Consider the following 48647-nt stretch of genomic DNA (forward strand, 5'->3'; position numbering starts at 1 on the left):
GCTATTCGTCGGCAGCGTCAGATGTGTATAAGAGACAGCATTTATATATCTAAAACAACACCAATGAGAACAGTAAATTATAATACTACAAGGCAAGATATAGATAAGTTTCTAGCCCACAACAAAACCTGGAATAAAGCGATTAATGACATTCTTTTTACACTTGATGAAAAAGACTTTATTGAGTTCGAAGTATATAACCCTCTAAATGTACTCGGCTTTATAAATGATTTATGTGTTGAGGGGAAATCTGAACGATTACCCTATGCTGTTGTTAGAGTTACTCGCGAAAGTGGGCGAGTAGACAATTACTATGGACTCTTGCTTTGTGAAGAGGAAACTTCTCCCCCTTCTCCACTCGAAGCAATTCTAAAATCCTACCCAGATAAGGACACGTTCAGAAGCAGGAGTGTTGTAAATACGATTACTGAATATGACGAGAAGTTATCCTCGTACTTAGGACTGTCTTATGGATTTATTCATGAAAATGAAAGCAAAGTATTTTCTCCAGATAAAGGGTTATGGTTAGATTCTGATCTAGAGAACGTAAACACAATGAATCATTTCGTCCATTCAAATATAGAGTTTGTTCGAGAGGTAGGGAACCTTTACAAAAAATGGGAAATAGGGATCGGTAATGGCACAAATATGGTTGTAATCAACAAGGCATAACAAAGCATTTAAGAGTGATTCGCAACGCTTGGCGTTTTCGCTTTGCTCAAGTATAACCAAGCGCTGCTCACACCTTAATGCGGCGTTAGTTGCCAACGAGAAAATCGCAGCTAAAACAGAGTGTTTAGGTCTAATCGTTCGTGTGCTTTGCTCGATTCTGCACTTTGAACTTCGGGCTCATGGCTCGCGGAATTGAGCTTCGATCTTTTCTTAGTTTGGTTTGCCGTTTCAGAAGCCGATTTACTTGTTGAAAGTCAGCTTTGTGGCATTGTTTCTCCAAAAGGTCTTTTGATGTTGTCAGTTCGTTTTCTACGGCGTTGCGTGTTCCAAGTGGTTTCAGTGACAAACGTTTTGAAACTACGCCTGATTTGAGTTTCCCAACATACGTAAAGCAAGTGTTGGCAAAGCGGTAACTAACTTCAAATCAAAGCTTTAGGTTTGGCAACTAACAAAGCATTCAAGAGGGATTCACAACGCTTGGCAGTTTTGGTTTGAATTAGCTTAAGTGTTTACGGCACAGTGGTTTAGGTTAGGTGGTGGCGTTGTTCACCCCTTAACGCGGCGTTATGCTCTAGGAGGTAATTTTGCTCGATTTATTCAAAAAAGTGCTTCTAATTAACCTCTCAGCGGCTCTTATTGTTATCGCTCTAGCTCAGTTTGTTCCATTCTTTGCTACGACTCAGTTGGTCGACTTTCTTTTCTTTGTTGTCATCGTCATATGGGTTTTGGCTAAGCTAATGTGGGAAGGTGGTATTCATAGTAAGACGACTCGGTTAGATGACCCTAGAACAGACAAAGTCTACAGAATGGTAGAAGGGCATGATTTTCAAAAAGACGAACGCGAGCACTATCGAATGAACTACCAGACAGGTTTAGTTTTCTTTATAGCTGGTCTGCCAGCGTTTATAGCTTGTTTAGTCCTTCAATTTCTTTGAGCACGAGCATAACAAACTGTTCAAGAGGGATTCGCAACGCGTGGCATTTTTACTATGCGTTGATTTTAGTGATTAAGGTGGTATGCGGTGGCTTCGGTATAGCGTTGCTCACCCCTTAACAGAGCGTTAGTTTGCAAGAGGAAAAACGCAGCTATATCGCAAGATCTAGTGGTAAAAGCTCAAAGTTTAAGTTGTCGTATTGGCTTTCAATTTCAGTGTTAGCTGGCGTGGTGAAAATCCCAAATTGTTATCATTGCAACGGTTGATTTGTTCTTTGGTGTGGCGACTTTTGGGTTAACTGCGTTGAGCTTTTTTGCTGAAACTCTGCTCGTTGAGTTTGTTGGTACAAAAGCCGATTTACTCGCTGAAATGACGTTTTCTCTGGTGTGGTAAGTTCATGTGGTTTCAGTGGCTTTGTTGAAAGTCCGTATTGTGAGATTGGTTTTCCAAAAGCGCTTTTTGGTGTTGTGAATTCGTTTTCTGCGGCGTTGTTTGTTCCACGTGGTTTCATTGACTAGCCGCTTTTAGACTACGCCTGACTAAAGTGCATCAAAGCACATAAAGTTTGTTGTTTGCAAAGTTTAAAATAACTTAAAATCAACGCTTTGGGTTTGCAAACTAACAAACTGCTCAAGAGGGATTCACAACGCGTGGCATTTTTACTATGCGTTGAATTTAGTGATTAAGGTGGTTTGCGGCGGCTTTTGTATTGCGTTGCTCACCCCTTAGCAGGGCGTTAACTGGCGCAGAAAATATGAAAGCACAATGATACAGTTTCTAGGTTCAGAGATTTAGCGTGTTCGGTCGGTTTCCTTAGCTGAGCTAATGTGACTAATTTCAGTTTGATACTTAAGTTTACTGATGTGAAAGGCGGCACAAAGCCTTCTAATAATATGAGGCATTCGCAATTAGTCCGGCATACTTACATCGCCGAAGTATGGTGTTGTGAGACGCATTTCAAACTAAAGATAAACGGTAATTTTTTGGTTAAATACATATTTGGGTTAGCTTTGCTAATCATTAATTAGCAAAATGAGCTTTGGCGAAAGTGGCGAAAGTGGCTGAAAGAACGGCGAAAACTGAAAGGCGCTCAGTTAACAAACTGTTCAAGAGGGATTCGCAACGCGTGGCATTTTCACTATGCGTTGGCTTAAGTGATTAAGGTGGTATGCGGCAGCATCGGTATTGCGTTGCTCACCCCTTAACAGGGCGTTAGGAGATTCAATGGTTTCGTATCAACAAACAGAAGATTTATCAGCTTCGGCTAATATTACTTACGTAAATATGCGCTCATACTACGATCATTATTCTGTTGATTGGGATTGCTTAAAAATTGAAGAACAAATCCATGATTTAACCAATTTCGATATCCTGTTCAATGGTGAGGTTGTTGGAGCAATTCGTTTGGTATTTGATAGCTACGGTTGTTATATCCGTGAGTTGCAAATCAGCGAGAAACACCAAAATAAAGGTATTGGTGCGTTAGCACTTTCTGAATGTGAAAGGCTAGCAATTGAATCAGGCGCTAATCGACTAAGGTTACGTGTATTTAAAATCAGCCCAGCTTTCCATCTCTATAAAAGAGTTGGGTTTGTGGTTGATAACGCTGATGATCGATTTTACAGTATGTCGAGAACAATCTCCTAACAAACAGTTCAAGAGGGATTCAGCACGCGGGGCATTTTTGGTATGCAGTAGTTTCTGTGTTGAAGTGCCATGCGGAAACTTGGTCATTGCGTGCTTCACCCCTTAACTAGGCGTTAGGCTAATAGGAGTAAATTTGAAATATACAGAAGATAAGGCAACTGGCGACGCTGGAGAATATTTGTTCGCATATACAGTATCAAGCGTCTTGGAATGGCCTTGCCGGTTGCTTGATATAGATATAGGTATCGATGCTCAAGTTGAAGTTTTAGATGATAATAGACAAAGTATGGGGCAGTTTTTTGCTGTTCAAGTTAAAGCAACTAAAAATGTTGATAAATCAAAAATATCTGTAGAAGACAAACATATTGAGTATTGGGATAGTCTTGAGACACCAGTGATAATCGCATTTGTAAATCTAGCTAAAAAGAAAGTGTATGTACGGTCTTTTGATGACTTCAAAGAAAGTAAAACACTTCACTTTAGGGATGAACATGAATTAACTCATGCGTGTATAAAAGAAAAATTAAGGATGTTGGTATACTCAAAAGTGACGAATAAAATACAGGTGAAACTCGAATGTATTGATGATGATATAGATAATTTACTTTCGGACCTAACCAGTGAGCGTGTTCACGAAATTGAAGATTGTGATTATTACATTGGGCTTATAAATGATTTTAAAAAAATAGAGCTTGAGTTACATAAAGTAAAAGTGTCATTGAGTCCTATACATTCTATTGTAGGCGACTGTAATTACAATATTGTGTTGAACAATTATATGCACGCAAGAGAGAGTTATATCCGCTTCTTATATGCATGGGACTTTCATATACATGACCATTCAGCAGTAAATACATTTGAGAATGAATATGTAGGACAATACGCTTATCTTGAGCTTTAGCCTAACAATCTGTTTAAGAGCGATTCGCAACGCTTGGCATTTTTGCTATGCGTTGCGTTTTGTGTTTAAGGTGGTATGCAGCGGCTTCGGTATAGCGTTGCTCACACCTTAACAGGGCGTTATGCTCAAAGAGAAAGCGATGAAATTGTTTGAAAAGGTCATTATTAAAAGTGCGCTCGATACTCTTTCGATTGACTGGGAAACTATTGTTAATAGTGTCGATCTTAATCAGCAGATTTATTTTACCGGTGCTGGATATTTTTTGACGCTAAAGTCCCGTTCAATACCCATAAACAGACATGTTGTTTCAGAACCTGTATTTGTAGGAAAGTTAGGCAATGTTGATGTTGGGTTTATCGTAATAATTGAAAACAACGAACTGACGCTTGAATGCTATACCTATGGTGACACGATTACCGCTCAAGATAGGGATAACAAGTTTCGGTGAACTCGTGAAGAATAAGCATAACAAACTGTTCAAGAGGGATTCGCAACGCGTGGCGTTTTCACTATGCGTTGGTTTTAGTGTTTAAGGTGGCATGCGGCAGCTTCGGTATTGCATTGCTCACCCCTTAACAGGGCGTTATACGCCAGAGTTCTCCTCGTGCTAGATAAAATATAAATTGAGTAATAAATGACGATACAAAAATACTCGCCAATCAACTACGATGGCTCTCGGAAAGTATTCAAAGATGAGTCAGCAAACATTGCGGCTTTGACAGATATCATCACACGCAGGTTGGCGCAAAGTGAAGAGTGGAATTATGTCAACCCAGGAGATTTAGGGTTTGAAATCTACACCAAAACGTTATATCTGAATCTAGCTGACATTGACAGTGCATTGCACTCTCTTGTCGCTTGGCAATATTTTGACTCAAAAAGTATTGAATATGCCTTACTGGAGGGTGGCGAAAAGATTACGATTTCGTTACCAAACAAAAAGGTGTCATTTAGCTTTCACACTGGCAAGGATTACCGTGGGATTGAAGGTAACGATCTAACGGTATCAACATGGCGCTCCTTGTTGTGCGAAGATTTTGATAGCGCAAGACGCTTCGTTGAAATCGTGGATCACCCGCAAATTGAGTGGCAAAGTGAGTCTGATAAGATTTTACTCAAGATGCTCGGATGCGTTTTTGGCTTGACTGATGGCGAGCCTACGGATTTGATTCAGGAGTACGTCAGCCTTAGTGCTTCCGAGCCGGTGAATCACGGTGAACCTGATGCTGTCACCTACCTTCATTTACCAATGATCGATGTGATAATGAAAGTATTTGGTGGCGCTGATGAAAAAACCTACCAAAAGGCAATGTACTCGGCAGTTCAAAATCACCATGAATATTGGAGCCAGCCACGTTTGAATGATTCAAGACACGGCTATTTCTCCATGCAACTGACCACCCAGGCCAAAGTCGCCTTTGCAAGGCATGGTTACTGCGTTGGTTTTGAGACTGACTACGTACCAGAGGCGTTCTGTAACCAACCGCTACCCACGTTGAGCTATGATTTTTTAAATAAATACACAGCACAAGAACATGACTAAACGGTATTACCTCTTCTAGTTTGCGTATAACAAACTGTTTAAGAGTGATTCGCAACGCTTGGCATTTTCGCTATGCGTTGCGTTTAGTGTTTAAGGTGGTTTGCTGCGGCTTCGGTATTGCGTTGCTCACACCTTAACAGGGCGTTATGTGCATTAAGGTCAAATTATTACTAGACTTAAACGTCCTGAGTAATTAATGGAGTGCCACATGAACATACGAATATTCAGCATAATTACATTTTCAATGGTAAGTATTGGCTGCTCATCCAGTAAGTTGGATGACACATACGTAGGCACCTCTGATATTCACTATAGGCAGTTGGGAGAAACGAACTTTGTATCGTCGCTACACTATAAAAAACCTGATAAAAATACATGTCTTCAAAAAGGTGATCATCTAGATATCAGATTTGATACGCAGGTATTTTATAGTGCATTTGAGGGGTGGGCTGAGAATCTATCGGAAGGCTCTTTTTTAGGTATTGGTGATGATAGGAACGATACAAATGAAATTGGAGTTTTCTTAACTATTGAGGAGTTACCTCGGAAGTCTGCGTCTACAGAGGCATTTATTAGTGAAAAAACGGAAACAAACTCAACAAAAATCCAAGATCGTATGATCTATTCTTCTTTTAGTCGTAAGTCTAGTCATCCACTAAATATGACTAATAAATTGGTGTACTCAAGCAAATATAGTGGCGCTGATTTGTTATTAAAAATTGAAGTGCGTGAGTTTGATAAAGACAACGGAGAGGGGGTGACTGAGGTTATTAAATTACTCTCGGAAGAGGCTTCTAAGTATACTCAAATAGCTAACCCTCTCATTGGAGATTTCCTTGATGATATGGGGCATGCTGCAAAAAATGGGTTATATAAAGATGATGTAATTGCGGCTTATGAAGTAGAGCTTGTGTCTTGTGGTAGTTATTCGGTCGATAAGCAGCTTTATTTGGCTGAAGGACAGTTATTGTTCTTAAGACATTCTCAAAAATCAGATTTCCAACGAAAGAAAAATTTAGTTTGGGATGAAGAAGAACACCGTATTAAAGGAAATAAGTCGAATGCTTTTACATCATTTTGGGTGTATAAACGTCAATAGTATTAGCTGAATAATGTTGACACCGTGGTTTTAGGGCTTTGTTGTTAAGTTTTAATCGAATTAACACACATAACAAGGCGTTTAAGGCAGATTCCCAACGCTTGGCGTTTTGCATTCAAAGTTGGTTTTAGTGTTTACGGTGTAAGGGTTTAGGTTAGGTGGCTGGCGTTGCTCACTACTTAACGCGGCGTTAGGTGAGCCCGCATAGGTTTTAGTTTTTAGCATAAGGTTGATTACATTTATGACAGAGCGAGAAAATAACCAATATCTTAATATTGGAGTTGAGTCTGCGCCTATTCAGACTCATTTGGGCATAATACAAAATGTCATCCAAAGGATGGCTGCTAATAGCTCAGCTTGCAAAGCTTGGTGTGTTACCCTAGTTTCTGCGATATTAGTGATAGTTGCAGATAAAGGGAAACCCGATTTCACTTATATTGCGTTTCTTCCAACGGCAGTCTTTCTTGCGCTAGATGCTTATTACTTAGCTTTAGAGAAAGCTTTTAGGCAATCATACAATGATTTTGTGAAAAAATTGCATGAAGAGAAGTTGACGCAAGAAGATTTGTATTCAGTGTTGCCTAAAGGCAATCTTTCCAGTTTGCAAATCCAGTCATTGAAATCCTTTTCTGTGTGGGGATTTTACATATCTATTGTTGTACTAATTTATATAACAAAAATAATAGCTATAGGTTAAGGTATTTTTCATGGTTCAGTTTACAACGTTTAATGACCTTAAAAGGTTTAACACAAACCTACAGTCTAACTCTCAGGCTATATTGAAAGCCTCTAGGACTAAAAGTCATAAAGATACATTCTTATCTCATTCATCAAAAGATGCAGAATATTTACCAGGGGTTATTGAGCTGCTAGAAAATCATGGTGCTTCAGTTTATTGTGATTTAGGTGATGACAGAATGCCTGAAACACCCAACCCCGAAACAGCTCTAATAATAAAAAATCAGATCAAAGAAAGTCGAAAACTCGTAGTATTTGTTACAACTAATAGTAAAGACTCCAAGTGGGTTCCTTGGGAGTTAGGTATCGGTGACGCAAGTTTATCAATGTCTAATGTTGCTTTATTACCTGCTGCAACCACAAGTTATGAGCAATCTTGGGCAAAACAAGAGTATTTGGGTATTTATCGTCATATTGTTTGGGGAAAAATGCAAGGTGATACCAGAGAATCATGGTTAGTTTATAACTACCACGACAACACGGCTACAAAGTTAAGTGATTGGCTTCGATAAAGAGCTCACCTAACAAACTGTTTAAGAGTGATTCGCAACGCGTGGCATTTTTACTATGCGTTGCGTTTAGGCGACATGAGATAAACGATAGAGTAGTGATAGTATCTTGGCGTGCATCTAGCTTCAGTTAACGGAAAAGGAGGGGGTTAATGAATGGTAAAGCATTTGATAATTGGCAAAAATCGCGAAAGAAAGGATGTTTAAATTGGCTTTTCAGAACAACTTTCGTCACAGCCATTTTGTACATGATTTTTAATGTTATTTTCCTGTATCCATCTTCTGATGCGGCAAGCATTACGATTTTCTTATCGGATAATGCTCTTAATTACTCAATTTACACGATCGGGATGTTTTTCGCATTTTGGGCTATTTGGCTATACAACGAGTCTTCGTATGAGAAAGAAGTTAAACGTAGAAATGTCGCCTAACAAACTGTTCAAGAGGGATTCGCAACGCGTGGCATTTTTACTATGCGTTGATTTTAGTGATTAAGGTGGTTTGCGGCAGCTTCGGTATTGCGTTGCTCACCCCTTAACAGGGCGTTATGTTGTCAAAGATTAAGTATGAAGATTTTAATAGTATTTACAGCGACATTATTGTCTGGTTGCGCTGGTTTAATTGAAAGTGCTAGTTCCCCAAATTATCAAGAACACAAAGCTCGGGACAGTGTATCGCCTAGGAATCATAAAGGTTCAAGGAAAAACAAATTAGTCGGTACTGTTGTACTCACGTTTAATATTAGTAGTCAGGGTGATGTGATTGACATAATGGTTACTGATTCTGTGCCTAAAGGAGTGTTCGATGCTGAAGCAGTGCGAATATTATCAAAACGGAAGTATGCGCCTTCCGAAAAAGGGGAAACTGGCCCTAAAAAAGCTAAGTTCGAGTTTAAAATTTGACACATAACAAACTGCTCAAGAGGGATTCGCAACGCGTGGCATTTTTGCTATGCGTTGATTTTAGTGATTAAGGTGGTTTGCGGCGGCTTTTGTATTGCGTTGCTCACCCCTTTGCAGGGCGTTATAACTCAGAGGTGGCTATGTCAGAAAAATGGCATGAAATAGAGCAAATTTTAACTGATTTACTTGGGGACTTAACCATATCCGTTTCTGTTCTCAAGGACTATGAATCGAAAGATTTTCTAAAAGCACCGAAGAATCTAGTAAAGAGGCAGTGTATTTGGAGGTTATGTACTTTTTCATTAGTGATAAATTGCTGCAAATATGTAGAACTGAATACGAAGTACGGCAAAGAATTTAAAGAATTAATTCCTGAACATAATGCGGTTAGGGGGAAATTCAATGAAGCAATCAAAAAGAATCGAGCAATCAATAAACTAAGAAATCACTGTGTTGCCCACGTTAGCGACAAAACCGTACATCTTTCACCTGATGAAGTTCAGCGAGAAATTATAGAAATGTTTGGTGGGCAACATGCCGATGAATTTCTTGATTGGGTTTGCCCAGATAATATAGAAAGTACAATCAAAACTGATAGCTTGGTAGGCGTTATTGAATTACTTAGGGATGCAGTGTCATCCAAGTTATAACAAACAATTTAAGAGTGATTCAGCACGCTTGGCATTTTTGGTTTGGTTTTAGTTTAGTGTTTACGGCTGTCAAATTGAGTGTTGTGGTAGCGTGCTTCACACCTTAATTGGGCGTTATACGATTAAGGAGAGAAATGAAGCCTGATTTACACGGAAGTAGAATTGTTTTGAGGTCAATTCAAACGAATGATTCTGATGATTTGTTTGAAATTTATGGTGATATTCAAACAATGGAATTTGCCTCAGACCCAGTTTTTACATCGAAAGATCTGATAGTTCAGATGCTAGAAAGCGTCGCCCGACTAGAGAAATCAGGTGAATCGTTGGAATGGGCGATTATGGATCAAGCGACAAACAAGGTTATTGGAACCTGCGGCTTACATAGCTTTAGTGATAACGGTGATTCCTGTGAAGTCGGATGCTTACTAAATTCATCGTACTGGCGACAAGGGTATATGTCGGAAGCTCTTAGTTTATTATTTTCTCACGCTCAATCTTTGGGTATTGAAAGATTGTATGCAGATATTGATGAGGGTAACTTTCGGTCTCAAGCTTTGTTTAATAAGCTAGGTTTCAAAGCTAAAAACGGTCAGTTTCAGCGCTTGGTGTGAGGCATCGTATAACAAACTGTTTAAGAGTGATTCACAACGCGTGGCATTTTTACCATGCGTTGATTTTAGTGATTTAGGTGGTGTGCGGAAGCTTCGGTATTGCGTTGCTCACCCCTTAACAGGGCGTTATGTGCTTATGAGGAAAATTGACATGGAAGTGATAGAGGCCAATCCTGATTTGGCCCCAATATTAGCGAGTTATGCGAAAGAATGCCTAGAATCGGGTATTCCAAAATATTTGGGTGTGGAGCAAGATCCGACAGCTTATTTGTCAGGTTTGGTCGAGCGTTCAAAGGTAATCTCCGAGTTACCAAAGGGATATTTACCAAGCACAACTTACTACTGTGTATCGAACTCCGAAATTTTAGGTGCAATCCGAGTTCGCAAAGGTACTAATGCCAACGTAGAAAATGTCATTGGTCATATTGGCTACGAAACTAGGCCGTCAGCTCGTGGTAAGGGTGTAGCCTCATTTCTGCTTGCTTGGGTGCGAGACCATGTTGTCACTGATTCAGTTATTGTTACTTGCTCAATTGACAATCCCGCATCTCAAAAGGTCATCGAAAACTGTGGTGGTGAATACCTCGGTAACTACACAGATGACAGTGAGGGTACGGTAAGGCGCTACCGTTTAGCACGCACATAACAAAGCATTCAAGAGTGATTCGCAACGCTTGGCAGTTTCGCTTCGCTCAAGTATAGCCAAGCGTCGCTCACACCTTAATGCGGCGTTATGTGAATGGAGGTCAAAATGTCTTCTGTGCCAAGAAATAAGGATGAATTGGAGTTGGCTATAAACTCAATATTTCCGAAACTCATGGCTGACTATCGTTCAATTCCGGAAAGCAAAGCTCGCAAACCTGGAATAGAGGGAAACGTCAAAGGTACAGTCATTAGCGTTAGTGATACAGTGGCTTACTTGATTGGTTGGGGAAAACTCGTTCTTAAATGGCATCACTTAAGATCTCAAAACCAACATGTTGATTTCCCGGAAACTGGTTATAAATGGAACCAATTAGGCTCACTCGCTGAAAGCTTCCACGAAGAGTACTGTGAGTGGAAATATGATGATTTACTCTTTGAGCTTGAGTCTACAGTTAACGAGATACTTTTACTCATTTCAAGCTTAAGTGACCATGATTTGTATGGTGTTGCGTGGTATGAACAATGGACTTTTGGGCGCATGATTCAGTTTAATACGTCATCACCTATGAAAAATATGCGTACAAAAGTTCGGCGTTTCAATCGAGAATTCACATAACAAACTGTTTAAGAGTGATTTGCAACGCGTGGCATTTTTACTATGCGTTGCGTCTAGTGTTTAAGATGGTATGCGGTGGCTTTGGTATTGCGTTGCTCACCCCTTAACAGGGCGTTAGTTGGCTAACGAAGCAAAACGTACCTAAAGAAGAATGTTTAGGGCTAAAGTCCGTGTGTATTTGCTAGGTTTTCTTATTTCCATCTCTAGTTATTTGAGGTTGTGAAAATCGTGCTTTGGTTTCTTGTGTGGTTTGGATCTTCTGTTTCAGAAGCCGCTTTGTTTGTTGAAAGTCAGCTCTGTAACACCGTCTGTCTAAAAGAGCTTTTTTGTGTTGTTATTCCGTTTTCTAAGGCGTTTTGAGTTCCAAGTGGTTTCAGTGACAAGTGCTTTGAAAATGCACCTGATTTGAGTCTTTCAAAGCGCATAAAGCCAGTGTTGGCAAAGCGGCAATCAACATCACATCAAAGCTTTAGGTTTGGCAACTAACAAAGTATTCACGAGGGATTAACAATGCTTGGCCGTTTTGGTTTGAATCAGCTTTAGTGTTTACGGCACAGTAGCTTAGTTTAGGGGGCGTTGTTCACCCCTTAACGCGGCGTTATGCAGCCACTTGAAATTCATTTACAATTATAGATTTATTAAAAGAGATGTAAAATGTACAAGAAACTAATCATTCTTAGCTTGCCTATTCTACTGGCGGCATGCGCAGCGCCAAAATATACAGTTGAAGCTATTTCGGAAGAGAACCAGAGCAAGGAAATTACTATTGTAAAAGATGACGCCACACGAGATGTTTTCTTGGACTCGGTACAAGAATGGTGTTTGGATACAGCACATAAATGTACGGTTGTAAGTGATGGAACTCTTCCTAAGAGCTCTGAACTTACGTTGACTTATGTATCGCGCTGGAGTTGGGACTTTAGAACGTTTATTGCAGATGCCCAAGTTAAGGCATATAAAAACAGCGAAAAAGTTGGCGAAGTAGAGTTCAAGGCGCCAAATAGTGCCAATTCAGATAAGTGGGGAAATGACAATAAAAGAATCATCGCGATGATGGATTTACTGTTTGGGAAACAGTCGGTTAATGAAGCTCAGTTCAAAATTAAATCGGGCGAAATGTAGCGACGTAACAAACTGTTCAAGAATGATTCAGCAGGCGTGGCATTTTTGTTTTGTGGTGTTTTGCAGCATTTGGTTTATGGATTTACTCATTTATTAAGCCGTTGAACTTAGTGTTTAAAGAGCGCTTCGAACCTAATTAGCTATTTGTATAACAAAGCATTTAAGAGTGATTCCCAACGCTTGGTATTTTCAGTTCGAGGTTGGGTTTCGTGTTTAAGGCAAAATCGTTTAGTTTGGGTGGTAGCGTAGTTCGAGCTTTAACTGCGCGTTATGCGCTTTTACGAATTGAAACATGGAGAGTTTAATGGTTGTATATGGAGATTTGCAGTCAGGTAACTGCTTAAAAGTAAAATTACTATTGTCATTCCTTGGCATTGAGCACCAATGGAAATACGTTAATATCTTAGATAACGAGACTAAAACAACAGAATTTTTAGCCCTCAATCCAAATGGTAAAATCCCGACAGTCGTTTTAGATGACGGTCGAGTACTCTGTGAGTCCAATGCAATATTGGGGTACTTTGCAGAAGATACACCTTATCTACCTAAGGACAGTTATCAAAAAGCAAAAATGTACGAATGGCTTTTCTTTGAGCAATACTCACATGAGCCTTATATTGCAGTGGCGCGTTTTATTCAGAAGTATCACGGTATGCCGGAGCACCGTCTAGAAGAATATAAATCACTACAATCAGGCGGCCATAAAGCATTACAAATCATGGAGCTACAGCTGTCAAAAACTAAGTTCTTAGTTGGTGATAATATTTCTATTGCTGATATCGCACTATATGCTTATACCCATGTCGCAGATGAGGGTGGTTTTAACCTAGAAACTTACCCAAATATCGAGCGTTGGATTGGGGTAATTCGCAAGTTGGACGGTTATGTAGGTATGTATTAACCACGCGTATAACATAGCGTTTAAGATAGATTCGCAATGCGTGGCATTTTAACTGTACGTTGAGCTCAGTGATTAAGGCGGTATGCGGGAGTTTCGGTATTGTGTTGATCACCCTTTAACAGGTCATTAGCCCTCAAAGGTCAAATATGGATATTTACCCAGAAATAGAGTTATCTAAAGCGCAGCATAATGCAATTGAGGCTCTGAGAAACAAGTCGTTTCCTGAACATCAGGTTGCTCGTTCTTACTATAAGCAACTCCCGCATATGAGAGTTCTGAAGTACGAAGGTGATCAGTTAGTTGGTTATATGGGATTAGACTACAGAGCTGTTCGCGTTGGTGATGAAATTTATAAAGTATTAGGTGTGAGTGACTTTTGTGTCGAGAGCACAGTTCAAAGACAAGGTATTGGTACAACAATGTTGTCTCAACTCAGCGAGTATGCGTCAACTAAAGATGTCGACTTCATCATTTTAGTCTCCGATTTGGATCGTTTTTATGTGGCTAATGGTTATGTGCGCCTTAACTCTCTAAGTTCTTGGTTGCGAGTTCATGAACATAAAAATTACGGTGTTGCTATAGAGCAAGTCGATGATTTATATGTTAAACCTATCAGCGGCAAAACTTGGGCTGTTGGTCATATAGATTGGTTAGGGTATATGTACTAGTCTGTAGTGGGTTAATAAACTGTTTGAAAAGAAACGCTACACGTGGCACTTTCAATTCGCGTAGCTTATACCTTACGAGAGCGTTTTTCCACAAGGAGTAATATGTGATTGTTGTAACAAGGTTTTCTTTTCCTCATGAAGCTCATATTGCGAGAGCAAGCCTAGATAGTATCGGAATAGAAAGTTACATCGCTGACGAGCACACGGTGAATACTCAGTGGCTTTATTCAAATGCAATGGGCGGCGTTCGTCTGATGGTGGCCAAAAGTGATGCAGAAGACGCGAAACAAATACTTAGCAGTGATTTCTCAGAATCATTAGAAAATGAACTTGCCGTTGATGAAGGAAAAGATGTTTGCCCTAACTGTGGTAGTAAAGAGCTATATACATTTACAAAAGGTAAGCGTCCAGCTTTCTTAGTCTTTATTTTACTGGGTTTTCCATTGTTCTTTTACAAGCATGGTTATAAGTGTAAGCAGTGTGGGGAGTTCAGTGAAAAACTTTAAGCCGTTAGATAACAAAGCGTTGAAGAGGTAATTTGCACGCGTAGCATTTTTACTTTGCGTTAGGTTGAGTGACTATGCAGAAGTCAGAGTTCTTCTTACTTCCAAGCAAAGCATTATACGATAGTGAAGGGACAGCATTGAATGAGTGAAATTAAAACAATAGAGCAGTTAAAAGAAATTTACGCAGAGCCAAGTGCGAGAGCTAAAAATAAAGCGTTGCCTGCCCTGGATGTTCATGCGATTACATTAATTAATAATTGCCATTTTGCAGTTCTAAGTACCGCCGATACTCAAGGCTATATCGATCTCTCTCCGAAAGGAGGGGAGCCTGGCTTCGTAAAAGTTTTAGATGAATCAACATTGTTGCTCCCAGATAGCTCGGGGAATAATCGTATAGATAGTCTAAAAAATATCATTAGTAACCCCAAAGTTGGGTTGTTATTGATGGTAAATGGTATTGATGAAGTACTCCGTATTAAAGGAATTGCAAGTATTCACACAGACTCCAAATTGATATCTGCTTGCCCCGATGGAAGTAAAGATCCTAAGGTTGTTATCAAAATAGTCATCGAGAGTATGTACTTCCATTGTGCGAAAGCTGTGATGAGAGGGAAACTTTGGTCTGATGACTATAAAGTCAATCGCTCAATTCTACCTTCATTAGCTCAAATCTTTAAAGATCAACAAAAGTTAGAAAATAAAGCGCTTAATCAAGAAGAGATGTTGAAATATTACCAATCCAGCCTTTAGAGCGAGTGTAGTAAAGTATTTAAAAGGGAGAAAAATGCTTGGCTCTTTAGGTTTGACCTGCTTTACGGCACTATGGATTAGGTTTGGTGGGGATGTTATTCAACCCATAACGTTACTCCACAAATAAACAATTGTTAGTCCAAATTTTAAAATGAAAAATGTAGAAAACTTTACTCTAGAAAATTACGTTTTGGCTAGTCCGGGAATTAGGTGTGTTGGACAAATGATTGACTTTTTGTCAGTTTTAGCATTTTTACACTCGTTTTGTGGGGCGGCTTAGAAATCGGTATTGAAAAGGAACTTGTTCGCGCTACAGCAGTAACAGCGGCTGTATCGTATTACCTTTTTTCTGATAGTTTCCCAAATGGTCAAAGTGTGGGCAAAAAACTTTTGGGCATTGCAGTTATAAGTGCAAGAACGGGTAAAAGGTGCAATATTTTTCAGTCACTTTTTAGAAATATTATTACTCCATTCTTCGGTTTTATTGACTCAATTTTCATTCTTGGTAAAAAGAGGCAACGGCTCGGTGATATGTTAGTGAGAACAGTGGTGGTAGTTCACCAGCTTGTTTAAAAATTGACAGCGCTGGGGGTTTGGGTTCAAGTCGGGCTTTGTTTTCAGGGTGGAACAGCTTCGCTTAGGTGGTGGCGTTGCTCACACCTCAATTCGGTGTTAGGCAATCAGAATCAGTACGTAATTATGAATAAAGAGCATTCCGAAGCTTTCATTTTGGAGATTGATAAGATTTTAGCCCTGAGCGGTTTCAAGTTTATCAAATCTAGACGAGTATGGCAGCGGTGGGAAGTGAATGGAGTCGTATCAGATTCCGTAATTTATGGGTTGTTAGCTAACCCTCTGGATAGCGCTTAATATCCAGCCTTAAAAGCATCTAATAGGTACGCATGAATATGGCCTGCTCGTGCTCTATACCCAGCTTTACACTTGACGTTGAGGTTTCTCGGATTGACTTGGTAGACACTAAATGTACTATCAAGGACAGGACTTACTGCAAGGATAGCAGCATGAGCGAAAAATTATTCTGGGTTAATCCCTACCAAACAGAACTTAACTCAAGAGTGACCAATGTAGACGGAAATAAAGTTGAATTGGACCAGACTATCTTCTTTGCGGAGTCTGGAGGACAAGAGAGTGATAAAGGAACGATTAATGGTATTCCGGTTTTGATTGCTCAAAAGTTAGGTGTTCGACTTATTTACACATTGGAATCCTCTCCAAATTTTACTCTTGGTGACACTGTAACTACGTGTATTGATTGGAAGCGTAGATACGCCTTAATGAAGCTACACTTTGCTGCCGAAGTGGTGCTCGAGATGTTTTATCAGCGTCGAGAAGACATTGTTAAGATAGGCGCGCATATTTCTGAAAATAAGAGTCGCATAGATTTCGAGTGGTCAGAAAATATTGGCCCGCTATTGAAAGAAATTGAAACTGATGTGCAAGATTTGATTAACTCTGATTCAGTTATTGTTAGTGACTTTTCCGATCAAGAGAGTGAAAGAAGGTATTGGAGAGTGGATGGGTTTGCGCAAGTACCTTGCGGTGGCACTCATTTAAAGCGCACATCAGAAGTCGGCCAAATTCAATTAAAACGCAAGAACATCGGTAAAGGCAAAGAAAGGGTTGAGATAACCTTATGCTCGCAAGTCGATAGGGCATTAAAAATAGATTCCTAACACGTGGCATTTCAATTCATGGTGAGATTCACATTTGAGATATGATTGTTGAGATTGAGGGCGTGTTGGCTACTTCTTAATGCAACGCTACACGATAGGGGCGAGAGGATGATATGTCGAAGGTAGCATTGAAAGGCTTTATTTTAGTTCCGGAAAAGGATTTAGAATTAGTAAAACATGAGTTAATAACTCACAAAAGGCTCACGTTAGAAGAGCCGGGCTGCCTTACTTTTCTTGTAACTCAAAGCCCGACTAATCCTTTTCGTTTTGATGTCTATGAGGAGTTCGTCGACAAAGCCTCTTTTAAACAACATCAGGAAAGAGTTCAAGCCTCACATTGGGGAAAAGTAACAGCCAATGTTAAACGTCAATACGAAATCTTTGGATGTGTGCATGACTAATCGAATCGGAGTGATTTAGAGCGTTTACGCTTTGTTTTTTTAGGTTGCTCTACGCTCTACTATGTTGCTTTATTCATCTATTCACCTGGCTTAGTGTTCTTGATACTTTGCCGTATTAAATTTAGAAATTTTAATGGAAGTGTTATGTTTAGAGTTGTTTACGAATGGCGTGTGCCAAGTGAAAAAATGGATGAGTTTCAAAATATATGGCGTTCGACGACAGATTCAATTCATCAGTCAGTAGATGGGGCGTTTGGTAGTTTTATGCTTCGTTCTTACGATGTACCGGAAAAGGTTTTAACTATTGCCAAGTGGCGAACACGTGAAGACTGGGAGCGGTTTTGGGGAACTAGTAACCCAGAAAAAATGAAGAAGATGAGTGAAATTGCAGAGCGTATTTCAGTTGAACCATTTGATGAAATTGAAGATAGAACTAAGTAGAGCAATAGAAACGTTAAAGTGATGCCTAATGAACAGTTTGGCGGACAATATGAAAGACAACCTTAACCAAGGAATAGGGTTATGCAGATTTTAATTGTTGGAGGTAGCAAGGGTCTAGGAAGGTTCTTGGCTACGAACTTACAGGGTACAGAAACTTATACTATTTCTAGATCAAAGCTAGTTGAGGATGGAGTCGCTTCTGTTCGTCTTGATGTTAGTCCGGAGAAAAAACCAGATTACACGTGCTTCAAAGGTGTAAAGTTTGACATCATAGTTTATTTGGCGTCGATGTGGGGAGAGTCTTCAAAATTGACAACAAACGAACTGATTGAGTTTATGAATGTTGGCCCGATTGGGTATCTTAATTTAGTCAATGAACTTAACGCATTAGGCTCACTTAACGATAAATGCAATATTGTATCTATTGGTTCTACAGCAGAGCTTTCAGAAAATAGTGAATACCCTGCATTCAGCCTCAGTAAAAGATTACTCAAAGATATTTCTAGCCAGCTTCAAAACGTTTATCGTGATTACCGCTTTACTCACTTTACAATAGGTGGGATCGGGCATGCTGAAGATGAACGTATTGAGTATTCGAGTGTTTTGGAAATTATAAATACGCTAACCAAGCTTGATCCAAACACATACCTTTCAAATATGTATATCAAGTCCAAGCTAGGAATGTAGCCCTAAAACCGTATTACGTGTCTTCCTCTATGATATGGTGCCATGTGCACTCTTTTTATTGAGCTATGGTTATAACTCTAATGAAAGGAGTTTACTTATGTCATACATTGATGGGTTTGTCGCTGCAGTACCGACAGCGAATAAAGAAAAGTATATCGCACACGCAAAAATAGCAGCAGAAATGTTCAGGGAGTTTGGGGCCTTAAAGGTTGTTGAGACGTGGGGGAGCGAAGTACCAGATGGTGAGATCACATCATTTCCCATGGCAGTTAAAGCTGAAAGCAACGAAAGCGTTGTGTTTTCGTGGGTAGTCTGGCCTTCAAAAGAAGTTCGGGACTCAGGGTGGCAGCGGATCATGGGTGATCCTCGAATGAGTCCTGAGAACAACCCAATGCCCTTTGATGGAAAGCGTCTCATTTATGGTGGATTTGATGTTATTTTGGAGCAGTAAAATACCAGAGAGTCCCAGCTTGATTCGTGACACTTGGCGCGTTAATCAGGATTACGCTTCTGATGTACATTATTCCGCGATAAGCGTTGATAAAACTCCATGTGGAGGCTTAGAGTAAAAATGGAAGGGATAAATTATTCACTGATTGTCGTATCAGCTATAGCTAGCCCCGAGCCTGCGATGGCAGGCACGTTAATGAACTACGGTCAACGCCTTGATAACCAAAGGAAACCTAGACGTTGCATTACTTATAGTTCGATGAGATGTTATCCCGCAAGACGTTAATTTGGAGAAAAGAATGGATTCAAACTCACTATTATTATTTGTTGTCGCTTGTCTCGCTATCAACATGATTCCTGGACCAGATGTAATTTATATTGTTTCCAATACAATGAAAGGTAGATTATCTGCTGGGCTGAAAGCGGCTCTGGGGCTTGGTGTTGGTTACTTTTTTCATACACTAGCGGCATGTTTAGGTTTGTCAGCAATAATTCTGAGTTCATCTTTGGCTTTTAGCGTTGTTAAATGGTTAGGGGCCGCTTACCTAGTTTATTTAGGTGTTCAGTCATTACTGTCCATGTGGCGTGGAGAAAGTAAAATCGTTGAAAACAAAAATGTTGATAATAATAAAAATGTGTTTGTTCAGGGGGTTATTGTCAGCGTCTTGAATCCAAAAGTAGCGTTATTCTTCCTGTCATTTCTGCCTCAATTTATTGATACGTCTGCAAGCTCAACATCAATGCAATTATTAGTACTTGGCTTGCTGTTCAGCGCACTTGCGACGACATGTAACGTTTTGTACGCATCTGTGGGTAATTGGGTATTTAGTCGTTCACACTCTCAGCGTTACTCTAGAACTCTTGAAGGTGTTTCGGGTATTCTGCTTATCAGTCTAGCGAGTAAAGTGGCATTTAGTGATCGTTAGATACAGGGCATTTTATTCTCGTGATTTTTATATGGCTAATGTTTGCTCAACCTATACGTAAAATGAGTGCTATTGCATAGGTTGAATCACAAATTTCATAAATACCAATAAGTGAACGTATTTATTTATAGTATGGTTGGCGCGATTTTATCGTAGCTAGGTTAATAACATGAAAAATAAAGTAATTCTGTGTTCCGCATTCCTTTTGGGTTTGTCAGGTTGTGCTTCTGTTCCTACTGTTGATTCGACAGTATCAAATCAAATGAAATCATTTGAAGCACCTCAAAAGGGGAACGCAGGGATTTACATTTATCGAGAAGATGCTTTTGTCGGAGCAGCGCTTAAAAAGTATGTTTACGTCGATGGGGAATGTATTGGTGAAACAGCTCCTGGTGTATTCTTCTACCATGAGGTCGAAGGCAATAAAGAACATCAAGTAAGTACAGAGTCTGAGTTTTCTGAAAATCACTTAACTATCTTAACGGAAGAGGGCCGTAATTATTTCGTTAATCAATACATTAAAATGGGTGTATTTGTTGGTGGTGCGGGCGTAGAACTCGTGGACGAAAGCAAAGGTAAAGCAGAAGTACTAAAAGTAGACATGGCAGAAAAAGGAAACTGTTCTTCGATCTAGTTTAACTGACTGATTTTACATTTAAAAGTACTTAAAAAAACACAACTCAGCGCTTGACATGAAAAGTTCAACGTTGGGTTGCGTTTTTATGGCCAACAGTTTTTACTTGGTGTTGTTATTGGTAATACATAAGCGTAAATCAGCAACAAGGATGTGTAATGAAAAATAAAATGTGGATCTTCGCAATTATCTTGCTCATTGGTGGGCCTTCACTATTGCCATTTAGTCTGGAAGTTATTTCTATCATCGAGTTATTTGGGCTGTTGGGGTTGTGGACGGTTTATTCATCCTATGCTGAGTATTTGATCAAGCATCCTCGGCTCAAAAGAGGCGCATATTTAGCTACATGTTGGGATCTTCAACCTCAAATATTATTCTCATTTCGTGATATTAAAGTATTCCCACCGCTGATATTTCATATGTTTCCTGTTCAAAGTGTGTTGGTTTGGTCTTTAATTTTTACCTTTTCGGGCGGTGTTATTTGCCATTACGTAATTTGATCTAACCCATTGTTCAAAGCATTTCCTTATTAAGTTTAATTGTTTGTTTAAGTGGTTACGCGGGGATGAAACAGGTCATTAAATAACTTGGCGATCATCAAAATGAGCATGATGTTAACCAGCATGAGTAAAGGCGTTTCGATACGATACTCCGGGGTCAAGTTAAGTGCGCCTGAGGTTAATACCACTAATAAATTAACGCCTAAGACTCTATGAATCATCAGCTGTGGTGTAGAAAATACCTCCCAAATCAAAATAATATTGATGAAATAAAATAACCCTAGTTGCCAGAGCTCAGTCATCGTGGGCATCAAGAAGATGTATTGCAGCAGTATCACAGAACCTGTTCCCAAAACGCCAAAGAAGGCATCTTTAACAACGCTTGGAGGCATTGTAGGTACTATCGATGAAAATACACCGGCCAACATAGGGAAGATAAACCCACCTGGTACAGGGAGATAAATCCAAACCAATAACGAGGTGATAAACATCGATAGGCCTTGTAAAACCTTTCTGCGGTCTTCTTTCAAGTGCTGTATGAAAGTCCGATGTTCACGATGCCAAGATGTTTTCTGGTTCACTTGTTCAGTCAATAAGGTACGGCCAATTAGATGCGTGGTTGGCTGAGCGATGTCAAATAGCGTCAGGTTTTGAGCCACAGGTTTCCAGTCAATATCATCACAGTGAGGCTTTTCCACTTGTTCAAGTAATCGTTCTTGAATACGTTTCATCTCTTCGAGGCGCTGATGCCACAGTTTTCGATGTTCTTTGAGGTGGTAACTGCCCGTGAGCGGTAATCCCAGTAGTTGGCACATCTTCTCAATGTTTGCTGTGTTGGTTTCAAGCGCATCAATATCAATGTCATTTGGTTTGTCCATAGCTTTAAGCAACACCTCACGGCTGCTCTCAAAGCGTTGAATGAAATTCTCTTCAGTATTCACTGGCCAAACCAAACGATAAACAACGGAGAAGGTAATGATGCCAAGAATAGTTTCCTGCATTCGAAGTACTGCGAAATGGAACGTCACTTGACTATCAAACCCTCCCATACAAGCGATGATAGAGCACACAGCAAAGCCTATGGAGAACATATCACCGTACTTTTCGTCGCTCGACATGAAAATGCATACACCTAAAAATAGGGTAAAAAAAGTCAGGAACAAAAAGCGATCTTGAGAAAATGCTGTGATTAGGAAAAAGGCATAGCCAATGCCCAGTAGGGTTCCCACTAGGCGATTATGACCTTTGTTTATCGAGTGAGCGAAGCTTTCATTTAATGCCATTACCGCGACGGCGATCGCTGCCCAATAGGGTTTCTCCCATTGAAACCATAAGGCGAGGCAGATTGCGATAACGATAGACAGTGCAGCTTTTATTGCTTCTTTGGTTGAGGCATTAAACATACATTTCACCGCATTTATTGTTTGATGATTTTGATGGATGCCGTCATACCGACGCGTAGTTGAAAATCTTTTGGTAAGTTGTCTAATTTCACTTTAATTGGAATGCGTTGAGCTAAGCGTATCCACTGAAAGTTAGGGTTCACATTAGGCAGAAGGTCGTTACCTGTACTACCGTCTTGCTTCGCGATGCCGTAACCAATGCTCTTGATTTTGCCTTCTAGCACCATTTCGTCGTGCATCATTAAGGTTACGTATGCTTTATCTTGTGGATCAACACCAACTAAATCCGTTTCTTTGAAATAGCCTTCGATCCAAAAGCTGTCTTCATCAATTAATGCTACAACTGGTGAGTTTGCGACAACTTGGGAGCCGGTGCGCAGATTAAAATTAGTGATGTAACCATTTGTTGGAGCGTACACCTTGGTGTAATCAAGGTTCAGTTTTGCTTCTTCGACGTTTGCTTTCGCCAGCTCCACGTTTGCGATTGCTGTCTCTACGGCGTTGTTCAAATTGTTCAACGTCAGCACAGATACCGCGCCAGGTGTACGCTTTTCTAGTTCCAGTGCGCGTTGTTCTTCATTTTTGGCTTTCGCTAACAACGCAATGGCTTGCTTTTGAGCCGCCTGGGCTTTGTGGTAAGACGCTTTATAAATGCTTGGGTCAATCTCAAACAGTAAGTCGCCCGCATTAACTTGGGAGTTGTCTTCAACATATACCTTGATGACTTGCCCGGTTACACGGGGCGTTATAGACACAATGTACGCGCTGACATGACCATCTCTAGTCCAAGGATTGTTTGAGTATGATTGGTAGTAACTGAAAATCACAGTGCCAGCGGAACACAGTAATAAAAATGTGATTAGATAACGTTTTATCACGGAATTTGCCTCAAAAGATGGTTATGAATCGACCAATAACGCCAGTAAAAATCACAATTAGGCTCAGCTCAGCAAGTGCTGGAAACGCAACGTATTTGTGTACCCCTAATTTTGTTGCAACGGTTCCAACCAAAATGGTGAGCATGTAAGCCAATGTAATAACCAGCAACAAGGGTGGGAAGTAAACTTCACCCCACACAAGCTCATGTGGCATTGAGTTCATAGTGCTTTTCTCTATTTATTTGATGAATGCAAAGATAAGAGAAATCCTACAAATGTAATAATCGCTTTTGTAGGATCAAATCCATCAATGTATTTTTTAGAGAGTTCGTAATGAGTTACATCTAATGTCGAACGTGCTTTAAGGGGAGTGTGAGTGCGATAAGTTTTCGCATTTACGTGCGGAATAACTACGTATCTAATGATGAAGATAAAAGCCTCGGGTCAACCGTCGCTCTTCCGAGCTAGCATTCTCAATAACTTGTGATAGTTTAGTCATGTAGCCCTAAGATATAAGAAAACCTATGAATTTTAGTCTTGAACAACTATTGGCATTCGTTGCTGTTTACGAGGAGCTTTCGTTTAGCAAGGCTGCTGTAAAATTGAATAAGCACAGAACAACCATCGGACAGGTTATTACGAATTTAGAAGACCTACTTGCTGTGAGCTTGTTTAATCGGGTTGGCCGTTCCGTAGAACCCACTGAAGATGCTCGCCTTCTTTACCACTATGCAAAGCAAACAATTGAACAAGCCCGTACGTTCGACAAAGTCGCATTGAGCCTTGCTCATGGTGGCTTAGAGAGTGTCAGCATTGCCTATTCTAGTGCCATCCCACATCGTTTACTGGTGTTACTTCGTGTTCAATTAGCGGCAGATTTTCCGATGATGCGAGTTAACTTTTTTGTTCGTAACCGTAACGAGATCAAAGAAGGTTTAGCGACTGGTAAGTACCAGTTCGGTATTGTCAATGTGCATGATAGCCGTGCAATACACAGTCTAGACTCGACGTTTTTAGGTCACTTTGAATTTGTTCCCTTTGTCCAGAAAGGTGGTGAACTGGCTTCTATGGCACCCGACCGAGTGTTAACTGCGTTGAGGAATAGCAAGCAATTTGTGTTGCGATCTTTCATTGAAGAAGGAATGGGTGAAAAAGTTATCGTCAGTTCGAATCATGAAGAAGTCGATCAGTTGGCTCTTGTTGTAAAAATGGTTGAAGCAGGGCTAGGGTGGGCGGTTCTTCCTAGAACGCTGGCTCATTCGGAATTTTCTAATAATGATATAGAGCCCGTTGAAGTCTGTGAATTACTAGAAGGCGTTAAGTTTGGTTTTGGCCTTTGGTGTCAACCCTCTAAGCAAATTGGGGATGTAAAAGACTCTATCATGAGGGTTGTTACGGCGTATCGGGAGAAGCTAATCCGCGATTTTAAAGCGACGCCATAACCGTATTCATCCAGACCACATTTATAAACAAGACTCAATGCGAGTCTTGTTTTTTACTTGAAAAATTCTTCTCTTCTGATTGGACGTTAATGTTTATTGGGAGGGAGTAATCTTCTGTATGTGATTATAAAATCGATGCTTTTTTACTTATTCAAGCTTCGTTCAATGAGAAAGCTCATATCGCTCAGCCGCTTTAGTTTAAGAAAGAGAGGCTGCAGTTATTTCACCTCTTGCTCTGATCTAAATAAATTGAGAACCAGTACCCCTAGAACTATAGCGATAGAAATAGAGACGAATCGAGTCATTTGAGCAGAAAATGATTCGATGCCCGTATTGTTAATAATCTGGTAAGTCAGCACAGTGAAGTTAGTAAAAAGCAATTGATAGATGGTTAAGTGTGTCTGTCGACGTATTGCAAAACACGCTAGTTGCAGGCCACAAAAGATGGTAACGCCAAGTACAACGTAAGTAGGTGCACCTGTGGCTACTGCAAGCATGCATGGAATAGTAAACAAGATCCCTAGGCTTGTAGTGATAATTCGATACCGCCCAAAGGAATGACTGTCTTGATTAATTGGGTGCTTAATCATGCTGCCAAATGTTATTGCGATCAATAGCGTTTGAGAGCTTCCAGATGATATTAGCGCGTACAAAACAACACACAATGCGGTTGCTTTAAAGACGATAAGCCCGATATGTTCGTCTGCACCATCAAGAGTGGTTTGGTCTGGTTGTATATCTTTTTCGTCCCCAGGGAATAACCAAAAGCTAATATATGTGGCAACCAACGCAACAATGAAGTTAGTAAATAAGACCCATGGCAACCCCTCAAGCGACAACCCCATTTGTTGGCTTGTGACCACGATAATCAATACAACAATCAAAGTGAGTGTCGAAACGATGTCTTTGGGATCGCGATGACTTCGGTAATAACTCCAACAGAGAAGTGACCAAGTAAACAGTAAGAAGCCACTAGGGGAGCTCATGAGCGCTCCTGCTAAAGTTACGATGCCAAAGCTGAGTAGTGAGAGTATTACCAGCAATTTCAACATCATGTTGAACGGGGGTTTAGATGGCATCAGTGTTAGAAAAATCACAACGAATATTGGCGCGATAAAGGGAGTAGGCGCACCTGAATACTGTAAGTAAAACAGTAAAAGAATCGGAGTGAAAACCAATCTAATGATTGGGTTTGCTGAACTATGAAACATAAGTCCAGATACTCAACACTCTCATCCAGAGAGACGCCAGCCACTCTCCAAAGGTACTTTGCTCAGTTAAAAAGGCGACCGTTGCTTTCGAACCATAACGTACGTTTTCGGGAATATCTCCGCCTTCAAAAACAATATTTACAGGATAGCGCTGTGCGTTTAAGGAATTATTGTCTGCAACCAAAAAGCCAGTTGTCGGATCGACGTCGTTACTGCCACCAGTACCCCAACCAATGCTTTCTACTCGCCCTTGAAACACTCTGCCAGGTAAAGCATCCAACACAATCTTTGTTTTTTGTCCCGCACGAACATGCTCGAGTGAGTTTTCGCGAACAAGCGCTGATACCCACACGCCTCTCGGATCAATGAAAGTGACAAGAGGTGATCCAGTTGTCGCTTTTTGCCCAACAGTGAGTTGTAAGTTAGAAACGATCCCCTTTGATGGAGCAATCACTTTCGTTCGTTGTAAGTCGAGTTGCGCTTTTTCTAGATTTGCTATAGCTGCGAGAATCTGGGGATTATCTTGCCCTTCGGGACCAAGATTATGCTTGGCTTGAGCTAAGGACGCTTCTGCTGCCTCTAATGTGGCTTGAGCTCGTGCTTTGGCTTCGATGGCGTTGTCTAGCTCAGATTTACTCAATACCCCTTTTGCGGCGAGCTCGGTTACGCGAGCTGCTTGTTCTCTTGCGTTGTCACGAGCTGCGAGTGATTCAATGACCTTAGCTTGTGCCACTTCAACTGCCGCGGTGTTGGCTCCAATGTTTTGACCAGCAATGGCTAAGTTTGCTTCGGCTGAACGCAGATTAATTTGATAGTCTCTTGGATCAATTTCGAAGAGCACATCACCAGCATTGACGACTTGGTTATTGCGAACATGGATTTCAGTTAGGTTCCCTGAAACCTCTGGAGTAATACGGACAAGATAAGAATGAATCCGAGCGGTGCCAGTGATTGGTGTTACTCGATCTGCCCACAAGCTATATAGCCAAACCACAAAAACGAGGCCAATAATAATAAAGCTTAACTTTCTGGAAGATGATTCCGCTTTAGACATCCAATTCTCTCTTGTTACAATACGTTAGATAAACAATGTTACAACATGTGACATAAACAATGCTTCTAAAAAATCAACTATTTGTCGATAAGGTTATAGGATTGTTCCAAAGGTGCCATTTAGAGAGACTGAAGCATGCTAAACGAACTTTCCCAATCACATTGGCTAATATCGCCAATAAAAAAGGGGCGACATTTCGCCCCCCAGCTCGTCCATCAGGTTTTTGATTTGTGATTATCTCTTTGAGCTGTAGAGAGAAATCAACTTAGACTTTCTGTTACAACTGGCTTGTTATTTCGTTTAGCAATCCAGTACGCAACGCTACCCCAAAGCACGGTTAATGCCCAAAGTGCTGTCCAATGTTGTGCGACTTGTTGCAAGGTTGCCCCCATTTGGTTTAGCGCTAAGAAAGCTTTGATCGCCCAAGTACTTGGGCTTAAATCAGCAATCCATAGTAGGGGAGCAGGAATAGCTTCAACTGGCCAAATAAAACCAGCCAAGAAAATGAGCGGCATAGAGCTCACGAGGACGACTAAGGTGACCAGTTCACGCCTAGGTAGTAAGTAACCCAGCCAGAAGCCTAGTCCGCAACAACCTAAAAAGAACGGGAACAACATGGTCAGTAGTTCGCCCGCGTTGGCGATATGGTTTACGCTTAAACGTTCGAAGCTAAAACCAAAATAATAGGCGCCGAGTAAATAATAAATTGCCACAAATACTAACGTTCTCACAAGTAGCAGCGATCCCGTTGATACTTGAGACCAGTAGCCACGACCATGACGCTGTGTTCCCGTTTGTAATCCAACCGCCATGATCAACGTTTGTTGTAAAATCAGAACAAATACTGCTGGCACTACGTATTCGATGTAACCCATGGTTGGGTTGAACGTCGGTTTCATATTAAGCTTAATAGCAGAGTAATTATGGCTAGCCATACTCATGGGCACACCATCTATCACCATTTTACTGACTTTCACTTGGGCCCCTAATGTGCCTCCCGCTTGGGCTAATCCCTCTACCACGGTTCCGTACACGAGAAAATACGAGGCGTCCGCAGCGTAGGCCAGAGTCGGGCTTTTACCTAGCATTAGGTCTTTGTAAAAGTGTTCCGGTATGACTAAAAAACCGGTGATCTCTCGTTGTAAAAATGCTTGCTTTGCATCGGCAATCGTGTGAAGTCGAGTAACTACTTTGACTTGTGGGGTGGCATCAACCATACGTTCCAGCTTTAAACTCGTCTGACTACCATCTAAATTAACAATCGCGATTGGTTGTTCACGAGGCGTTTGTTGTGCATAAGGCAAAGGGTATAAAAACGAGTAAAATACGACACCACCAAACACGGTCAACGTAACGACTGGATTGGTTAGAACGGCCCTCAGCTCCGCTTTAATCAGTTGCCACAATGTCATACCGCCTCCTTCGCTTGGCGTGTTGATGAAGCTGCTCGATGTTTACCCATCAAGGCTGCGGTAACGAGCAGGGGCACTACGTAGCCAATCATAGGCCATAGCGAGCTTAAAGATTGTGCGGCCGATGCTCCATAGCTTGCTTGACTCACTTGAACTTCAATGTAATGGGTAATCGGCAATAATGAACGCCATGCATAAGCGAGCGTGTTCATGTCAGAAACTGGGAATGTAATTCCCATGAACGCGAAGCTTGGAGCCGTAAACGCGCCAGCAAAACTCATCGCACGTGCAGGATCCATCGACAAGAAGAAGAACAACGCCCCCATAATGATACAGGCGATAACCGTCGCCAATTGTGCTAATAGCATAACCAAAAAACTGCCTTCCATTGGCCAATCAAGCACGGAATAAAACCAGTATAAGAACAACGCACCTTGCGCCATAAAGACCGGAATGTACTGACTTAATAGGGAAGTGAGCTTGGCGTATGGCTTTTCGCCCAAAAACGCAAAGCCATTCTTTCCACCATAAATGCGAAAGTGCGCGGTAAGAATCAAAATAGTGCTTACTACAATACATATTTGCCAAATGGCTGGCACGATAGCCGTTACCAAAAATTGTGCGTAGTTATTGTTACGGTTAAATAATGCGGTTATTTGTGTCGACACGGGTACAGCCTGCCCAGCCGCCGCTAACGTTGTGGTGTTACCTTTAGCCAAGTTGCTCATTACTTCAACCTGAGCATCGAAATAGCCTTGTGCTTGCGTAACGGCAGAGTTGATCAATTTCGCTACCAAAATGTACTGACTGTTGTAAAAGACAGAAAGTTGAGGTTGGCGGTGTTGGAGAATATCTTGGTCGAACTTAGATGGGATGACCGCGTAAGCGTAGATATCGCCTTCAATCATCGCATTTTTTGCTTCGCTTGCACTGGTGTAGTGATAATTAACAGCCAGACTCGACGACGCATCCAAAGATTGAATGAGCTTTCGAGAAAGTTGGGAATGTTGTAGATCAACCACACCGATTGGCAGACCCCGGGCAATGCCCGCAGAGAACACTCCCCAAATCATCATCGCGAGCAAAATCGGTATCCAAGTAAGGCACGAAAGTAACCACTTGTCTCGTCGTAAGATATGCCGCTGTGAAATCTTAATCGTCATAGCATTAACCTAGTGGTTGTGATTAAAGTTCAACGACAACACTCATTCCCATACGCAGTTCAGGTTCGGGTTGAGCTGGACGAGCTTCTACTTCAAAGGTACGAAGATCAAAACCTTGAGAAGCATCGGTTGCTCTCCACGTTGCAAAGTCACCCATAACGGCAACATGCGTTACTTTGAACTCAACATTTTTGTTTAAGGCAGGCAAATAGGCATCAAAGGTTGCTCCTTTTGTAAAGTGTTGAAGGTAATCTTCACGCACATTCAGTGTCGCCCAGGCATCTTCTGTATCTATCACAGTAACTACTGGGAAGCCCTGAGGTGCTAATTCACCACTTTGAAGTAGAACTTGAGAGACTTCGCCGTCGAACCAGCTGTAGATCTGAGTATCTTTCGCGTACGCTTCTACTTCGGCTACGGCACCTGATGCCATGCGCGCTTTTTCCGCCGCAGCCACTTTGGTTTCACTTCTGGCGCCTTCTTTTGCCATTTCGTACATTTGAAACGCGGCACTTTCTGTGTATTTCGCTGCTTGCCACTGAGTTAAAGCTTCATCGCGTTTTTGTTCTGCAACCACGCCATCGTTATAAAGGTTATTCACACGATTGTAGGTTTTTTCCATTAAATTCGCAGCGGTTTTAGCTTTCATCCACTGATCTTTTGCTGCTTGGATTTGTTGCTCACGTGCGCCTTTCTCAGCTTCTTGAGCTAAGGCGTCCGCCGCTTTTTCACCTGCTTTTGCTTGTTCTAACTTCGCTTCAATTTCAGGACTATGAAGGGTAAAAATAAGCTGACCTTTCTCTACATCGTCGCCTTTACGTACCATGACCTCATCAATACGCCCTGGAACTTTTGAGGAAATGCTGTATTGCTGGGCTTCAATTAATCCCTGTAAGCGGACCGGTTTCGGTTGATAGGCTTGGTAAAATTGATACCCAACCCAAGAGGCAACACCCAAAGCACAAAGTGAGAGTAAAACGGGTTTTAGTGATTTAGCTGCCATGATTTATTTCACCTCTTTGGATGTTGAAGCAGGGATATAAGCGGTATTTTGATATTGTTCGAAGCTGTTCATTTCACTGCTCAATGCGAGTAGCTTGGTTAAAGATATTAAATAGCGGAAACGTGCCGCTGAACGTTGTGTTTCTATACTCGCGACATAAAGCTGTGCATCCACAACATCCAGAGAAGACGACAGACCCTGAGTAAATGCTTTTTCACGCAAGCGCAGGTTTTCGTTAGCAAGTTCAATGCTAGATTCGAGCCCTTGTACTTCATCAATGGCTTGCTGAGCCTCCAAGTATGTCTTTTGTACTAGCAGCGATAAATCTTGTTTGGCTTGGGATTTTAATGAGTCGACCTGTGAGACGACACTTTGAGCTGCTTTGACTTTTTCGCTTCGCCCTGTTGATTCAATCAGTGGAATGCTCACACCGACACCAACTAACCAGTCAGGCTTCATTTGGCTTGCGAGAGAATCGTCTTCATACAAGCTGTAGTCGCCGTAAAGGTAAACTTCAGGATAGTATTTCCCTTTTTCTGCTTTGATTAAGCTAGAGGCTTGTTTGTGTTTAGCGCTTAGAAGGTCTAACCCCGGATAGGTAAGCAACGTTTGATCGACAAAAGCGGTTAGAGGGGGAAGACTGTCGTTGATAAACAAAGATTCAGCGGGTTCTACGGCGTCATCTTGTGCAAGTAATTTACCTAATGCTGCTTGAGCGATACTCAAATCGCTGGCGGCTTTACGTGTTTCTACTGATGCTTTATCTAGAGAAGCCTCGGCTTGCAGGCGCTCAACGTGTGCGATTTGTCCTTGCTCTTCAAGCTTAATGGCAAAATCTCTATGCTTTTTTAGTCCAGCTTCAACCGCTTGCCGTGTTGCGAGTACTTCCTTTGCCAGCACGACAGAAAAGTAGTACTTCGACAAATCTTCAAAGCGCGCTTGTTGTTCCATTAGAAGCTGGCTTTTAGCCTCATCTGTTTTGCCTTCTGCTGCTGATTGAGCAGCAGAAATACGACCACCAGTAAAAATTGGCCAAATGGCACGAATAGACGAAGAGAAAATATCGCGTTCGGTTATGGTCGAAGTGGTATTAGCTAAGGCACCAAAAATAGGTTGAAAAGCAGGAGGTACGTTAATGTGTGTTCCTGTGCTGTCTAGGATCTGTTTTCCCGACAGCGTGATATCGGTATCTAAACGCGTGTAATTCGCGCCAATGGTAACCTGAGGTAAGTTGAGATTGCTGGTGGCACTCTCTTGGTATTGGTAATTCTCGACGTTTGAGCGTTGAGCTTTAAGAGAATAGTTGTTTTCTAGCAATAACTGCCATGCGGTATCAAAAGTGATCGGTGCCGCATGACAGGCAAGGGAAATCGAGCTGCTAAGTAAGCCCAGTATCCAAAACTTTCCTGTTTTTTTCATAATGGCTGCTTTGTCGTAGAGTATAAGCTCTAATATAAAGGATTCGTAACTTGGTGTTAAGTAGGAGGGGAAATTGGATAGTAGTATGCGCCCAGTTACGTTTGTGCTGGGCGCGGGAGATGTTACAAGTTTACTTCGTATATGGGCAGTGAAACTCTGCTCTCCACTCAAGCTGACGAGAACCTCGCATCGTATTCAATAGGTCTTTTCCACTCATTTGAGGGAACGATAACAGGACCTTGAGATCAGAAGTACCGCCTCCGTTTTTTTCATAAGCCCTGACGTGTGTAAACGTTGAATACATATTCTCTGACAGCATCGCCTTATTCAGGCATATTCCAAAGGTATCGCGTTCCATGTTTGGTGTTCCTTCTAACTATAAATGCACCTCTGTTTATAGTTTTCCAGTTTTCAGATGGTGTCTAAGTGTTTGTCATATAGTCAGTATTTGTGTTTTGTTTTATTTGTGTCCAAATCACTGACATCAATGTTGAGCTTTTAATAGACTTCCAGCTTCACTGCTTTCTAACCGAAACTCTCAATGGTTTCATTGATTAAAAATTATACGTTGGAAAGTCTAAAAACGCCTCAAAAACCGCTAAAATCGATGTGATCACGATCATGTTTTAAAGGGCAATTTATGTATGGAATTGAGTATCAGAGAGGAATGCTAAATTTGGTGAATGGTTGTAATTTTATGTTTCAGCTCGTCGATTAATTAACCGTAAACTCTGCGGTTTGCTTGCCTTCCTCACAGATTTATCACCGCAACAAAGCCATGCTGTTAACTGAGTGTTAACGTAATCGCTTGGGAGTGAATCATAAGGATGTATCAATGAGTTGGAAAACGATCAGCTTTCGTAAGCGAATGCTCATTATTATGACGCTGTCGGGGTTGATAGAACTTCTATTACTTGTCGCTGCAGGATTCACTTATCTCAAAATCAATCAAGAGCAAGAAATGGGAGAAAAAGCACTGGGTGTTGCCCGTTTTTTAGCAGACTCCGCCGTTGTTCGCGAAATGGTCGTAACCCAAAATCCCCAGCCATACCAACTTCGTTTCCGAGAATTAACCGAAGCCATCGGTGCTGCATTCATCGTTATTGGCGATCACGAGGGAGTGCGCTTAATCCACCCCGTTGATGAGCGGTTGGGTAAGCCAATGAGAGGTGGTGACAATCGTCGAGCGCTAGAGCAGGGGTTGTCTTATGTCTCGACAGCTCAGGGCTCGTTAGGTTATTCAGTTCGTGGTAAAGCTGCGATTTTTGACGAGCAAGGGAACATCATTGGTGTGGTTTCGGTTGGCTATTTGCTCGACCGGCTGCAAGACCGCATCGAGCCATTTTTGGCCTTTTTGATTTTAATGGTCATCGTAGTTGTTGTCGCTAATGCCATTGTATCCAATTATGCGTCGAGAAAGTTTCAGCGCGCCATTTTGGGGTTCGAGCCTGAAGAGATAGGGCGGTTGTACGGCGAATTAGAAGTGACGATGAGTACCATTAAAGAAGGCGTGTTAAGTATTGATGCCCAAGGGATACTTCGCTCGATCAATCGTAGCGCCTGTCAGATTCTCGGTATTGATAGAGAGGCAGCTCTTAATAAACCGTTGACTGAGACGTTACGCGATAGTGACTTATATACGGTGCTAGAAACCGGACAGGAAGATCATGATATTGAGATATTCCTTAATCATAAACGTCTGATCGCAAACCGTTCGCCAATTTATGTGGATGGAAAAATAGTGGGGGCAGTATCGAGTTTCCGTTTAAGGGATGAAATCAATGACCTAACCGAGCAGTTATCACAAACCAAAGAATATGCAGATTTATTACGTTCGCAAACCCATGAACATCGAAATAAGCTAAACACCATTAGCGGGTTAGTTCAGATGGGTGAGCTGGATGCCGTACAAAAGTTAATTGGGCAAGAAACCGCACACTATCAAGCGATGATCGAATTTTTAAGAGACACCGTTAAAGACCCGTTAATTGCTGGTATGTTGCTTGGAAAAACAGAACGTGCTCGCGAGTTAGGCTTACAGCTGGTGGTTGAAGAAGGCAGCCGTTTGGAGCCTCTGCCTGAATGGCTAAATTCGGAAGACCTTGTCACCATTCTGGGTAATTTGATTGATAACGCTTTCGATGCCACGTTAACTTCAATTCGCGATGAATCAAATGTTGCGTCAGAACGCAGAAATATCGATGTGTCAGTGAGTGATTACGGAAATGAAGTGATACTTGAGGTGATAGATCAAGGTTGTGGTTTACCAAGCGATATAGAGCCGCAGGTGCTATTTAAAAAAGGGGTGTCGACGAAATCTCGTCAAAATCGGGGGGTAGGATTGCATCTTGTCAACCAGTTGGCTACTCGATATCACGGCCATGTTGAGATGATACCCAATACAAATTATGGGACAAGAATAACGGTGTATTTACCCAAGGAAGAACAATTATGAGTATGGCGACTCGCGTAATGATCATTGAAGATGATCTGGCTATTGCTGAGCTGCACCACAAATACTTAAGCCAACTGACAGGTTTGGAAGTGGTCGGCATTGCGACCACGAGAATGGAAGCGGAAATGCAACTCGACATTCTTAAGCCAGATTTACTATTGATGGATGTCTATCTTCCCGATGGCACAGGGCTTGAGATATTAAATACACTGCGTGCAAGTAACCAAACGTGTGATGTCATTTTGATTACAGCCGCAAGGGATGTCGATACATTACAACAGGCGATGAGGGGTGGCGTTGTCGATTACCTGTTAAAACCAGTTATGTTTCCACGCTTAGATGCCGCACTGAAAAAGTATGTGTCCCAACGCCAACAACTAGACATCGTAGAGAGTTTGGATCAGAACCTCGTTGATAAAATGCTGCAGTCTCACGCCAATCAAGACAACTTGCCGAACCGATTACCAAAAGGGATTGATGGTGTAACGCTAGACAAGATCAGGGAGTTGTTCCCAAATGGCAGTGTGCTGACCGCTGATGAGGCAGGCGAAAAGATCGGTGCGAGCCGAACAACGGCAAGGCGCTATTTGGAGTATCTTATCAGCACTGGTGAACTAGAGGCTGATTTAAACTATGGCTCTGTTGGTAGGCCAGAAAGGTGCTATAAAAAAGTGACAAGGTAGCGTTTATATTGATGCTTTATGCAAAATAAAAAGCGATGGCTTATTGTAGAAACCATCGCTTTACAAATTACTGCTGTTCCGCTCTAAGAGGTTAGAAGTTGTATTCTAACTTCGCTTCGATAGAGCGCTCAGCGCCAAACCAACAGTTATTTTTGTCGTAACAAGAATAGTATTCTTTATCGAATAGATTGCTTGCAGAAAGCGTGACGCTAGCCCCTTTCATTGATTCAGATACCGTTGAGAAATCGTAACTTGCTGCCAAATCAAACAAGGTGTAGTCCGGTACTTTTTGACTATTCTGTGCATCAATTTGTGCTTCTCCGACATAGCGAACGCCAGCACTGGTACGAAGGCCTGAAAGATTTCCTTCAAAGAAGTAATTTGCCCATAGAGAGGCCGTTTGCTCAGGTACCCAAACCGGCGTTTTACCTTCTTGGTTGTAATAACTGTCCTCGGTAATCTCCATATCGGTATATGTATAGCCTAGAGTGAAATCAGCTTGCGCTGTGGCTTGCCATTTTGCCTCAAGTTCAATACCTTGTGATACCACTTCGCCCGCTTGATAGTTCGGTGCATAAGGATTATTCGGATCGGTCAAGATCGCGTTTTTCTTCGTAATATGGAAGAACGCTAAATTACCCGAAATATCGCCAGACAATGGCGCGTATTTAAAACCGAGTTCCCACTGATGCCCGGTTGATGGTTCAAACGCTTTGCCTGTGGCATCTGCACCCGCAATCGGCTCAAAACTCTCGGAGTAAGTAAGGTATGGCGAGAGACCAAAGTCTAGCTCATACAAACCACCGACTCGGAAAGATACGTTGGTGTCGTCTAACTCTTCCTTGCTGTTGGATATTGTTCCTAGATAATCGCTCACGACGTCTGTATTTGAATCGTATTTATCCCAACGAATACCTGCAATCATTACAAGTTGGTCGTAACGAACTTGATCTTGCAAATAAACGCCAATTTGCTTCGTTTTGATATCTAAGTTTTGTTTGTATTGGAAATTCAGTGCATTACGATCAATGCTGTTGTGGTCAGGATTAAAGATGTCCTGAGTTAGCGAATACCCAAGCGTATCTTTGTATTTTACATCCGAATCTAGATACTGATAATCAAGTCCGAACAATAAGTTATGTTCAAAGTCTCCCGTTTTAACGTAGCCAGATAGTTGATTGTCAATCACAAAGGATTTGGACTTTTCATCGGTTAAATAGGCATTTCGACCAACGGTACGGTTATCCGCTTCAAGTGCACCGTTATATGTGTTTTCCTGATAGGCATCGGCGGTCATGTAGCGGGCATTCTGTAGAAATTGCCAATTGTTGTTAAAGTCGTGTTGGACTTTGTAACCCATCATCAGAACTTCGCGTTCGTAAGTGTTCCAGTCCTCATCCCCCAAATAAGTGCTTGGTGACATCGAGCCAAGTGGGTTGTCAATCACTGAGCCAGACGCTGGCACGGTCGTGTAGATACCTGCTGATGGATCATTTTGATAGTAAACATTCACGTTGACTAAGGTGCTTTCTGTCGCTTGCCAATTGAAAGATGGAGCGAGGACATAACGTTCGTCTTCAGACGTATCGGCTTGACCATCTCGCTGTTTTGCGAGGCCGATAATACGGTAATCAACATTAGAGTCACCAATTTGTCCTGTGGTGTCGAACGTCAGTTCTTTTAGGCTGTTAGTCCCAGTACTAATCGAGACAGAGTGCGAAGGTGTTGACTGAGGCGCCTTGGCGATAATATTGACCATACCTCCTGGTGGAATATTGCCGTAAAGAACAGACGTTGGCCCTTTAAAAACCTCGATTTGTTCAAGGGCAACGGAATCGACCTGAGGTTGAAGGTTCCAGCCGTTGTACAGCAAAGGAAGACCATCATAAAAGTTGGTGTAGTTAATAAAACCACGAATATTGAATAGGTCAAGTCGGGAAACGGCACCGCCACGCAGCTCTGTATTCACGCCAGGCGCGTAACGCAATGCTTCGCTCACCGAGTTTACGCCGCGTAGGTCCATGTCATCTTTAGTGATTACCGTGATCGCTTGCGGCGTTTCTTCCGGTTCTAAAACGGTTTTAGTTGCGGTGTTTCGGTATGTTTCGCCAAGTACTGTGATAGTTTCGTGCTGAGAAGTGCTCTCAGTGGCACTGGCGTGACCAGCAATAAGCGCGGATACCACGACTGCAACCGCAGAACGATGAAATCGATTCGGACTTTCCATATTTATTAATTCCACTACTTTTTATTTGTTGATAATGATTGTTGTTTGCATTCTATAGCGAAAGAAATAGGAAAAGTTAACAATTTGGTGCAAAGCCAGAACCTAAGTACTTAGGCTTCTATCTAATAGGCGTGGCTTCGTTCGGTTTGACAGGTATCCAGTAATGCATTTGGGCATTCTCGCTCTCAACATCATAGTCTTCTGGATAAACTTCTAACTCGTAGCCATCAATACCGTGATAATTGGAATAGGGGAGCCAGTGCAAAATGAACCACTCAAGCGTCGCCGCTAGATTTGATGCTTTACCTATGTGCGTAATCACTGCGTAGGTTTGCTCAGGAACAACCAGAAGATCTGGTTCTTGCGTAGAGCCTTTGGATATTGAAGTTCTTGACGCTGAGTTGTACTCATAACCTGCCCAATACTCGAGTTGCTGGTTGCTTGAATACGCTTTTGTTACGTCAATCACACCAAGATAGTTTCTTTCCAGATGAGTATGGTTTTCAGATGAATAGAGCTGTGACCACAGAAAGGGCACTTTGGATTGGAAGTTGGGCGTTGCGGAAAACAATCCATAAATAGGTTCATGATAACCAGCAAGCACAAAAGCAGGTTTTGTTTCTATTCGAACTTCGATAAAGCACTTATGTCTATTTTCGTCTTCTGGTGTATCGCGCAACGTTAAAGGTTGCCTCAAGCCCGTTAGTTGCTGAGCTTTACGATAATCTCGAGGGCTCTTTGAAAACATATTTTTGAACGCTCGACTGAATGCATGTTCAGAAGCAAACCCCATTTCTATCGCAATATCTAACGAGCGATCTGATGTATGGATTAAGCGTTCAGCCGCAAGGCTTAGTTTAAGCTCTCTAATATAGTGAGCGACGGATACGCCAGTGTGTTGCTGGAAAACGCGTTGCAGTTGCCAACGTGACCAGCAGCTTGCTTTCGAGATTTCATCCACACTAAGTGCGATATCTAGATTGTTGTGAATGTAATCAAGCACAGAGTGTATTCGGTTTATCGGGTGCAGATTCTTTGTGCTTGGTTTCATGACATTCTACTTTCGCATTAATAGTATCCTCATTATCTTTAATTGAGTATCATTATCAATAGAGTAAGAGGATAAAATTCAGGCCACATAGATCACAATAAAATTGTAATGGATTGCAAGGGTGGGTAAGGATTGTCCATATTAGAGTTTTTGCTTAATTTTTGTCTTACGTTAGTGCAACTTTTTTTATCCATAAAATACAAATGTTTATGATGTTTTGTGCAACTTATTTAAACGTTTGCACTGGCAAGTGTTGATGTAAATCAAATAGTCGTAGACAATACTGCACCGTGTCGGACTCTCCTCCAGCGAGTACAGTGTGTACTTTTGAGACATAAGTGACCTAAATGACCTTAATACGTCGTGTTTCCAACAGATTTGGGAGTGCTACTTCTTGAGGTTCTTTGGGCCTATAGACTTTACCTATCAACGTAATAGGTAAGACCAATTTTCTATTTTGAGGTGCCATTGATAGGGTTGGCTCATCCTTTAGCCGTATCCGGGCACACAATAAGTACCTCGTTTTTAAGGGAAAGATGATGGTAATACCAGAAAACAGCAGCATCGTTATTTTTGGTGCTTCAGGTGACCTTACATATCGTAAGCTCATTCCTGCTTTATACCACCTCTATGCGAACAAGCAGCTTCCAGAAAATTTTGCCATTCTGGGTGTAAGTCGCACTGAATACAGTGATGAGTCTTACCGCGCGAAGCTGAAAAAATCGCTTCAGGAAATGGAAAAGACTGAGCCAGAAACGCTTGATGCATTTATTAACCATCTGCACTACCAAGCTATCAATACTTCTGACACACAAGATTACAGTAAGCTATCTTCTCGTTTAGACCAACTTGCTGACGAATATCGCTTCGATCAGCGCAATACGCTTTTCTACTTAGCAACCCCACCAAGTTTATACAGTGTGATTCCTGCAAGTCTTGCAGCACACGGCCTAAACAAAGAAGAAGATGGTTGGAAACGCCTGATTATTGAGAAACCATTCGGTTATGACCTTGAATCAGCGCGTATTCTGGATAAAGAAATTCACGAGCACTTCCAAGAGCATCAAATCTACCGAATTGACCATTACTTAGGTAAAGAGACGGTACAAAACCTTCTTGTACTTCGTTTCTCAAACGCGATGTTTGAGCCGCTTTGGAACCGTAACTTCATTGATTATGTTGAAATCACGGGCGCAGAATTCCTCGGCGTAGAGGAGCGTGGTGGTTACTACGACAACTCGGGTGCCGTGCGCGATATGTTCCAAAACCACCTGCTACAAGTATTGGCGATGGTGGGTATGGAGCCACCAGCACAGATCAATGCAGATTCGATGCGTGATGAAGTCGTTAAAGTACTCCAGTGTTTAAAACCTTTGGACGAAAACGCTCTGCGTAACGATCTAGTATTAGGTCAATACACCGCTTCTGAAGTTCGTGGACAAAGTCTACGTGGCTACCGTGAAGAGCCGGGGGTTGCAGATGATTCACGTACCGAAACTTACATCGGTTTGAAAGCCTACATTAACAACTGGCGTTGGAATGGCGTGCCATTCTACGTGCGTACTGGTAAGCGTCTTCCAACACGCGTGACTGAAGTGGTTATCCACTTTAAACAAACACCGCACCCAGTGTTTGGTCAAAACGCACCAGAAAACAAGCTGATCATTCGCATTCAGCCAGACGAAGGCATTCAAATGAGCTTTGGCTTGAAAGAGCCAGGCGCAGGTTTTGAAGCGAAAGAAGTGAAAATGAACTTTCATTACGCTGATCTACAAGAAACGCAAATGCTAACTGCGTATGAGCGTCTTCTACTTGATGCTTTGAATGGTGATGCTACGCTATTTGCACGTAGTGATGCGGTGGAAGCGTGTTGGCAGTACGTACAGCCAATTTTAGATTTTAAACAAGATCCACAATCCCTCTTCGGGTACGCATGCGGCACATGGGGTCCTAAAGAGTCAGACGACCTGCTACAGCGTGATGGTCGCGCTTGGCGCTTCCCATGTAAAAACTTAACAGATACGGATTACTGTGAACTATGATCAACCATAAGATCTACCAAACAGCAGAGCAGGTAGTTGAAAGCCTAGCTAACGACATGAAAGCGTTCAGCGAAATGGGCCGACCTGTTCACATCTCTCTTTCTGGCGGCAGCACTCCTAAAATGCTGTTCAAACTGTTGGCTTCAGAGGCTTACGCAACCTCTATTCAGTGGCAAAACCTCCACTTCTGGTGGGGTGACGAACGTTGTGTCGCACCTGACGATGCGGAAAGCAACTACGGAGAAGCGAACGCGCTACTGTTTAGCCAAGTAAACATTCCAACAGAAAACATCCACCGTATTCGCGGTGAAGATGACCCTAAAGTGGAAGCGGAACGCTTTGCGAAAGAGATGTCAGAGGTGATTCCGACTGAAAACGGAACCCCTGTGTTTGACTGGATCTTATTAGGTGTTGGTGCAGATGGTCACACAGCTTCTCTGTTCCCTGGCCAAACTAATTATGATGATGCGAATCTATCTCTTGTGGCTTCTCATCCTGAGTCAGGCCAGCTTCGTGTGTCAAAAACGGCACGCGTTTTAGAAGCAGCAAAACGCATCAGTTACTTAGTGCTTGGTGCAGGAAAAGCGGACATCGTTGAAGAGATCAACAGTTCACCTGCACACGCACTGCCATACCCAGCGGCTAAGATTCAAGCGAAATCTGGCCTGACGGAATGGTATTTAGATTTGGACGCAGCAGCAAAAATTGCTTAAACGCTGCTCGTCAATGAAACAAAATTGGAGAGAAACAATGAAAGGTGATATCGGTGTAATTGGCCTAGCGGTAATGGGTCAAAACCTTATCCTAAACATGAACGACCACGGTTTTAAAGTGGTCGCTCACAACCGTACTGCTGCTAAAGTAGACGAGTTTCTGGAAGGACCAGCGAAAGGCACCAACATCATCGGTGCATACTCTCTAGAAGAACTAGTAGAGAAGCTAGAAACGCCACGTAAAGTGATGCTAATGGTTCGCGCAGGTGACGTTGTCGATAAATTCATCGACGCTCTAGTCCCTCTACTAGACAAAGGCGACATCATCATCGACGGTGGTAACACGAACTACCCAGATACAAACCGTCGCGTTGCAGCACTACGCGAAAAAGGTATCCACTTCATCGGTACTGGCGTATCTGGTGGTGAAGAAGGTGCGCGCTTCGGTCCATCTATCATGCCAGGCGGCGCTCCAGAAGCTTGGGAAGCGGTTAAGCCTATCTTCCAAGGTATTTCTGCGAAAACTGATGCAGGCGAGCCTTGTTGTGATTGGGTTGGTAACGACGGTGCGGGCCACTTCGTTAAGATGGTTCACAACGGCATCGAATACGGCGACATGCAGCTGATCACAGAAGCTTACCAGTTCATGAAAGACGGTCTTGGTATGTCTGCAGACGAGATGCAAGCGGTATTCGCTGAGTGGAACAACACTGAGCTAAACAGCTACCTTGTTGAAATTACGGCTGACATCCTTGGCTACAAAGACGAAGACGGTGAGCCTCTAGTTGAGAAAATCCTAGACACTGCTGGCCAAAAAGGTACAGGTAAATGGACGGGTATCAACGCTCTAGACCTAGGTATTCCTCTAACGCTAATCTCTGAGTCCGTATTCTCTCGCTGTCTATCTGCACTAAAAGATCAACGTGTTGAAGCTGAGAAACTGTTCGGCAAGACAATCACGCCAGTAGAAGGTGACAAGCAAGAGTGGGTTGACGCACTACGTCAAGCGCTTCTAGCGTCTAAGATCATCTCTTACGCTCAAGGCTTTATGCTAATGCGCGAAGCATCAAACGAGAATGGCTGGGACCTAAACTACGGTAACGTTGCTCTTATGTGGCGTGGTGGTTGTATCATCCGTTCTGCGTTCCTAGGCAACATCCGTGATGCATACGAAGCGAATCCAGAACTAGCATTCCTAGGCTCTGATGATTACTTCAAAGGTATCCTACAAAACAGCCTAGTAGCATGGCGTAAAGTGGCGGCTAAGTCTCTAGAAGCAGGCATCCCAATGCCATGTACGACTTCCGCACTAACGTTCCTAGACGGTTACACAACAGCTCGTCTACCTGCGAACCTACTGCAAGCTCAACGTGACTACTTCGGTGCTCACACTTACGAGCGTATCGACCGTGAGCGTGGTGAATTCTTCCACACTAACTGGACTGGTACAGGCGGTGACACAGCGTCTACAACTTACGACGTGTAATCGTTTTAAGTAAATCGACTAAGTATAAAAGGATGCCTAAGCATCCTTTTTTGTGTCTGGCTTTATGAAACTTAAAGAGCGCCTAGGCGCTCTTTTCAGTGGTCGTTTTCTTGTTTTGATAAAACCTGTCTTTGAGGTAGAGAATTGCGCTGACCACAAGAGCCACTACAGAAACAGTAAATAGGGCATACATGCTAAGAATCCATGCGAATGTAGCCGTCAAAAACGCAATGAAGGAAAACATTCTGCTGAAAGACATCACATGGCCAAGTTTGTTACTTTTCATAAACGCCTCCCAAAGCTGAGTGGGGATAGACAAGTGTGGTCATATACCACGCTTTGATTGTCTGTTCTTTTTTTGCGTTTCACACAAAAAAGCGGCTAAAGATTTCTCAAAAAAGGTGAAATATTGAACTGGTAGACAAATCCATAAACGGATTTACAAATATATGAATGCATTTGTCTATCACTTCAAAGTTTTTGCTGTGCGGATTAAGGCCTTTTAACGCTATTATTGCAGCCTTCGAGTTTACTAGGCGTAATTTCAAGTCAATAATTCCGGGAAGCTCATCCTCATTATCAGTCACGATGAAAATCACTTTTCTTTGCTTAACAATACTTTATTGAATATGTGTGATTGCATCAGATTTGAGAATGAAACTAAGGTTGCAAGAAAGGCGAAAAAGAGTGCTAGGTAAGCCTTTGAACTACGCCTATAATTAGCGCCCACATGGAGGATGTTTAATAAATGAACATCCTCTATTTTTTGAAACCAGCAACAAGGATCCAGTAAAACGTGTTTTTCTGGTGTTGTTTACGTTGACCAAGAAGGTGATTAATACAACAAATTGAGGTTCTAAGATGACTCTTAACAAGTACTTTGTTTTCATTCCGGCAGAATTGGATCAGGAAATACACAAGGACAACCAAGTGATCTCTGAGAAGGAAACTCAACGTCAGGCATTAGTAAAACAGGCTCAACAACAAGGCGGCCTGTAAGCTAGGTTTCAAATAGAAAGAGCACCGCAAAGGTGCTCTTTTTGTATCTGAGGTTATGGATTAACCCAATATGCCGAGGCTTTTCAGCTTTCTATAAATCGTATTTCGACTGACGCCAAGCATGCGAGATGTTTTGCTGATGTTCCCCTGATTGGCTTGATATGTTTTGAGCAGTTTGTCTTCGACGGTTGCACGCAGTTCTAACGTGGGTTCGGCAGAGGTTGTTACGTCTTGAGCTTGGCTGAGTTTCTTACTCAAGTGAGTCGGTACGTGAGCGAGCTCTAACGTTTCTTCACCTTGCGCCATTAACGCGGATACTTTGATTAAACTATCGAGTTCACGCAAGTTTCCTGGCCAAGAGTAAGAAAGCAGCAGAGAAAGTAGGTGAGGGCAAAGTTGTTGTTCAGATTCAGCATGACGTCGGTGGATATTTGCGATCAGTTGTTGCTTATCATCTCGTTCTTCAAAGCGAGGCAATTCGATGATCAAACCATTGAGGCGATAGTATAAGTCTTGACGGAACAATCCTTCGCTAACCAAGTTCTCGAGATCTTTATGTGTGGCCGCAATGATTTGCGTATCGACTTGAACACTTTGGTTTGAACCCACAGGAAGCACGGTTTTATCTTGCAATACATGCAGTAAACGGCTTTGAGCTTCCAAGGGTAAATCTGCGATTTCATCCAGAAACAAAATCCCTTTGTGTGCTTGGCGAATTTTTCCCTGATAGCCTTTGCTGTTTGCGCCAGTAAATGCACCAGCTACGTAGCCAAACAATTCGGACTCAACCAAATCTTTCGGTAGTGCGCCACAGTTGACGGAAACCAACGGCCCCGTTTTTCTCTGGCTGTTTTTATGTAGTGCTTTCACAAACTCATTTTTACCAACCCCAGTTTCTCCGAGAATCAGTAAGCTGATGTCTTTATCGATAACGCGATTGGCTTGTTGCCAGCAATGTTCGACAGTAGAATCGCCGTAATGCAGATCATTGGAAGCGGTAACGGAACGAGACTTCACTTTTTTGTCGGTCAACGGCTTTGTTTTGAACACGAAAGGATGGTCGGCATTTTGGATAGAAAGAATGTCGTCGAGCGATTGCCCGATGACGTTTTGTTGCGCGAGGAGCTGAGAAGCAACTTGGTTGTGCGCGAGAATCTGTCCATCTTCATTAGCGATGATAATGCCTTGCCATCCACTGTTTAGTAAGCCTTTTTCACACGCCAAATCCACACGAATATGCCCTTGTGGAATCAAGTTAAGCAATTGATTTTCAACTTGCTGAACCATGTTCTGTACCAGCACTTGCGTTGAGAAATCATGTTTCTTTTGTTCGCTGGTGATATCTAGCACGCCAATCAAATGACCAAGATGATCGAAAATAGGATTGGCCGAGCAGCTAATAAAACGATGATGTTGGATGAAGTGTTGATCGCCGATGACTGAGACCGGTTTTGCTTCAACTATCGCAGTCCCAATCGCGTTGGTGCCTTTGACCTTTTCTTGCCAGCACGCACCAGAGCTTAGCGCAATTTCGGTCAACTTCTCGCGGAACTTAGGTTGTCCCCAACTGCCGATGATGACGCCGTCGGCATCCGTCAGAATTAAGCGGCTGTCACTATGAGCAAAAAGCTGATTAAACAGCGGGAGAGCAAACTGGGTGACGGTTTCCAATAAGAAGTTGAGTTGGTGACGCCTATCTTGAAGTGTCGCTGGTGTCACTCGAATATCTTCAGGGCGTCGACGCTGTTTTAAACCCGCCTGTTCACTTCGGATCCATGAAGTTGAAAGCCAATTGTTATCGCTAATGTGTTGAAGTTCCATGACTGTACCATTTTGTCACAGTGAGGGTGTGCCATTTTGGAACACTTGAACATTGGTGTTCACACCATACATCCGCTCAAACATCGCTCACTTGGTTTGTTATCGCTTGGTAATCATAGTTTTACATTTAATTAACAACAAGTGTGGTGTAGTTGGCGTGTGACTTGCGTAATGCTCTTTGTGAACAGTGCGATACGACACTGCAATAACACATTGAACGAGAAACAAAAGGAAGAGTTATGATCTATGCACAGCCAGGTAGTGAAAATGCCATCGTTAATTTCAAATCGCATTACGATAACTTTATCGGTGGGGAATGGGTAAAACCAACGGGCGGTGAGTACTTTGATAATATCTCACCAATCAACGGACAAGCGTATTGTAAAGTTGCTCGTTCTGGCGAGGCGGATATCAACTTAGCATTGGATGCGGCACACAACATCAAAGCAAAATGGGCGAAAACCAGTGTGACTGAACGCTCTAACATCTTGCTGAAAATCGCTGATCGTATCGAACAGCATTTAGAAGAACTTGCAGTTGCAGAAACATGGGAAAACGGCAAACCAGTTCGTGAAACCTTGGCTGCGGATTTACCTTTGGTGGTGGATCATTTCCGTTACTTTGCTGGCTGCATTCGCGCGCAAGAAGGCAGTGCGGCGGAGCTGGATGAGCACACGGCAAGCTATCACTTCCCAGAGCCGATTGGCGTAGTTGGTCAAATCATCCCTTGGAACTTCCCTATGTTGATGGCGGCTTGGAAACTGGCACCGGCACTTGCGGCAGGTTGTTGCGTGGTATTGAAGCCAGCAGAACAAACGCCAACGTCGATTCTGGTTCTTATGGAAAAGATCGGTGATCTACTGCCTCCGGGCGTCATCAACGTTGTTAATGGTTTTGGTTCAGAAGCGGGCCAAGCGCTTGCAACCAGCAACCGCATTGCGAAGTTAGCGTTTACCGGTTCAACACAGGTTGGTAATCACATTCTAAAATGTGCAGCAGACAACTTGATCCCATCGACAGTTGAGCTAGGTGGTAAATCTCCAAACATCTACTTCTCAGATATTTTCGATTACGAAGATGAGTACCTCGACAAGTGTATCGAAGGTACGCTACTTGGTTTCTTCAACCAAGGCGAAGTTTGTACCTGTCCATCTCGTGTATTAGTTCATGAAGCGATTTACGATAAGTTTGTAGAGAAATTGACGGAACGTGCGCAGTTAATCAAGCAAGGTAACCCGCTCGATACCGATACTCAAGTTGGTGCTCAGGCTTCTCAAGAACAGTTTGATAAGATTTTAAGTTACCTCGAAATCGGCCGTGAAGAAGGCGCAAAAGTGGTCTTTGGTGGTGGCGTATCTGAACAGCCAGAGTCAATCAATCAGGGTTACTACATTCAGCCAACGATGTTGGAAGGCCACAATAAGATGCGTATTTTCCAAGAAGAAATCTTTGGCCCCGTCATTGCCATCACTAAGTTTAAAGATGAAGCGGAAGCTCTGGAAATCGCGAACGACACCGAATATGGCTTAGGCGCAGGCGTTTGGACTCGTGATGCGAACGTCGCATATCGTATGGGCCGTAATATCGAAGCTGGTCGAATTTGGATTAACTGCTACCACGCTTACCCTGCACACGCTGCGTTCGGTGGCTATAAAAAGTCAGGTATTGGACGTGAAACACATAAGATGATGCTGGATCACTACCAAAATACGAAAAACCTATTGATTAGCTACAGTGTTGATCCACTAGGCTTCTTCTAAATTGAAGTAGTTAACAAAGAAAAAGCAGTACTAACCAAAACCCCGAGCCTTCGGGGTTTTTTATTGCATGGGCTTGCGGGTGGGAGGGTGCATATACGTGAAATTTATATTTTGAACCCATTTATATTGCGTGATCAGGAACGTTGAATTACGGTCACTTTTCGTTCAAGTAGTTTTTCGACCGCGGTGTTTTGCTTTTCAAGACTAAACTGCTGATCAAAATCCAAGACGCGATTACAAGACTCAAGACTCGCAAACTGGTTTAAACATTCGCTAAGTTCTCTTTTAGAGCTCATTCGAGCCAAACTGCTTTCTGATGAAGAGAGTAGGGTCACTTTGCGGCCATGAAACGTTCCTTGTGGCAGAGCATCACTTTGCTGTGCTTGCTTTACTTCATGAACCGGTAAGTTAGTGTATTTAGATTGGATGTCGTTGGACATAGAGACACCTAAACTCTTAAGTCTAAAGTTTGTGGCATCGGAGCTACCTCAGCAGTGGCGACATGAGCAGACAATAACGACTCCCACGACTCACTTTGCGTCAACAATTCCGCCAAAGCAGTTTCAAAATACTCATAATCCAGTCGCTTAATGTTAATGAGTCGGTTTAAACAGAGTACATGTCGATGATTATCTAAACTAAAGAATAATTGATGCTCAGGCCAGTGATAATTAAAGGCTAGGAAAGAACGATAGAGATCGGAATTAACGATTTGAAGACCAACAATCTCAGCTTCGAGCTGGAGGGTTGTCGATTCAGGATGAAAGATGATATGCACTCTTAGATTATCATCAAACGCTAAGCTTACTTCATTTTCCGTTAGATGCAGTGCAGGCAAGCCTATTTGATGAGCAAACTTTAGCAAAATCTCATCGATAGTTTGGCGTGCTGACATAGGAATAGTCCCTTTTGAAATTTTATCAAGGAAAATATTAGATGTATCTCTTCGTGTTTATCAATATTGGTCGGTTGTTATTATATTTTGGTTTTTAATTTCGGTGAGCTAAATAGAAAAGCGATAACAAATGTGCTCTGATGCATATTGTGGTTGTTCTTAGATATTTAAATATCTTTGTTCTCTAATATACCCACCTAATTGAAAGTGTATTAGGGCGCAGTCACTATGAGTTAAATTAAATCTAATGTTAAATCTGTGTTGTTGAAGAATGCGATTTATTGTCCGCTTGTAGTATAAATACTGTCTCTTATACACATCTCAGCTTGAAAAAAAAAAGGATTTATTGGGTTTAAAGGGAGCGTAGATGACGACGCAAGCA

The 48647-nt window shown here is 42.1% G+C and carries 53 protein-coding genes; 37 read left to right on the forward strand and 16 right to left on the reverse strand.

Going from position 1 to position 48647, the window contains the following annotated elements; all coding sequences use genetic code 11:
- The 29 genes from EX191_RS20565 to EX191_RS20755 form a co-directional block, all read left to right on the forward strand.
- On the forward strand, positions 1-672 hold a 672-nt coding region (locus EX191_RS20565), incomplete at its 5' end, for a hypothetical protein (protein WP_193448381.1).
- Positions 673-1256: 584 nt separating this feature from the next.
- Complete coding sequence (locus tag EX191_RS20570) at positions 1257-1607, forward strand: hypothetical protein (RefSeq protein ID WP_038152015.1); 351 nt, start codon at positions 1257-1259, stop codon at positions 1605-1607.
- A gap of 1224 nt (positions 1608-2831) precedes the next feature.
- Complete coding sequence (locus tag EX191_RS20585) at positions 2832-3254, forward strand: GNAT family N-acetyltransferase (protein WP_193448383.1); 423 nt, start codon at positions 2832-2834, stop codon at positions 3252-3254.
- Positions 3255-3387: 133 nt separating this feature from the next.
- Positions 3388-4155 (forward strand): DUF4365 domain-containing protein, encoded by a 768-nt coding sequence (locus EX191_RS20595; protein ID WP_053084256.1) that lies wholly within the window; start codon positions 3388-3390, stop codon positions 4153-4155.
- Positions 4156-4294: 139 nt separating this feature from the next.
- Positions 4295-4603, forward strand: a complete 309-nt coding sequence (locus tag EX191_RS20605) for a hypothetical protein (RefSeq protein WP_130273647.1) — start codon at positions 4295-4297, stop codon at positions 4601-4603.
- Positions 4604-4789: 186 nt separating this feature from the next.
- Positions 4790-5698 (forward strand): Imm49 family immunity protein, encoded by a 909-nt coding sequence (locus EX191_RS20615; protein WP_193448385.1) that lies wholly within the window; start codon positions 4790-4792, stop codon positions 5696-5698.
- Positions 5699-5906: 208 nt separating this feature from the next.
- A complete protein-coding gene (locus EX191_RS20625) occupies positions 5907-6797 on the forward strand; it encodes a hypothetical protein (protein ID WP_193448387.1) in 891 nt (296 codons plus the stop codon).
- Positions 6798-7038: 241 nt separating this feature from the next.
- Positions 7039-7494 carry a hypothetical protein gene (locus tag EX191_RS20630; RefSeq protein ID WP_069536192.1) on the forward strand — a complete coding sequence of 152 codons (456 nt, stop codon included), beginning with the start codon at positions 7039-7041 and terminating at the stop codon, positions 7492-7494.
- Between the two features lie 10 nt (positions 7495-7504).
- Complete coding sequence (locus tag EX191_RS20635; RefSeq protein WP_069536193.1) at positions 7505-8047, forward strand: toll/interleukin-1 receptor domain-containing protein; 543 nt, start codon at positions 7505-7507, stop codon at positions 8045-8047.
- Positions 8048-8196: 149 nt separating this feature from the next.
- The gene (locus EX191_RS20640; RefSeq protein ID WP_020840791.1) at positions 8197-8475 is read left to right on the forward strand and encodes a hypothetical protein; all 279 of its coding nucleotides are present in this window, start codon (positions 8197-8199) and stop codon (positions 8473-8475) included.
- 135 nt (positions 8476-8610) lie between these two features.
- Complete coding sequence (locus EX191_RS20650) at positions 8611-8946, forward strand: TonB family protein (RefSeq protein WP_145473815.1); 336 nt, start codon at positions 8611-8613, stop codon at positions 8944-8946.
- Between the two features lie 140 nt (positions 8947-9086).
- Positions 9087-9596 carry a hypothetical protein gene (locus EX191_RS20660; protein ID WP_140314176.1) on the forward strand — a complete coding sequence of 170 codons (510 nt, stop codon included), beginning with the start codon at positions 9087-9089 and terminating at the stop codon, positions 9594-9596.
- Positions 9597-9730: 134 nt separating this feature from the next.
- On the forward strand, positions 9731-10207 hold the full coding sequence (locus EX191_RS20665) for a GNAT family N-acetyltransferase (RefSeq protein ID WP_048626497.1): 477 nt from the start codon (positions 9731-9733) through the stop codon (positions 10205-10207).
- A 151-nt stretch (positions 10208-10358) separates the two neighbouring features.
- Positions 10359-10853, forward strand: coding sequence for a GNAT family N-acetyltransferase (locus tag EX191_RS20670; protein WP_048626495.1), 495 nt, complete (start codon positions 10359-10361; stop codon positions 10851-10853).
- Between the two features lie 105 nt (positions 10854-10958).
- Positions 10959-11468, forward strand: coding sequence for a ClbS/DfsB family four-helix bundle protein (locus EX191_RS20675; RefSeq protein WP_193448389.1), 510 nt, complete (start codon positions 10959-10961; stop codon positions 11466-11468).
- Positions 11469-12122: 654 nt separating this feature from the next.
- On the forward strand, positions 12123-12590 hold the full coding sequence (locus tag EX191_RS20685) for an Sbal_3080 family lipoprotein (RefSeq protein ID WP_048626493.1): 468 nt from the start codon (positions 12123-12125) through the stop codon (positions 12588-12590).
- 304 nt (positions 12591-12894) lie between these two features.
- On the forward strand, positions 12895-13491 hold the full coding sequence (locus EX191_RS20690) for a glutathione S-transferase family protein (RefSeq protein WP_193448390.1): 597 nt from the start codon (positions 12895-12897) through the stop codon (positions 13489-13491).
- A 146-nt stretch (positions 13492-13637) separates the two neighbouring features.
- Positions 13638-14159 (forward strand): GNAT family N-acetyltransferase, encoded by a 522-nt coding sequence (locus EX191_RS20700; protein ID WP_164666856.1) that lies wholly within the window; start codon positions 13638-13640, stop codon positions 14157-14159.
- A 104-nt stretch (positions 14160-14263) separates the two neighbouring features.
- Positions 14264-14665 (forward strand): putative signal transducing protein, encoded by a 402-nt coding sequence (locus EX191_RS20705; protein ID WP_193448391.1) that lies wholly within the window; start codon positions 14264-14266, stop codon positions 14663-14665.
- A gap of 141 nt (positions 14666-14806) precedes the next feature.
- Positions 14807-15415 (forward strand): pyridoxamine 5'-phosphate oxidase family protein, encoded by a 609-nt coding sequence (locus EX191_RS20710; protein ID WP_193448392.1) that lies wholly within the window; start codon positions 14807-14809, stop codon positions 15413-15415.
- A gap of 264 nt (positions 15416-15679) precedes the next feature.
- Positions 15680-15988, forward strand: a complete 309-nt coding sequence (locus EX191_RS20715) for an RDD family protein (protein WP_195806550.1) — start codon at positions 15680-15682, stop codon at positions 15986-15988.
- 449 nt (positions 15989-16437) lie between these two features.
- A complete protein-coding gene (locus EX191_RS20720; protein WP_193448393.1) occupies positions 16438-17109 on the forward strand; it encodes an alanine--tRNA ligase-related protein in 672 nt (223 codons plus the stop codon).
- Positions 17110-17222: 113 nt separating this feature from the next.
- Positions 17223-17510 carry a putative quinol monooxygenase gene (locus tag EX191_RS20725; RefSeq protein ID WP_193448394.1) on the forward strand — a complete coding sequence of 96 codons (288 nt, stop codon included), beginning with the start codon at positions 17223-17225 and terminating at the stop codon, positions 17508-17510.
- A gap of 144 nt (positions 17511-17654) precedes the next feature.
- Positions 17655-17951, forward strand: coding sequence for an antibiotic biosynthesis monooxygenase family protein (locus tag EX191_RS20730; RefSeq protein ID WP_176320614.1), 297 nt, complete (start codon positions 17655-17657; stop codon positions 17949-17951).
- A gap of 81 nt (positions 17952-18032) precedes the next feature.
- Positions 18033-18638, forward strand: a complete 606-nt coding sequence (locus tag EX191_RS20735; protein ID WP_193448395.1) for an SDR family oxidoreductase — start codon at positions 18033-18035, stop codon at positions 18636-18638.
- A 97-nt stretch (positions 18639-18735) separates the two neighbouring features.
- Positions 18736-19089 carry a DUF1428 domain-containing protein gene (locus tag EX191_RS20740; protein WP_193448396.1) on the forward strand — a complete coding sequence of 118 codons (354 nt, stop codon included), beginning with the start codon at positions 18736-18738 and terminating at the stop codon, positions 19087-19089.
- 298 nt (positions 19090-19387) lie between these two features.
- Positions 19388-20014, forward strand: a complete 627-nt coding sequence (locus EX191_RS20745) for a LysE family translocator (RefSeq protein WP_193448397.1) — start codon at positions 19388-19390, stop codon at positions 20012-20014.
- A 169-nt stretch (positions 20015-20183) separates the two neighbouring features.
- Positions 20184-20648: a DUF2846 domain-containing protein gene (locus EX191_RS20750; RefSeq protein WP_005377099.1), complete on the forward strand. Its 465-nt coding sequence runs from the start codon at positions 20184-20186 to the stop codon at positions 20646-20648.
- Positions 20649-20806: 158 nt separating this feature from the next.
- Positions 20807-21148, forward strand: coding sequence for a hypothetical protein (locus tag EX191_RS20755; RefSeq protein ID WP_114324199.1), 342 nt, complete (start codon positions 20807-20809; stop codon positions 21146-21148).
- Between the two features lie 47 nt (positions 21149-21195).
- Here the strand turns inward: EX191_RS20755 and EX191_RS20760 are convergent, their stop codons facing one another.
- Genes EX191_RS20760 through EX191_RS20770 form a run of 3 tightly spaced genes read right to left on the reverse strand, consistent with a single transcriptional unit; the run spans position 21196 to position 23652 of the window.
- On the reverse strand, positions 21196-22551 hold the full coding sequence (locus EX191_RS20760; RefSeq protein ID WP_193448398.1) for an FUSC family protein: 1356 nt from the start codon (positions 22549-22551) through the stop codon (positions 21196-21198).
- A gap of 14 nt (positions 22552-22565) precedes the next feature.
- Positions 22566-23429 (reverse strand): HlyD family secretion protein, encoded by an 864-nt coding sequence (locus tag EX191_RS20765; protein WP_031780619.1) that lies wholly within the window; start codon positions 23427-23429, stop codon positions 22566-22568.
- A gap of 10 nt (positions 23430-23439) precedes the next feature.
- Positions 23440-23652, reverse strand: coding sequence for a DUF1656 domain-containing protein (locus EX191_RS20770; RefSeq protein ID WP_193448399.1), 213 nt, complete (start codon positions 23650-23652; stop codon positions 23440-23442).
- A gap of 301 nt (positions 23653-23953) precedes the next feature.
- Between EX191_RS20770 and EX191_RS20775 the strand changes: the two genes are divergently transcribed.
- Entirely contained in the window at positions 23954-24871 is a 918-nt protein-coding gene (locus EX191_RS20775) for a LysR family transcriptional regulator (protein ID WP_104974041.1), read from the forward strand.
- 218 nt (positions 24872-25089) lie between these two features.
- On the opposite strand, the gene EX191_RS20780 is transcribed toward EX191_RS20775, so the two are convergent.
- The 7 genes from EX191_RS20780 to EX191_RS20810 form a co-directional block, all read right to left on the reverse strand.
- The gene (locus EX191_RS20780; RefSeq protein ID WP_006741503.1) at positions 25090-26082 is read right to left on the reverse strand and encodes a DUF2955 domain-containing protein; all 993 of its coding nucleotides are present in this window, start codon (positions 26080-26082) and stop codon (positions 25090-25092) included.
- On the reverse strand, positions 26072-27136 hold the full coding sequence (locus EX191_RS20785) for an HlyD family secretion protein (protein WP_048626478.1): 1065 nt from the start codon (positions 27134-27136) through the stop codon (positions 26072-26074). The genes EX191_RS20780 and EX191_RS20785 overlap by 11 nt, the downstream gene beginning before the upstream one ends.
- Positions 27137-27396: 260 nt before the next feature.
- Positions 27397-28548 (reverse strand): ABC transporter permease, encoded by a 1152-nt coding sequence (locus EX191_RS20790; RefSeq protein ID WP_193448400.1) that lies wholly within the window; start codon positions 28546-28548, stop codon positions 27397-27399.
- Complete coding sequence (locus EX191_RS20795; RefSeq protein WP_193448401.1) at positions 28545-29711, reverse strand: ABC transporter permease; 1167 nt, start codon at positions 29709-29711, stop codon at positions 28545-28547. Before EX191_RS20795 ends, EX191_RS20790 begins: the two co-directional genes overlap by 4 nt.
- A gap of 22 nt (positions 29712-29733) precedes the next feature.
- Complete coding sequence (locus tag EX191_RS20800; protein ID WP_193448402.1) at positions 29734-30714, reverse strand: HlyD family secretion protein; 981 nt, start codon at positions 30712-30714, stop codon at positions 29734-29736.
- Positions 30715-30717: 3 nt separating this feature from the next.
- A complete protein-coding gene (locus EX191_RS20805) occupies positions 30718-32133 on the reverse strand; it encodes a TolC family protein (protein ID WP_046874906.1) in 1416 nt (471 codons plus the stop codon).
- Positions 32134-32263: 130 nt separating this feature from the next.
- The gene (locus tag EX191_RS20810) at positions 32264-32491 is read right to left on the reverse strand and encodes a hypothetical protein (RefSeq protein WP_005377125.1); all 228 of its coding nucleotides are present in this window, start codon (positions 32489-32491) and stop codon (positions 32264-32266) included.
- Between the two features lie 477 nt (positions 32492-32968).
- On the opposite strand from EX191_RS20810, the gene EX191_RS20815 reads away from it, so the two are divergent.
- Positions 32969-34588: an ATP-binding protein gene (locus EX191_RS20815; RefSeq protein ID WP_193448403.1), complete on the forward strand. Its 1620-nt coding sequence runs from the start codon at positions 32969-32971 to the stop codon at positions 34586-34588.
- A complete protein-coding gene (locus EX191_RS20820; RefSeq protein WP_017634565.1) occupies positions 34585-35271 on the forward strand; it encodes a response regulator in 687 nt (228 codons plus the stop codon). The genes EX191_RS20815 and EX191_RS20820 overlap by 4 nt, the downstream gene beginning before the upstream one ends.
- Before the next feature lie 91 nt (positions 35272-35362).
- On the opposite strand, the gene EX191_RS20825 is transcribed toward EX191_RS20820, so the two are convergent.
- Together EX191_RS20825 and EX191_RS20830 are read right to left on the reverse strand one after the other, a co-directional pair.
- Positions 35363-37498 carry a TonB-dependent siderophore receptor gene (locus EX191_RS20825; protein WP_193448404.1) on the reverse strand — a complete coding sequence of 712 codons (2136 nt, stop codon included), beginning with the start codon at positions 37496-37498 and terminating at the stop codon, positions 35363-35365.
- A 118-nt stretch (positions 37499-37616) separates the two neighbouring features.
- Positions 37617-38549 carry an AraC family transcriptional regulator gene (locus EX191_RS20830; RefSeq protein WP_193448405.1) on the reverse strand — a complete coding sequence of 311 codons (933 nt, stop codon included), beginning with the start codon at positions 38547-38549 and terminating at the stop codon, positions 37617-37619.
- A 539-nt stretch (positions 38550-39088) separates the two neighbouring features.
- Here EX191_RS20830 and zwf point away from each other — a divergent pair.
- The 3 genes from zwf to gnd are packed head-to-tail and all read left to right on the forward strand — an operon-like array spanning position 39089 to position 42790.
- On the forward strand, positions 39089-40591 hold the full coding sequence (zwf, locus tag EX191_RS20835; protein ID WP_005397367.1) for a glucose-6-phosphate dehydrogenase: 1503 nt from the start codon (positions 39089-39091) through the stop codon (positions 40589-40591).
- Positions 40588-41304: a 6-phosphogluconolactonase gene (gene pgl / locus EX191_RS20840; RefSeq protein WP_005397368.1), complete on the forward strand. Its 717-nt coding sequence runs from the start codon at positions 40588-40590 to the stop codon at positions 41302-41304. Before zwf ends, pgl begins: the two co-directional genes overlap by 4 nt.
- A 37-nt stretch (positions 41305-41341) precedes the next feature.
- Positions 41342-42790: a decarboxylating NADP(+)-dependent phosphogluconate dehydrogenase gene (gene gnd, locus EX191_RS20845; RefSeq protein ID WP_005397369.1), complete on the forward strand. Its 1449-nt coding sequence runs from the start codon at positions 41342-41344 to the stop codon at positions 42788-42790.
- An 82-nt stretch (positions 42791-42872) separates the two neighbouring features.
- Here the strand turns inward: gnd and EX191_RS20850 are convergent, their stop codons facing one another.
- A complete protein-coding gene (locus tag EX191_RS20850; RefSeq protein ID WP_005464314.1) occupies positions 42873-43076 on the reverse strand; it encodes a hypothetical protein in 204 nt (67 codons plus the stop codon).
- A gap of 575 nt (positions 43077-43651) precedes the next feature.
- Between EX191_RS20850 and EX191_RS20855 the strand changes: the two genes are divergently transcribed.
- Positions 43652-43789: a hypothetical protein gene (locus EX191_RS20855; RefSeq protein ID WP_005464410.1), complete on the forward strand. Its 138-nt coding sequence runs from the start codon at positions 43652-43654 to the stop codon at positions 43787-43789.
- A gap of 60 nt (positions 43790-43849) precedes the next feature.
- Here EX191_RS20855 and EX191_RS20860 read toward each other — a convergent pair whose 3' ends face one another.
- The gene (locus EX191_RS20860) at positions 43850-45610 is read right to left on the reverse strand and encodes a sigma-54-dependent Fis family transcriptional regulator (protein WP_193448406.1); all 1761 of its coding nucleotides are present in this window, start codon (positions 45608-45610) and stop codon (positions 43850-43852) included.
- Between the two features lie 239 nt (positions 45611-45849).
- Between EX191_RS20860 and exaC the strand changes: the two genes are divergently transcribed.
- On the forward strand, positions 45850-47370 hold the full coding sequence (gene exaC, locus EX191_RS20865) for an acetaldehyde dehydrogenase ExaC (RefSeq protein ID WP_065646409.1): 1521 nt from the start codon (positions 45850-45852) through the stop codon (positions 47368-47370).
- A 134-nt stretch (positions 47371-47504) separates the two neighbouring features.
- Here the strand turns inward: exaC and exsE2 are convergent, their stop codons facing one another.
- Positions 47505-47810 (reverse strand): T3SS regulon translocated regulator ExsE2, encoded by a 306-nt coding sequence (exsE2, locus tag EX191_RS20870; RefSeq protein WP_005397379.1) that lies wholly within the window; start codon positions 47808-47810, stop codon positions 47505-47507.
- Positions 47811-47818: 8 nt separating this feature from the next.
- The gene (gene exsC / locus EX191_RS20875; RefSeq protein ID WP_005397386.1) at positions 47819-48265 is read right to left on the reverse strand and encodes a type III secretion system regulatory chaperone ExsC; all 447 of its coding nucleotides are present in this window, start codon (positions 48263-48265) and stop codon (positions 47819-47821) included.
- Positions 48266-48647 lie beyond the last annotated feature (382 nt).

This window comes from Vibrio chemaguriensis (genome assembly GCF_012275705.1).
Classification (GTDB): Bacteria; Pseudomonadota; Gammaproteobacteria; order Enterobacterales; family Vibrionaceae; genus Vibrio; species Vibrio diabolicus.

Excerpts from the sequence above, each read along its gene's own strand:
- EX191_RS20710 (WP_193448392.1), top strand. The coding sequence starts at position 14,807 with ATGAGTGAAATTAAAACAATAGAGCAGTTAAAAGAAATTTACGCAGAG.
- EX191_RS20790 (WP_193448400.1), bottom strand. The coding sequence starts at position 28,548 with ATGACATTGTGGCAACTGATTAAAGCGGAGCTGAGGGCCGTTCTAACC.
- EX191_RS20690 (WP_193448390.1), top strand. The coding sequence starts at position 12,895 with ATGGTTGTATATGGAGATTTGCAGTCAGGTAACTGCTTAAAAGTAAAA.
- EX191_RS20700 (WP_164666856.1), top strand. The coding sequence starts at position 13,638 with ATGGATATTTACCCAGAAATAGAGTTATCTAAAGCGCAGCATAATGCA.
- EX191_RS20665 (WP_048626497.1), top strand. The coding sequence starts at position 9,731 with ATGAAGCCTGATTTACACGGAAGTAGAATTGTTTTGAGGTCAATTCAA.
- EX191_RS20625 (WP_193448387.1), top strand. The coding sequence starts at position 5,907 with ATGAACATACGAATATTCAGCATAATTACATTTTCAATGGTAAGTATT.
- EX191_RS20825 (WP_193448404.1), bottom strand. The coding sequence starts at position 37,498 with ATGGAAAGTCCGAATCGATTTCATCGTTCTGCGGTTGCAGTCGTGGTA.
- EX191_RS20745 (WP_193448397.1), top strand. The coding sequence starts at position 19,388 with ATGGATTCAAACTCACTATTATTATTTGTTGTCGCTTGTCTCGCTATC.
- EX191_RS20770 (WP_193448399.1), bottom strand. The coding sequence starts at position 23,652 with ATGAACTCAATGCCACATGAGCTTGTGTGGGGTGAAGTTTACTTCCCA.
- exsC (WP_005397386.1), bottom strand. The coding sequence starts at position 48,265 with ATGTCAGCACGCCAAACTATCGATGAGATTTTGCTAAAGTTTGCTCAT.
- EX191_RS20820 (WP_017634565.1), top strand. The coding sequence starts at position 34,585 with ATGAGTATGGCGACTCGCGTAATGATCATTGAAGATGATCTGGCTATT.
- EX191_RS20760 (WP_193448398.1), bottom strand. The coding sequence starts at position 22,551 with ATGTTTAATGCCTCAACCAAAGAAGCAATAAAAGCTGCACTGTCTATC.
- EX191_RS20630 (WP_069536192.1), top strand. The coding sequence starts at position 7,039 with ATGACAGAGCGAGAAAATAACCAATATCTTAATATTGGAGTTGAGTCT.
- EX191_RS20850 (WP_005464314.1), bottom strand. The coding sequence starts at position 43,076 with ATGAAAAGTAACAAACTTGGCCATGTGATGTCTTTCAGCAGAATGTTT.
- pgl (WP_005397368.1), top strand. The coding sequence starts at position 40,588 with ATGATCAACCATAAGATCTACCAAACAGCAGAGCAGGTAGTTGAAAGC.
- EX191_RS20735 (WP_193448395.1), top strand. The coding sequence starts at position 18,033 with ATGCAGATTTTAATTGTTGGAGGTAGCAAGGGTCTAGGAAGGTTCTTG.
- EX191_RS20805 (WP_046874906.1), bottom strand. The coding sequence starts at position 32,133 with ATGAAAAAAACAGGAAAGTTTTGGATACTGGGCTTACTTAGCAGCTCG.
- EX191_RS20635 (WP_069536193.1), top strand. The coding sequence starts at position 7,505 with ATGGTTCAGTTTACAACGTTTAATGACCTTAAAAGGTTTAACACAAAC.
- EX191_RS20830 (WP_193448405.1), bottom strand. The coding sequence starts at position 38,549 with ATGAAACCAAGCACAAAGAATCTGCACCCGATAAACCGAATACACTCT.
- EX191_RS20585 (WP_193448383.1), top strand. The coding sequence starts at position 2,832 with ATGGTTTCGTATCAACAAACAGAAGATTTATCAGCTTCGGCTAATATT.
- EX191_RS20795 (WP_193448401.1), bottom strand. The coding sequence starts at position 29,711 with ATGACGATTAAGATTTCACAGCGGCATATCTTACGACGAGACAAGTGG.
- EX191_RS20740 (WP_193448396.1), top strand. The coding sequence starts at position 18,736 with ATGTCATACATTGATGGGTTTGTCGCTGCAGTACCGACAGCGAATAAA.
- gnd (WP_005397369.1), top strand. The coding sequence starts at position 41,342 with ATGAAAGGTGATATCGGTGTAATTGGCCTAGCGGTAATGGGTCAAAAC.
- EX191_RS20810 (WP_005377125.1), bottom strand. The coding sequence starts at position 32,491 with ATGGAACGCGATACCTTTGGAATATGCCTGAATAAGGCGATGCTGTCA.
- EX191_RS20750 (WP_005377099.1), top strand. The coding sequence starts at position 20,184 with ATGAAAAATAAAGTAATTCTGTGTTCCGCATTCCTTTTGGGTTTGTCA.
- EX191_RS20755 (WP_114324199.1), top strand. The coding sequence starts at position 20,807 with ATGAAAAATAAAATGTGGATCTTCGCAATTATCTTGCTCATTGGTGGG.
- EX191_RS20860 (WP_193448406.1), bottom strand. The coding sequence starts at position 45,610 with ATGGAACTTCAACACATTAGCGATAACAATTGGCTTTCAACTTCATGG.
- exsE2 (WP_005397379.1), bottom strand. The coding sequence starts at position 47,810 with ATGTCCAACGACATCCAATCTAAATACACTAACTTACCGGTTCATGAA.
- EX191_RS20670 (WP_048626495.1), top strand. The coding sequence starts at position 10,359 with ATGGAAGTGATAGAGGCCAATCCTGATTTGGCCCCAATATTAGCGAGT.
- EX191_RS20785 (WP_048626478.1), bottom strand. The coding sequence starts at position 27,136 with ATGTCTAAAGCGGAATCATCTTCCAGAAAGTTAAGCTTTATTATTATT.
- EX191_RS20730 (WP_176320614.1), top strand. The coding sequence starts at position 17,655 with ATGTTTAGAGTTGTTTACGAATGGCGTGTGCCAAGTGAAAAAATGGAT.
- EX191_RS20725 (WP_193448394.1), top strand. The coding sequence starts at position 17,223 with ATGTCGAAGGTAGCATTGAAAGGCTTTATTTTAGTTCCGGAAAAGGAT.
- EX191_RS20605 (WP_130273647.1), top strand. The coding sequence starts at position 4,295 with ATGAAATTGTTTGAAAAGGTCATTATTAAAAGTGCGCTCGATACTCTT.
- EX191_RS20685 (WP_048626493.1), top strand. The coding sequence starts at position 12,123 with ATGTACAAGAAACTAATCATTCTTAGCTTGCCTATTCTACTGGCGGCA.
- EX191_RS20675 (WP_193448389.1), top strand. The coding sequence starts at position 10,959 with ATGTCTTCTGTGCCAAGAAATAAGGATGAATTGGAGTTGGCTATAAAC.
- EX191_RS20615 (WP_193448385.1), top strand. The coding sequence starts at position 4,790 with ATGACGATACAAAAATACTCGCCAATCAACTACGATGGCTCTCGGAAA.
- EX191_RS20720 (WP_193448393.1), top strand. The coding sequence starts at position 16,438 with ATGAGCGAAAAATTATTCTGGGTTAATCCCTACCAAACAGAACTTAAC.
- EX191_RS20800 (WP_193448402.1), bottom strand. The coding sequence starts at position 30,714 with ATGGCAGCTAAATCACTAAAACCCGTTTTACTCTCACTTTGTGCTTTG.
- exaC (WP_065646409.1), top strand. The coding sequence starts at position 45,850 with ATGATCTATGCACAGCCAGGTAGTGAAAATGCCATCGTTAATTTCAAA.
- EX191_RS20640 (WP_020840791.1), top strand. The coding sequence starts at position 8,197 with ATGAATGGTAAAGCATTTGATAATTGGCAAAAATCGCGAAAGAAAGGA.
- EX191_RS20815 (WP_193448403.1), top strand. The coding sequence starts at position 32,969 with ATGAGTTGGAAAACGATCAGCTTTCGTAAGCGAATGCTCATTATTATG.
- EX191_RS20660 (WP_140314176.1), top strand. The coding sequence starts at position 9,087 with ATGTCAGAAAAATGGCATGAAATAGAGCAAATTTTAACTGATTTACTT.
- EX191_RS20855 (WP_005464410.1), top strand. The coding sequence starts at position 43,652 with ATGACTCTTAACAAGTACTTTGTTTTCATTCCGGCAGAATTGGATCAG.
- EX191_RS20650 (WP_145473815.1), top strand. The coding sequence starts at position 8,611 with ATGAAGATTTTAATAGTATTTACAGCGACATTATTGTCTGGTTGCGCT.
- zwf (WP_005397367.1), top strand. The coding sequence starts at position 39,089 with ATGGTAATACCAGAAAACAGCAGCATCGTTATTTTTGGTGCTTCAGGT.
- EX191_RS20780 (WP_006741503.1), bottom strand. The coding sequence starts at position 26,082 with ATGTTTCATAGTTCAGCAAACCCAATCATTAGATTGGTTTTCACTCCG.
- EX191_RS20775 (WP_104974041.1), top strand. The coding sequence starts at position 23,954 with ATGAATTTTAGTCTTGAACAACTATTGGCATTCGTTGCTGTTTACGAG.